51 protein-coding genes, 2 tRNA genes and 1 pseudogene (2 of these 54 running past the window's edge) are annotated in these 56,326 nt (G+C 71.3%); 23 read left to right on the top strand and 31 right to left on the bottom strand.

The genetic code is table 11. The annotated features are described in order from the left end of the window. Together ABZ937_RS09980 and ABZ937_RS09975 are read right to left on the bottom strand one after the other, a co-directional pair. Positions 1-83: the start of a decarboxylase gene (locus tag ABZ937_RS09980; RefSeq protein ID WP_361688319.1), read on the bottom strand. 649 nt of this gene lie to the left of the window's left edge; 83 of the gene's 732 nt are visible here — the first part of the coding sequence; its start codon is at positions 81-83; its stop codon lies off the left edge, out of view. Continuing rightward, positions 80-865 (bottom strand): decarboxylase, encoded by a 786-nt coding sequence (locus ABZ937_RS09975; RefSeq protein WP_361688316.1) that lies wholly within the window; start codon positions 863-865, stop codon positions 80-82. The genes ABZ937_RS09980 and ABZ937_RS09975 overlap by 4 nt, the downstream gene beginning before the upstream one ends. A gap of 152 nt (positions 866-1,017) precedes the next feature. Here ABZ937_RS09975 and ABZ937_RS09970 point away from each other — a divergent pair, with 152 nt between their 5' ends. Together ABZ937_RS09970 and ABZ937_RS09965 are read left to right on the top strand one after the other, a co-directional pair. Continuing rightward, a complete protein-coding gene (locus ABZ937_RS09970) occupies positions 1,018-1,971 on the top strand; it encodes a D-2-hydroxyacid dehydrogenase (RefSeq protein WP_361688313.1) in 954 nt (317 codons plus the stop codon). A 16-nt stretch (positions 1,972-1,987) separates the two neighbouring features. Beyond that, complete coding sequence (locus ABZ937_RS09965; protein ID WP_361688310.1) at positions 1,988-3,394, top strand: amidase; 1,407 nt, start codon at positions 1,988-1,990, stop codon at positions 3,392-3,394. On the opposite strand, the gene ABZ937_RS09960 is transcribed toward ABZ937_RS09965, so the two are convergent. Next, positions 3,375-3,869: a DUF3830 family protein gene (locus tag ABZ937_RS09960; RefSeq protein WP_361688307.1), complete on the bottom strand. Its 495-nt coding sequence runs from the start codon at positions 3,867-3,869 to the stop codon at positions 3,375-3,377. The two genes, ABZ937_RS09965 and ABZ937_RS09960, sit on opposite strands and share 20 nt — an antisense overlap. Positions 3,870-3,916: 47 nt before the next feature. Between ABZ937_RS09960 and ehuB the strand changes: the two genes are divergently transcribed. The 6 genes from ehuB (at position 3,917) to ABZ937_RS09930 (ending at position 8,017) form a co-directional block, all read left to right on the top strand. Beyond that, the gene (gene ehuB / locus ABZ937_RS09955) at positions 3,917-4,834 is read left to right on the top strand and encodes an ectoine/hydroxyectoine ABC transporter substrate-binding protein EhuB (protein WP_361688304.1); all 918 of its coding nucleotides are present in this window, start codon (positions 3,917-3,919) and stop codon (positions 4,832-4,834) included. Next, entirely contained in the window at positions 4,831-5,478 is a 648-nt protein-coding gene (gene ehuC / locus ABZ937_RS09950) for an ectoine/hydroxyectoine ABC transporter permease subunit EhuC (RefSeq protein WP_361688301.1), read from the top strand. The genes ehuB and ehuC overlap by 4 nt, the downstream gene beginning before the upstream one ends. Beyond that, positions 5,475-6,125 carry an ectoine/hydroxyectoine ABC transporter permease subunit EhuD gene (gene ehuD, locus ABZ937_RS09945; protein WP_361688298.1) on the top strand — a complete coding sequence of 217 codons (651 nt, stop codon included), beginning with the start codon at positions 5,475-5,477 and terminating at the stop codon, positions 6,123-6,125. The genes ehuC and ehuD overlap by 4 nt, the downstream gene beginning before the upstream one ends. Further along, positions 6,115-6,897: an ectoine/hydroxyectoine ABC transporter ATP-binding protein EhuA gene (gene ehuA / locus ABZ937_RS09940; RefSeq protein ID WP_361688295.1), complete on the top strand. Its 783-nt coding sequence runs from the start codon at positions 6,115-6,117 to the stop codon at positions 6,895-6,897. Before ehuD ends, ehuA begins: the two co-directional genes overlap by 11 nt. Positions 6,898-7,093: 196 nt before the next feature. After that, positions 7,094-7,846 carry an IclR family transcriptional regulator C-terminal domain-containing protein gene (locus ABZ937_RS09935; RefSeq protein WP_361688292.1) on the top strand — a complete coding sequence of 251 codons (753 nt, stop codon included), beginning with the start codon at positions 7,094-7,096 and terminating at the stop codon, positions 7,844-7,846. Between the two features lie 97 nt (positions 7,847-7,943). Beyond that, positions 7,944-8,017 (top strand) — tRNA-Lys (locus ABZ937_RS09930). Here ABZ937_RS09930 and ABZ937_RS09925 read toward each other — a convergent pair. The 5 genes and pseudogenes from ABZ937_RS09925 to ABZ937_RS09905 all read right to left on the bottom strand — a co-directional run bounded on the left by ABZ937_RS09925 (position 7,983) and on the right by ABZ937_RS09905 (position 13,485). Next, positions 7,983-9,640, bottom strand: a pseudogene (locus ABZ937_RS09925) (AMP-binding protein). The gene ABZ937_RS09930 and the pseudogene ABZ937_RS09925 overlap by 35 nt on opposite strands. A 40-nt stretch (positions 9,641-9,680) precedes the next feature. Further along, positions 9,681-10,148 carry a DUF3592 domain-containing protein gene (locus ABZ937_RS09920; RefSeq protein ID WP_361688289.1) on the bottom strand — a complete coding sequence of 156 codons (468 nt, stop codon included), beginning with the start codon at positions 10,146-10,148 and terminating at the stop codon, positions 9,681-9,683. A 118-nt stretch (positions 10,149-10,266) separates the two neighbouring features. Next, entirely contained in the window at positions 10,267-10,872 is a 606-nt protein-coding gene (locus tag ABZ937_RS09915; protein WP_361688286.1) for a lytic polysaccharide monooxygenase, read from the bottom strand. A gap of 112 nt (positions 10,873-10,984) precedes the next feature. Continuing rightward, positions 10,985-12,121 carry an SPFH domain-containing protein gene (locus ABZ937_RS09910; RefSeq protein WP_361688283.1) on the bottom strand — a complete coding sequence of 379 codons (1,137 nt, stop codon included), beginning with the start codon at positions 12,119-12,121 and terminating at the stop codon, positions 10,985-10,987. Between the two features lie 71 nt (positions 12,122-12,192). After that, positions 12,193-13,485: a peptidoglycan-binding protein gene (locus ABZ937_RS09905; RefSeq protein ID WP_361688280.1), complete on the bottom strand. Its 1,293-nt coding sequence runs from the start codon at positions 13,483-13,485 to the stop codon at positions 12,193-12,195. Positions 13,486-13,671: 186 nt separating this feature from the next. On the opposite strand from ABZ937_RS09905, the gene ABZ937_RS09900 reads away from it, so the two are divergent. Continuing rightward, positions 13,672-13,745, top strand: a tRNA-Lys gene (locus ABZ937_RS09900). Positions 13,746-13,819: 74 nt separating this feature from the next. After that, positions 13,820-14,542 carry a FadR/GntR family transcriptional regulator gene (locus tag ABZ937_RS09895; RefSeq protein ID WP_361688277.1) on the top strand — a complete coding sequence of 241 codons (723 nt, stop codon included), beginning with the start codon at positions 13,820-13,822 and terminating at the stop codon, positions 14,540-14,542. Here the strand turns inward: ABZ937_RS09895 and ABZ937_RS09890 are convergent. The 12 genes from ABZ937_RS09890 to ABZ937_RS09835 form a co-directional block, all read right to left on the bottom strand. After that, positions 14,523-15,188, bottom strand: a complete 666-nt coding sequence (locus ABZ937_RS09890; protein WP_361688274.1) for a class F sortase — start codon at positions 15,186-15,188, stop codon at positions 14,523-14,525. The genes ABZ937_RS09895 and ABZ937_RS09890 overlap by 20 nt on opposite strands. Positions 15,189-15,195: 7 nt before the next feature. After that, a complete protein-coding gene (locus ABZ937_RS09885) occupies positions 15,196-15,777 on the bottom strand; it encodes a hypothetical protein (protein ID WP_361688271.1) in 582 nt (193 codons plus the stop codon). A gap of 115 nt (positions 15,778-15,892) precedes the next feature. Further along, positions 15,893-16,672, bottom strand: a complete 780-nt coding sequence (locus ABZ937_RS09880; RefSeq protein ID WP_361688268.1) for an HAD-IIA family hydrolase — start codon at positions 16,670-16,672, stop codon at positions 15,893-15,895. A gap of 129 nt (positions 16,673-16,801) precedes the next feature. Beyond that, positions 16,802-17,857 (bottom strand): 2-aminoethylphosphonate ABC transporter substrate-binding protein, encoded by a 1,056-nt coding sequence (locus ABZ937_RS09875; protein WP_361688265.1) that lies wholly within the window; start codon positions 17,855-17,857, stop codon positions 16,802-16,804. A gap of 37 nt (positions 17,858-17,894) precedes the next feature. Continuing rightward, positions 17,895-18,692 (bottom strand): ABC transporter permease subunit, encoded by a 798-nt coding sequence (locus ABZ937_RS09870; protein WP_361688262.1) that lies wholly within the window; start codon positions 18,690-18,692, stop codon positions 17,895-17,897. Next, entirely contained in the window at positions 18,679-19,461 is a 783-nt protein-coding gene (locus ABZ937_RS09865) for a 2-aminoethylphosphonate ABC transporter permease subunit (RefSeq protein ID WP_361688259.1), read from the bottom strand. Before ABZ937_RS09865 ends, ABZ937_RS09870 begins: the two co-directional genes overlap by 14 nt. Next, the gene (locus ABZ937_RS09860) at positions 19,454-20,509 is read right to left on the bottom strand and encodes an ABC transporter ATP-binding protein (protein ID WP_361688256.1); all 1,056 of its coding nucleotides are present in this window, start codon (positions 20,507-20,509) and stop codon (positions 19,454-19,456) included. The genes ABZ937_RS09865 and ABZ937_RS09860 overlap by 8 nt, the downstream gene beginning before the upstream one ends. A gap of 1 nt (position 20,510) precedes the next feature. Further along, complete coding sequence (locus ABZ937_RS09855; RefSeq protein ID WP_361688253.1) at positions 20,511-21,203, bottom strand: HAD family hydrolase; 693 nt, start codon at positions 21,201-21,203, stop codon at positions 20,511-20,513. An 8-nt stretch (positions 21,204-21,211) separates the two neighbouring features. Then, a complete protein-coding gene (locus ABZ937_RS09850; RefSeq protein ID WP_361688251.1) occupies positions 21,212-22,336 on the bottom strand; it encodes a TIGR03364 family FAD-dependent oxidoreductase in 1,125 nt (374 codons plus the stop codon). Positions 22,337-22,467: 131 nt separating this feature from the next. After that, positions 22,468-23,223, bottom strand: a complete 756-nt coding sequence (locus tag ABZ937_RS09845) for a GntR family transcriptional regulator (RefSeq protein WP_361688248.1) — start codon at positions 23,221-23,223, stop codon at positions 22,468-22,470. A gap of 44 nt (positions 23,224-23,267) precedes the next feature. Continuing rightward, complete coding sequence (locus ABZ937_RS09840; protein ID WP_361688245.1) at positions 23,268-24,143, bottom strand: hypothetical protein; 876 nt, start codon at positions 24,141-24,143, stop codon at positions 23,268-23,270. Positions 24,144-24,249: 106 nt separating this feature from the next. Continuing rightward, positions 24,250-25,380, bottom strand: coding sequence for an ROK family transcriptional regulator (locus ABZ937_RS09835; protein WP_361688242.1), 1,131 nt, complete (start codon positions 25,378-25,380; stop codon positions 24,250-24,252). 56 nt (positions 25,381-25,436) lie between these two features. Here ABZ937_RS09835 and ABZ937_RS09830 point away from each other — a divergent pair, with 56 nt between their 5' ends. The 3 genes from ABZ937_RS09830 (at position 25,437) to ABZ937_RS09820 (ending at position 27,976) form a co-directional block, all read left to right on the top strand. Next, positions 25,437-26,510: a Gfo/Idh/MocA family oxidoreductase gene (locus ABZ937_RS09830; protein WP_361688239.1), complete on the top strand. Its 1,074-nt coding sequence runs from the start codon at positions 25,437-25,439 to the stop codon at positions 26,508-26,510. Further along, complete coding sequence (locus ABZ937_RS09825) at positions 26,510-27,013, top strand: heme-degrading domain-containing protein (protein ID WP_361688236.1); 504 nt, start codon at positions 26,510-26,512, stop codon at positions 27,011-27,013. Before ABZ937_RS09830 ends, ABZ937_RS09825 begins: the two co-directional genes overlap by 1 nt. 96 nt (positions 27,014-27,109) lie before the next feature. After that, entirely contained in the window at positions 27,110-27,976 is an 867-nt protein-coding gene (locus ABZ937_RS09820; protein WP_361688233.1) for an LLM class F420-dependent oxidoreductase, read from the top strand. Positions 27,977-28,026: 50 nt separating this feature from the next. Here ABZ937_RS09820 and ABZ937_RS09815 read toward each other — a convergent pair whose 3' ends face one another. The 4 genes from ABZ937_RS09815 to ABZ937_RS09800 form a co-directional block, all read right to left on the bottom strand. Then, positions 28,027-28,884, bottom strand: coding sequence for a fumarylacetoacetate hydrolase family protein (locus ABZ937_RS09815; RefSeq protein WP_361688230.1), 858 nt, complete (start codon positions 28,882-28,884; stop codon positions 28,027-28,029). Between the two features lie 151 nt (positions 28,885-29,035). Beyond that, positions 29,036-29,746: a YidC/Oxa1 family membrane protein insertase gene (locus ABZ937_RS09810; protein ID WP_361688227.1), complete on the bottom strand. Its 711-nt coding sequence runs from the start codon at positions 29,744-29,746 to the stop codon at positions 29,036-29,038. Between the two features lie 181 nt (positions 29,747-29,927). Then, positions 29,928-30,248, bottom strand: a complete 321-nt coding sequence (locus ABZ937_RS09805) for a DUF6412 domain-containing protein (RefSeq protein WP_361688224.1) — start codon at positions 30,246-30,248, stop codon at positions 29,928-29,930. 36 nt (positions 30,249-30,284) lie between these two features. Continuing rightward, complete coding sequence (locus tag ABZ937_RS09800) at positions 30,285-30,833, bottom strand: helix-turn-helix domain-containing protein (protein ID WP_361688602.1); 549 nt, start codon at positions 30,831-30,833, stop codon at positions 30,285-30,287. A gap of 137 nt (positions 30,834-30,970) precedes the next feature. On the opposite strand from ABZ937_RS09800, the gene ABZ937_RS09795 reads away from it, so the two are divergent. Next, positions 30,971-32,374, top strand: coding sequence for an MFS transporter (locus ABZ937_RS09795; RefSeq protein ID WP_361688221.1), 1,404 nt, complete (start codon positions 30,971-30,973; stop codon positions 32,372-32,374). A 15-nt stretch (positions 32,375-32,389) separates the two neighbouring features. On the opposite strand, the gene ABZ937_RS09790 is transcribed toward ABZ937_RS09795, so the two are convergent. Beyond that, a complete protein-coding gene (locus tag ABZ937_RS09790) occupies positions 32,390-33,190 on the bottom strand; it encodes a class E sortase (RefSeq protein WP_361688218.1) in 801 nt (266 codons plus the stop codon). A 199-nt stretch (positions 33,191-33,389) separates the two neighbouring features. Between ABZ937_RS09790 and ABZ937_RS09785 the strand changes: the two genes are divergently transcribed. Then, entirely contained in the window at positions 33,390-34,865 is a 1,476-nt protein-coding gene (locus ABZ937_RS09785; RefSeq protein WP_361688215.1) for a beta-1,6-galactanase, read from the top strand. Positions 34,866-34,874: 9 nt separating this feature from the next. On the opposite strand, the gene ABZ937_RS09780 is transcribed toward ABZ937_RS09785, so the two are convergent. Continuing rightward, positions 34,875-35,582, bottom strand: a complete 708-nt coding sequence (locus tag ABZ937_RS09780; RefSeq protein ID WP_361688212.1) for a TIGR03943 family protein — start codon at positions 35,580-35,582, stop codon at positions 34,875-34,877. Next, positions 35,579-36,619: a permease gene (locus tag ABZ937_RS09775; RefSeq protein WP_361688209.1), complete on the bottom strand. Its 1,041-nt coding sequence runs from the start codon at positions 36,617-36,619 to the stop codon at positions 35,579-35,581. The genes ABZ937_RS09780 and ABZ937_RS09775 overlap by 4 nt, the downstream gene beginning before the upstream one ends. Positions 36,620-36,728: 109 nt before the next feature. On the opposite strand from ABZ937_RS09775, the gene ABZ937_RS09770 reads away from it, so the two are divergent. From ABZ937_RS09770 to ABZ937_RS09745, 6 genes are all read left to right on the top strand, one after another. Further along, positions 36,729-37,748: a hypothetical protein gene (locus tag ABZ937_RS09770; RefSeq protein WP_361688206.1), complete on the top strand. Its 1,020-nt coding sequence runs from the start codon at positions 36,729-36,731 to the stop codon at positions 37,746-37,748. 137 nt (positions 37,749-37,885) lie between these two features. Beyond that, positions 37,886-39,466: an ATP-binding protein gene (locus ABZ937_RS09765; protein WP_361688203.1), complete on the top strand. Its 1,581-nt coding sequence runs from the start codon at positions 37,886-37,888 to the stop codon at positions 39,464-39,466. Positions 39,467-39,583: 117 nt separating this feature from the next. Then, positions 39,584-42,472, top strand: coding sequence for a Z1 domain-containing protein (locus ABZ937_RS09760; protein ID WP_361688599.1), 2,889 nt, complete (start codon positions 39,584-39,586; stop codon positions 42,470-42,472). A gap of 24 nt (positions 42,473-42,496) precedes the next feature. Beyond that, the gene (locus tag ABZ937_RS09755; RefSeq protein ID WP_361688597.1) at positions 42,497-42,940 is read left to right on the top strand and encodes a very short patch repair endonuclease; all 444 of its coding nucleotides are present in this window, start codon (positions 42,497-42,499) and stop codon (positions 42,938-42,940) included. Further along, positions 42,937-43,944, top strand: coding sequence for a DNA (cytosine-5-)-methyltransferase (gene dcm / locus ABZ937_RS09750; protein ID WP_361688200.1), 1,008 nt, complete (start codon positions 42,937-42,939; stop codon positions 43,942-43,944). The genes ABZ937_RS09755 and dcm overlap by 4 nt, the downstream gene beginning before the upstream one ends. Further along, positions 43,941-45,500, top strand: coding sequence for a DNA cytosine methyltransferase (locus ABZ937_RS09745; protein ID WP_361688197.1), 1,560 nt, complete (start codon positions 43,941-43,943; stop codon positions 45,498-45,500). Before dcm ends, ABZ937_RS09745 begins: the two co-directional genes overlap by 4 nt. On the opposite strand, the gene ABZ937_RS09740 is transcribed toward ABZ937_RS09745, so the two are convergent. The 4 genes from ABZ937_RS09740 to ABZ937_RS09725 form a co-directional block, all read right to left on the bottom strand. Further along, a complete protein-coding gene (locus ABZ937_RS09740; protein WP_361688194.1) occupies positions 45,475-46,338 on the bottom strand; it encodes a DUF6339 family protein in 864 nt (287 codons plus the stop codon). The genes ABZ937_RS09745 and ABZ937_RS09740 overlap by 26 nt on opposite strands. Then, positions 46,335-47,330 (bottom strand): hypothetical protein, encoded by a 996-nt coding sequence (locus tag ABZ937_RS09735; RefSeq protein ID WP_361688192.1) that lies wholly within the window; start codon positions 47,328-47,330, stop codon positions 46,335-46,337. Before ABZ937_RS09735 ends, ABZ937_RS09740 begins: the two co-directional genes overlap by 4 nt. 3 nt (positions 47,331-47,333) lie before the next feature. Further along, entirely contained in the window at positions 47,334-49,475 is a 2,142-nt protein-coding gene (locus ABZ937_RS09730) for a helix-turn-helix transcriptional regulator (RefSeq protein ID WP_361688594.1), read from the bottom strand. A gap of 474 nt (positions 49,476-49,949) precedes the next feature. Next, positions 49,950-50,195 carry a hypothetical protein gene (locus ABZ937_RS09725; RefSeq protein ID WP_361688189.1) on the bottom strand — a complete coding sequence of 82 codons (246 nt, stop codon included), beginning with the start codon at positions 50,193-50,195 and terminating at the stop codon, positions 49,950-49,952. A gap of 87 nt (positions 50,196-50,282) precedes the next feature. Here ABZ937_RS09725 and ABZ937_RS09720 point away from each other — a divergent pair, with 87 nt between their 5' ends. Both ABZ937_RS09720 and ABZ937_RS09715 read left to right on the top strand, forming a co-directional pair. Next, the gene (locus ABZ937_RS09720) at positions 50,283-54,746 is read left to right on the top strand and encodes a DEAD/DEAH box helicase (RefSeq protein ID WP_361688591.1); all 4,464 of its coding nucleotides are present in this window, start codon (positions 50,283-50,285) and stop codon (positions 54,744-54,746) included. Further along, positions 54,743-56,326, top strand: partial view of a UvrD-helicase domain-containing protein gene (locus ABZ937_RS09715; RefSeq protein ID WP_361688186.1) — the 5' portion only. Its footprint extends 321 nt past the window's final position; the window shows 1,584 of its 1,905 coding nt (coding positions 1-1,584); it begins with the start codon at positions 54,743-54,745; the stop codon falls past the right edge of the window. The genes ABZ937_RS09720 and ABZ937_RS09715 overlap by 4 nt, the downstream gene beginning before the upstream one ends.

Here is a 56,326-nt window from a genome sequence, read left to right as displayed (position 1 = left end):
ATGTCGCTGCCCAGGAGCTGCTCGATGCGTGGGTAGTCGTCCTCGGCGGCGTGGCCCGGGTAGAGGAGTCCGAGTGCGGTCATGTCCAGCCTTCCTGCTGTTCTTCCGGCAGTACGGGCCATACGCGGGCGGCGGTGTCCAGCAGCGCCTGGTAGGGCCCCACGGCTCGGGTACCCAGTCGGCGCAGTGCCGCCCACATCGTGACCTGGTTGGCCGACAGGACGGGCATCCGCAGCTCCGCCTCCAGCTGGGGGATGACGTCGTAGGTGGGCAGGTTGGTGCAGGAGAGGAAGAGGGCGTCGGCGGAGCCCGGGCGGGCGGCGCGGCGCGCGATGGCGACGACGTCCCGGTACGGCACCCGCCAGATGTGCCGGGTCAGCCCCATGTAGGAGCACCCGGTGATCCGGACGCCGGCCTCGGCGACGTACTCCTCCAGCGCCCGGGTCACGGACCCGGTGTACGGCGTGACCAGCGCGACCCGTCGGGCGCCCAGATCCGTCAGCGCCTCCAGCAGGGCCCCGGAGGTGGTCAGCGCGGGCAGCGCGCCGGCCCCGGTCATCGCCGCGCACATGGCCCGCTCTCCGGCGATCCCGCCGACGAAGCTGCCGGAGGTGCAGGCGTAGGCGACGACCTCGGGGGACACGGCGGTCAGGGCGCGGACCGCTTCGCCGAGGGTCTCGTGCTCGCTGACCAGCCGGGCCAGGTCGAGGCTCACCTCGACCGGCACGAACGGGGTCCGGGTCAGATGCAGCGAGACCTCGTCGGGCACCCAGCGCCACAGCTCCCGGTCGAGGGCGAAGTCAAAAGGGGCGACCACCCCGACACCGCGCTGTGGGCGGGGTCCGCCGAGAAAGGAGACGTCCATGGCCGGCACCGCCTCACGCGGGAACGAACGCGGGAACGAAGAAGAGGGGCAAGGGATGGCGAGTACGCCCGTGTTGACGAAGGTAGGTTCGGGTGCGAGCGTGGTCAATCCGCGCATTGTCCGCGCATGTCAGACGCCGGGAGCCGCCCCGCATGACGCCGTCCGTCCCCACCGTTCTGGTCCTCGAGGCCGATCCGCCGCCGCGCCTCGGCCGCCTCACCGGCCGCGCCCGGATCGTGCACACGGACGAGGCGGGGCTGGCCGAGCGGCTGCCCGGCGCGGACGTGCTGCTGGTGTGGGACTTCACCTCGTACGCGGTGCGGGAGGCGTGGCCCGGGGAGGGGCCCCGGCCGCGCTGGGTGCACACGGCGAGCGCGGGCGTGGACCATCTGCTCTGCCCCGAGCTGGCCGCCTCGGACACGGTGGTGACCAATGCGCGCGGGATCTTCGACCAGCCGATCGCGGAGTACGTGGCCGCGCTGGTGCTGGCGGTCGCCAAGGATCTGCCGCGCACCCTGGAGTACCAGCGGGAGCGGACCTGGCGGCACCGGGAGGCCCGGCGGGTGGCGGGCACGCGCGCGTGCGTGGTCGGCACGGGCCCGATCGGCCGGGCGATCGTCCGCGTGCTGAAGGCGCTCGGCGTGACGACGGCGCTGGTCGGGCGGGTGCCGCGGACGGGCGTGTACGGCCCGGACGACCTGGACCGGCTGATGTCCCGCGCGGACTGGGTGATCGCGGCGGCGCCGCTGACCGAGCGGACGTACCGCATGTTCGACACGCACCGGTTCGGCGTGATGCAGCCCTCGGCGTTCTTCGTGAACGTCGGCCGGGGCGGTCTGGTCGACGAGGAGGCCCTGGCCGGGGCGCTGAGCCGGCGCTGGATCGCGGGCGCGGCCCTGGACGTGTTCGCGACGGAACCGCTGCCCGGGAGCAGCCCGTTGTGGGAGGTGCCAGGGCTGATCGTGTCCCCGCACATGAGCGGCGACACGGTCGGCTGGCGGGACGAACTGGGCGCGCAGTTCGTGGAGTTGTACGAGCGGTGGGCGGCGGGCAGGTCTCTGCTGAACGTGGTCGACAAGACGCGTGGTTACGTGCCCGGTCACTGAAGCCCTTGGAGGGTGCATGCAGCTCACCGACCTGACCGCCGGCCGGCTCCTCGACGGTTACCGCAAGGGCGAGTTCAGCCCGGTGGAGGTGACCGAGCAGGCGCTGGAGCGGGCCCGGCGGAGCCAGCCGGAGGTGAACGCGTTCGTGCGGCTCACCGAGGAGGACGCGCTCGCCCGGGCCCGGGAGTCGGCGGCGCGCTGGCGGCGCGGTGAGCCGGCCGGGCTGGTCGACGGGGTGCCGGTGACGGTCAAGGACATCCTGCTGCTGCGCGGCCATCCCACCCTGCGCGGCTCCACGACCCTTTCGGAGCAGGGCGACTGGGCGGAGGACGCGCCGCCGGTGGCCCGGCTGCGGGAGCACGGGGCGGTGTTCCTCGGCAAGACGACCACGCCCGAGTACGGCTGGAAGGGGGTCACCGACTCCCCGCTGACCGGGATCACCCGCAACCCGTACGACCTCACGCGCACCGCGGGCGGCTCCAGCGGCGGCAGCGCGGCGGCCGTCGCGCTCGGCGCGGGCCCGCTGTCGCTGGGCACGGACGGCGGGGGCAGCATCCGCATCCCGGCCGCGTTCTGCGGGATCTTCGGGCTGAAGCCGACGTACGGCAGGGTGCCGCTGTATCCGGCGAGCGCGTTCGGGACGCTGTCGCACACCGGGCCGATGACCCGGGACGCGGCCGACGCGGCCCTGCTGCTGGACGTGATCGGCAGGCCCGACGCGCGCGACTGGTCGGCGCTGCCGGCCGCGCCGGGCTCCTTCACCGAGGCGCTGCGGGACGGCGTGCGGGGGCTGCGGGTGGCGTACTCGGCGTCGCTGGGCGGGCAGGTCGCGGTCCAGCCGGCGGTGGCCGCGGCGGTGCGGCGGGCGGTGGCCCGGCTCGCGGATCTCGGGGCGTACGTGGAGGAGACCGATCCCGACTTCAGCGACCCGGTGGAGGCGTTCCACGCGCTGTGGTTCAGCGGCGCGGCCCGGCTGACCCAGAGCTTCTCCCCGCACCGCCGGCGGCTGCTGGACCCGGGGCTGCGGGAGATCTGCGCGCGGGGCGCCAGGATGAGCGCGCTGGAGTATCTGGCCGCGGTGGACGTCCGGATGCAGCTCGGGCGGCGGATGGGACGCTTCCACGAGCGGTACGACCTGCTGGTGACGCCGACGTTGCCGGTGACGGCGTTCGAGGCGGGCCTGGAGGTGCCGCGCGGGTCCGCGCACCGGCGCTGGACGGGATGGACGCCGTTCACGTACCCCTTCAACCTGACCCAGCAGCCGGCGGCGAGCGTGCCGGTGGGGCTGGACGGCGAGGGGCTGCCGGTGGGGATGCAGCTCGTCGCCGCCCGGCACCGGGACGATCTGGTGCTGCGGGCCGCGCATGCGTTGTACGAGGCCGGCGTGCCCCTGTCCGGGTGCGTCACGCCCGCCGGAAGCTGAGCGTCTCCCCCGCCGCCCCGCCGCGCCACAGGTCGTTGCAGGCCTCGGCCATCGCCTCCAGGCCCTCCACCACCTGCCCCCAGACGATTCCCGGCACCCAGCCGACGTCGCCGTTGAGGAGGAGGTTGTTGCGCTCGTAGAAGAGGGCCAGGTCGACCAGCGTGGCGCCGGGGCGGACCTCGCGGTCGTACCCGTAGGCCCGGGTGCCCAGTTCGGTGCCGGTGAAGGAGAAGTAACAGAGGTCGCCGGGAATCGGAGTGACCGTCGGGTTCTCCAGTGGGGGTTCCGTGGAGGCGAAGGGCGGGAAGAGGGCGTAGATCTCGTTGCGCGCGTACTTGGCGTGGTAGACGTCCCCCGCGAGCGGCAGCGCCTCCCACACTGCCGCGCAGGTCAGGGGGGCGCGGTCGGTCAGCAGCCGTGCCGTGCAGTGCACGTCACGCCGCGTCAGGGACACGGTGACGAATCGATCGGCCATGAGAACCAGGGTGCATAGCCCGGTTGCGCTTGGGTAGCCGCGCCGCCATGGCTCCACCACTTGGCAACGACGTACACACCATCCGGTCGGAACACAGACACACCCGGCGCTCGGTGCTCGCGGGCCTCGCGGCGGTCGGCGCGCTGGGCGCGGCGGGCTGCACGCGCGTGGCGTCGGCGTCCGGCAAGGACGGCGGCGATCTGCTGGAACGGCTGCGCGCGCAGGGCGTCGTACGGCTCGGGATCGCCGGTGAGATCCCGTTCGGGTACATCGACAAGGACGGGAACCTCACCGGGGAGGCGCCCGAGCTGGCGAAGGCGGTCTTCAAGCGGCTCGGGGTGGACCGGGTGCAGCCGGTGCCGACCGAGTTCGGCTCGCTCATCCCCGGGCTGAACGCGCAGCAGTTCGACGTGGTGGCCGCGGGCATGTACGTCACCCCGGACCGCTGCGAGCAGGTGATCTTCGCGGATCCCGACTACCGGATGCCCGACGCCTTCATCGTGCGCAAGGGCAATCCGCTCGGGCTGCGGACGTACGCGGACGCGCTGCGCAAGCACGCCAAGGTGGCCACCGGCACCGGGTACGCGCAGATCCAGCACGCCGTGGAGGCGGGCTACAAGGAGGGCGACCTCGTCATCGTCCCGGACCAGGTGGCCGGGCTGAACGCGGTGGAGTCGGGGCGGGTCGACCTGTTCACGGCCACGGCCGTCACCGCCCGGCTGGTCGCGCGGGGCTCCGCCAGGGCCGAGTCGACCGAGCCGTTCGTGGCGCTGGTCGACGGCAAGCCGAAGGCGGACGGCGGCGCGTTCGCGTTCCGGCCGACGGAGACCCGGCTCAGGGACGCCTTCAACGCCGAGCTGCACAAGCTGCGCCGGAGCGGGGAGCTGTACCGGATCGTGCGGCCCTTCGGCTTCACCAAGGCGGAGATGACGACCCTGACCGCGAAGGAGCTGTGCGGATCGTGACTGCGGGGCTCTGGGACCTCGTCCTCCACGGCATAGGCATCACGCTGCAGTTGCTGGTGTACGGCGCGCTGCTCGCCACGGCGGTCTCGTTCGTCGTGGGTGCCGCGCGCACGCACCGGTCGCGGCTCGTCCGCTTCGTCGCGGCCTTCTACACCGAGGTGTTCCGCGGTACCTCGGCACTCGTGATGATCTTCTGGGTGTTCTTCGTGCTGCCGGTCGCCTTCGGCTGGCAGCTGGTGCCGATGTGGGCCGGCACGCTCGCGCTGGGCCTCACCTACGGCGCGTACGGCTCGGAGATCGTGCGCGGCGCTCTCGTGGCGGTGGACCCGGCCCAGCGGGAGGGCGGCATCGCGCTCGGCTTCTCGCCCTGGCAGCGGCTGCGGCTGATCCTGCTGCCGCAGGCGGTGCCGGAGATGATCCCGTCCTTCTCCAACCTGCTGGTCGAGCTGCTCAAGGGCACCGCGCTGGTGTCCATCACGGGCATGGGCGACCTGGCCTTCAGCGGCAACCTGGTCCGCCTCGCCCTCCAGCGGAGCGGCGAGATCTACACGTATCTGCTGCTGATCTACTTCGTGATCGCGTTTCTGCTCACCCGCGGGATGCGCGGCCTTGAGCGCCGGCTGAAGGCGGAGGTGGCCCGATGACCTGGGACTGGGGAGCCGTCTCCGACTTCATGCCGTTCTTCTGGAAGGGCCTGGTCGTCACCCTGGAGGCGCTGGCGCTGGGGTCGCTGATCGCGTTCGCGCTGGGGCTGGTGTGGAGCCTGCTGATGCGGACGCCGACCCGGTGGGTGCGCTGGCCAATCGGGGTCTTCACGGAGTTCGTGCGGGACACCCCGCTGCTGGTGCAGCTGTTCTTCCTGTTCTACGTGCTGCCCGAGGCGGACGTGACCCTGTCCCCGCTGACCACCGGTGTCCTGGGGCTCGGGCTGCACTACTCGACGTACACGATGCAGGTCTACCGGGCCGGTATCGAGGCGGTGCCGGCGGGCCAGTGGGAGGCCGCGACGGCGCTGAGCCTGCCGGTGCGGCGGACCTGGACGGCGGTGATCCTGCCGCAGGCGGTCCGCCGGGTGGTCCCGCCGCTCGGCAACTACGTCATCGCGATGCTGAAGGACACGCCGTTGCTGATGACGATCGGCGTGCTGGAGATGCTGGGCCGGGCGCGGCTCGTCTCCCAGCAGCACTTCCAGTTCACCGAGCCCCTGACGGTGATCGGGGTGGCCTTCGTCGTCGTCTCGTATCTGGCCTCCCTTCTTCTGCGCACCCTGGAGCGACGCCTTGTCCGTTGAGACCACCAAGCAGCCGGCCGCGGCCGGCACCCTGCCGACCGAGCTGATCCGCCTTGAGGGCGTGACCAAGCGGTTCGGGGACAACACCGTCCTCGACGGCCTGGACCTGTCCGTGGACGCGGGCCGGCACGTCACCCTGATCGGCCCCTCCGGCTCCGGCAAGACCACGATCCTCAGACTGCTGATGACCCTGACGAAGCCGGACGAGGGCACGATCACCGTCGACGGGCAGCGGCTGTTCCCGGCGCCGGAGAAGCAGGTCCGGGAGGTCCGCAAGAAGATCGGGATGGTGTTCCAGCAGTTCAACCTGTTCCCGAACATGTCGGTGCTGCGGAACATCACCGAGGCCCCGGTCCGGGTGCTCGGCCTGTCGAAGGACGAGGCCGAGGCGCGGGCCCGGGAGCTGCTGGACCTGGTGGGCCTGGCCGACAAGTGCGACGCGAAGCCCACCCGGCTCTCCGGCGGGCAGCAGCAGCGGGTGGCGATCGCCCGGGCGCTGGCGATGCGCCCGCAGGTGCTGCTGCTGGACGAGGTGACCTCCGCGCTCGACCCGGAGCTGGTCGCGGGCGTGCTCGACCTGCTCCGGGACATCGCGCGCAGCACCGACATCACGATGCTGTGCGTGACCCACGAGATGGGTTTCGCCCGGGACATCTCCGACCAGGTGCTGATGTTCGACGCGGGCCGGGTGATCGAGACGGGCCCGCCGGAGAAGATCTTCGGCGACCCGGAGCAGGAACGGACCCGGGAATTCATCAGCGCGGTCCTGTGAGCGCGGGGGCGCGGAGGGGGAAGAGCCGAGGTCCCGACGCTGATGCATGACTTTGGCATATGCCAGAGGGTCTCCGCCCCAGCTGGGGGCCCGGGCGCGCGGGCACAATCTCGCCAACACCCTCTCCTCGGCGGCCCTTTGACAGCTATCGTGGAGACGATCCGCCGACCCGGGACCGCGGCCGAGGGGGAACGACATGAGAATCGAGCCGACCGCCCCGTACCACTCCGCCCAGGACGCGCTGCGCGTGCTGGAGACCGTGGCCCGGCACTCCGCCGGCGTCACCGACACCGAGCTGGCCCGCCGCACCGGCCTCGGCCCCGACCGGCTCACCGCCCTGCTGCGGATGCTGCGCCGCGAGGGCTATGTCGAGCAGATCACCGGCGGGGCGTACGTCACCGGCGACACCCTGCGCCGGCTCACCTCGGCGCACGACCGGGAGCGGGCCCTGCACGACAAGCTCCAGCACACCCTGGACCTGCTGCGCGACTCGGTCGGCGCGGCCGTCTACATGAGCCGGTACGTCGACGGCGAGGTCCGGGTCACCCAGTACGCCGCCGGCCCGACCACCCCGGCGGTCAACGAGTGGGTGGACTTCCGCTACTCCGCCCACGCCACCGCCGTCGGCAAGAGCCTGCTGACCCAGCTGGACCACAACGCCCGCCGCGATCACCTCTCCCGGCACAAGATGGCCCGCCTCACCTCGCGCACCATCACCAGCGACAAGCTGCTGCTGTCCCGCCTGGAGTCCCAGCCGCCGACGGTGCCGGTCCTGGACCTCCAGGAGTACGCGGTGGGCACGGTCTGCGCGGCTGTCCCGATCACCGCGGGCTCCTCGGTCGGCTGCCTGGCCCTCTCGCTCCCGGTGGAGCACGCGCACCGGCTGAAGCGGGCCGCGGACACGCTGAACCGCAGCGCGGCACCGGTGCTGCTGTCCCTGTCGATCTAGGGCCCGGTCAGGGTGGTCACGAGCACCCGCCGGGACCAGGTAGTATTTTCTTCGTCGCCGGCCGCGGAGGGAAAGATCCGAGGCAGGCGGGAGTCATGCGCCGCTAGCTCAGTTGGTTAGAGCAGCTGACTCTTAATCAGCGGGTCCGGGGTTCGAGTCCCTGGCGGCGCACGTGATCGAAGGGCCCCTCGCGAAAGCGAGGGGCCCTTCGGCGTCCTCGGCGGTCAGTCGCCGGTACGACGCATCCCCCGGTGGCCGCCACCACACCGGATCGGTGCACGCGTACCCCTCCCGCCGCAGCCGCGCCCGCTCGATCTTGTTCGTCGCCGTCACCGGCATCCGCTCCACCACCCGCACGAACCGGGGTGCCATCTTCGTGCCCAGGTCGGGCTGGGCGGCCAGGAACCCGGCGAAACCCGCCGGATCGAAGGTCCCGGCGATGGTCGCCATCACCTGGTCCCCGGTGACCGGGTCCGGTACGCCGTACACGGCGACGGCCTCCGCGCCCGGGTACCGGGCCACGATGTTCTCGATCATCGCGGCGGCCAGGTTCTCCCCGTCGACGCGGATCCTGTCGTCCGCCCGGCCCGCGAAGTACAGATAGCCGTCGGTGTCCCGGTAGAAGAGGTCGCCGGTCCAGTACGCGCCGCCCCGGCGCCGCTCGGCCTCGGCGGCCGGGTTGCGCCAGTAGCCCTCGAAGGGATTCGGGCCCCGGTTGACCAGCTCACCGATCGCCTCCTCCCCGTTGATCAGCCGTCCGGCGCCGTCGAAGACCGCCGGCGGGCACTCCCGCCCGGTGGCCGGGTCCAGCACCGCCAGGCCGGGCCCGGCCGGACCCACCGCGCCCGCCGGGGTCCCGGGCGCCCACTGGATCGCCGCGCCGCCCTCGGAGGAGCCGTACCCCTCCACCAGCCGGACCCCGAAGCGCCGCTCGAAGGCCGCCGCGTCCACCGTGCCCGCCTCGGTGCCGAAGCCGAGCCGCAGCCGGTGGTCCCGGTCGTCGGGCCGGGGGTCGGTGGCGAGGATGTACTGGACGGCCCGGCCGACGTAGGTGAAGTAGGTCGCGCGGTAGCGGCGTACGTCCGGCAGGAAGCCGGAGGCCGAGAAGCGGCGGCGCAGCGCCACTCCGGCGCCGGCGGCCAGCGCGGGCGCCCAGTCCGCGATCACCGCGTTGCCGTGGAACAGGGGCATGCAGACGTAGTGCACGTCGTCCGCGCCCACCCCGAACTGCCGGACCAGGGCCTGCCCGGCCGCCGCCAGCCGCCCCTGGGAGCAGAGCGCGGCCTTGGGGGCGCCGGTGGAGCCGGAGGTGAAGTACAGCAGCAGCCGGTCGGCCGGGGTCGCCCGGGACGGGTCGGGTACGGCGCCGGCGTAGGGGGCGAGGAGGCCGGCGTACTCCTCGCCGTCCGTCACGAGGATCCGCACCCCCGGCAGCTCCAGCCCGGCCAGCAGGGGCAGGTGGGCCCGCTCGGTGACCAGGAGCGGGCACTCGGTGTGCCGGATGTCCCGGGCCAGCTCGGGGCCGCGCCGGGTGGGGTTGACGCCGGCGACGGCCGCCCCGGCGAGGGCCGCGGCGCCGAGCCAGAGCGGGAACTCCTCGGTGTTGTCGAGCAGCACCCCGACGTGCGGTTCGGCACCGGGCGGGAGCAGGTCGGCCAGCAGCGCGGCCCGGGCGGCGGCGCCGGCGGTCACCTCGTGGTGGGTCAGCACCCGGTCCTCGCACCACAGCCCGGGCCGGTGGTCATCCCAGCGCGCCGCGACCAGCTCCGCGACCGTACGCGTCGTGGACTCCATGGCGCGGCAGATTAACTGACGCAGCGTCAGAAAGGGAGAGTCATGGCATCAGGCCGCCGGCCTCGTCGAACATCGTGTGCGCCACGACCATGAAGCCCACGGAGAAGACGATGATCACGCCGAGGAAGGTGAGCAGGCAGCCGGCCTCGAACGCGAGCTTGCCGCGGGACGGCGGGAGCGCGGTGGCCAGCCGGGGCTGCTCCGGGAGGTACCGCACGGTGACGAAGTCGCCCTCCAGGACGGTGGCGGGACCGCCCTTCTCCTCGAACCGGACCTGGCTCCCGTCCCGGGCGGTGTACTCGTAGACGTGGTGCACGGTCGTGTGCACGGACGTGTCCCCGCCGCCCCCGCTGGTCGTGGTGTACATCCGCAGGCAGCGGCCCTCGGCCGTCAGCCCGTGCTCCCACGTCCTGCTGATCCGCCGGGCACGGTGGACCAGCCGGTACGCGCCGTAGCCGGCGCCCGCGATCATGAGGGTGGGTACGAGGTAGAAGAGCAGTTCGAACATGAGGTTCCCCCGAGGTCGGCGCGCCGCTCCGGAAGACCGGCGTGGCGGGAACCTATCCGGCGGGGCGCACGCGAGGCCTCAAGGGAACCTCAGTTTCACTTCTGTGACGGTCCGTCGGTCAGAAGGTGACGTCCGAACAGGCGTAGAACGCGTTGCCCGTGTCGGCGATCGTCCACACCGCGACGATGACGTGGTGTCCGCTCAGGCCGGACGGCAGCGTGCCGCTGTGGCTGAGCGTGGCCGGCGGGCGCTGGCCGTTGTAGGGCACCGTCAGGAACGGGGTGAGGTTGAGGTCCGAGCGGGCGAGGTTGTGGTTCTGGTTCCAGCCCGGCTTGGTGACGTAGTACTTGAAGTCGGTCGTGGCGTGCATGGCGGTGAACTGCCAGCGGAAGGTGTACGACTGGCCGCCCGTCACCCTGGTGGTGGGCCACGCCGCGCCGGACGGCGTCCTCGGCGCGCTGAGCTGGGCGAACTGGCCCAGCCCCGCGTTGCAGATCTGGCCGTCGGCGGGTCCGGCGGCCGGGAAGCCCTTGGGACCCTCGACGCTCTGCGGCTCCCACTGAATCTGGCCGCAGTCGGTCACGGTGCCGTTCTGGCAGAGCTTCTGCCTGCTGATGGGGAGGTCGGTGTAGCCGTGGCCGCTGGCACCGCCGGTGGAGAGCGCGAAGGCTCCGGCGGTGACCGCGCCCAGGACGACCGCGGACAACTTGGTCTTGGTGCGCATGCTGCCGCTCCTGGAGAACGTGGGGAGTTCGGTGAGCCGTGCAGGTAGGTCTAGACCAAGCCTCAGATTATTGCCGGTAGTTGAACATGTCCATACCAATCGCGGACTTGGACTAGACCGGTTCCCCGCGCCCCGAGCAGAACGCCACCGTCAGGTCGCGGACCAGCACCTTGCGCTCGTAGTCGTCCAGTTCGACCAGGCCGCGCATGGTCAGCCGGGTCACCGTGTCCTCCACCGAGTCCACCACCGAGCTGAGCATGCTGGCCCGCTGCCGGGCGTCCAGCGCGGCGATCCGGCGCCGGTGCATCGAGGCGGCCACCTCGGGGGCGTAGTCCACCCGGACCGGCTGCACCGAGAACACCTCCACGCCGACCGGCGCGGCCTCCGTCGCCACCAGCCGGGTCAGCGCGTCCCCGGCCGCCGTGGCCCCGCCCCGCGTCCCGCCCGCCGGCTCCACCGGCACCCGGGCCAGCGCCGCCTCCACACACGCGCGCAGATACGTCTCGTGGTCCTCGATGCCGAGCAGGGCCCGCGCGGTGTCCCGCACCCGCCACACCACCAGCACCACCACCCGCAGCGCCATCCCGTCGGGATCCGCCGCCGGCATCGCCTCGCTGCGCCAGTGCCGCAGCCGCACGTCCACCCGGCGGCGCAGCACCAGCGGGTTCACCCACAGCAGCCCGGTGCGCCGCACCGTCCCCCGGTACCGCCCGAACAGGCCGAGCACAAAGGCCCGCCCGGCCCGCCCGCGGGCCAGCCCGCCGAAGCCGAACGCACCGCACACCCCCGCCCCGGCGTACGCGGCCCACTGCGCGGGACCGAGCCCCGCCCCCGCGTACGACGGCAGCCGCAGCGCCTGCGCGGCGAGCGGCGGGAGCAGCCCCGCCCACCAGGTGGTGGCCAGGCAGCCGGTGAGCCCGCAGGCCCCGGCGAGCAGCCCGGCCACCCCCGGCAGCACCCGCGCCGGACGCTCCGCCAGCTCCGGGTCGACCTCGGGCAGGGGCCGTCTGCGCACCGGTGCCGGGCGGCGCAGCCGGGGCTGCTCGCCGGTGCCCTGCCGGCGGCCCACCACGGCCGGCCGGAGCGGCACCTTCACCGGGTCGGGATCGTCCCGGAAGAGCAGGTGGACGGGGATCTCGGTGGTCGCCTCGTTCTGGATCAGGCGGGCCGGCCGGGTGCTGTGGCCGGCCCCGCCGCCGTCCGACTGCCCCTCGGACTCGGGCGGGGTGTGGGATGTCGTCGTACTCATGCGTGCTCCAGCCTCCGCGCCAGATGCGTCATGAACAGGGGGTGGGATGGACGAGGTGGTTCCGCGGCGGGCTAGGCGAACAGACGGCGCCAGGTCTCCGGTCCCGGGTAGCCGTCCGCCGCGCCGCCCCGCCAGCCCTGGGTGCGCTGGAAGGCCTCCACGGCCCGCCGGTCCGACTCACCCCAGTGCGGGCCCGGGCCGTGGGCGTAGAACCGGCCGAACCCCTTGCGCACCAGCTGGGCGCCGAGCTGGGTGACGTAGTCGTTGGTCTCGCCCGGCCGGAAGAACCGCCGGCCCGGGTAGCCGGGCACCCCGTGCGAGGCGGGCCGGGCCGGTCCGGCGGGCCCGGGCCCGATGCCCTTGCCCCGGCCCGTGGTCAGCAGCTCCCAGGTGCGCGGGCCGGGCAGCCCGTCGGCCGCGGCGCCCGTCCAGCCCTGGGCCCGCTGGAACGCCTGGGTGGCGCGCAGGTCCGCCTCGCCCCAGACCGGCCCGGGGCCCTTGGCGTAGAACGAGACCCCGCCCCGGGCGATCAGCATCTCGCCGAGCAGGGTCACGTACGGGTTGTCGGCGCCGGGCCCGAAGTAGGCCGCGCCCGGGTAGGCGACCGCCTTCTTCGCGGCGGCCGCCCCTTTGGCGCCGGTCCCGCTCTTGGTCACGCCCTTGTAGCGGTAGGGGACGTACTTGGTGGTGTTGCTCCAGTAGGGGTAGGGGGTGCTCTGCCGGCGGGCGTGCGGGGGTGTCTGCTCGTAGACCGTGTAGTAGGTGTGCGTGTAGTCCGTCCAGCCGCCGAAGATCACCACGTGGGAACCCTTCTCCGGGTTGTCCGGATTGTGGTAGAGCAGGATGTCACCGGGCTGCAGCTCCTCCTTGGTGATCTTCACCCCGAACTGGTCGAGGCTGCCCGTCCACTCGTTGCTCGGCAGACCCCAGGCCATGGAGACATAGCCCGAGCAGTCCTGCCGGTAACCGTCGGACCAGAAGGCGTACATGCTGTACGGCACCTTGGCGGTCACCCAGACCTTGGCCCGGTTGATGATGTCGGTCCGATTGGTGGCGGGGATGGGGACGGCGGGGGTGCCGGGCTTGCCCTTCGGGCCGTGCAGCGGGGCCTTGGCTCCCTGCGGGGTGTCGGGTTCGCCGTCGCCGGGCAGGGCCTCGCGGTGCGGGGAGTGGCCGGGGGTGAGGGCGGCGGCCGGCGGGACCGCGCCGAGGGCGGCGGACGCGGCGGCGACGACCACGACCGATCGGGCCGCCGGGTGGCCACGGCCGGGCAGCGGGCCTGGGGACGGCCGCCGGCCGTCGACGCAACCGGGGCAGTCGCAGTCGCTCTCGGGGTCGACGTCCTCGAAAACCGGAGCGGTCATGCGATCTGCCTCACATTCGGGGGTGGTTTGTCCGCGACTGTGCACGTTGATCAGTTTCCCAACTGTCCTCAGAACGCGCATTTTGACGGTCCGAATGATGTACGCGGCCCGCCGGGCGGGTGTCCCGCCCGCTCCGGGTGGTCGGGAGCACCCCGCAAGGTCGGGTAGAGTTTTCCCTGTCAGCAGGCGCCGCTAGCTCAGTTGGTTAGAGCAGCTGACTCTTAATCAGCGGGTCCGGGGTTCGAGTCCCTGGCGGCGCACCGACCGGAAAGCCCCTCGCGAAAGCGGGGGGCTTTCCGTATGCCTCCTCCGAATGGCCGGTTACCCTCTGGCCATGGCAGCCCGGGACCTTCAGGAGCGGATCAAGAAGCTGATCGTGGACCAGCGGCTGCCCACGGGTGCCCCGCTGCCCACCGAACCCGAGCTGATGCGGCTCCTCGGGGCGAGCCGGAACTCGGTGCGCGAGGCCCTGAAGGCGCTCCAGGCGATGGGCATCGTGGAGATACGGCACGGGTTCGGGACGTACGTCGGCCCGATGTCGTTCGCGCCGATGATCGAGGGCCTGGCCTTCCGGACCGTGGCCGGCCACTACCGCGGCGAGGACTCGCTGCTCCAGCTGCTGGAGCTGCGCGAGGCCGTCGAGACCGGGCTGGTGTCACGGCTGGCCGGGCGGCTGCCGGAGGCGGACCTCGGGGCGCTGGAGGCGCTGGTGGAGCGCATGGAACGGGAGGCCGCCGAGGGGTCCGGGCTCGCCGAGACCGACCGCGCCTTTCACGCCACCCTCTACCGGGGGCTGGACAACGTGCTGCTCGGCGAGGTGCTGGAGGCGTTCTGGGAGGCCTTCCACCGGGTGCGGCAGGATCTGGTGGACGTGCCGCAGGATCCTCGGGTCACCTGCCGCCAGCACCGGGAGATCCTGGACGCGGTCCGCTCCGGCGACTCCCTGCGGGCCGAGCGGGCCATAAGGGACCACTTCGGGAACATCCGCAGCCGCCTGTCCCCCGCGGCCGTGCCCGACCGGGGAACGGTACGGCCGCTCAGCCGGCCGTCCCCGTGAGGTACGCCGAGACGACGACGTTCGCGGTGTAGCTGCGGCTCGCGCGGTCGAAGGTGCCGCCGCAGGTGATCAGGCGGAGCTCGGCGCGGCCCGGCCGGCGCTGGCCGTAGGCCTGCTGGGCATCGAAGCCGTCGCGGGGCAGGACGCGGACGTCGTCGACGGTGAACTCGGCGACCTTCCCGTCCGCGCGGAACACCCGGACCTTCTGGCCCGGCTTGACGGTGCTGAGCCGGTAGAAGACGGCCGGCCGGGTCGCGGTGTCGACATGGCCCACCAGCAGGGCCGCCCCCGCCGCGCCGGGCCCCGGGCCGGCGCCGTACCAGCCGACCACGCCCGCCTGGCTGTAGGGCGGCGGGTCGATCGCACCCCGGGCGTCCAGACCACGGGCCACCACCGGCGCCTGGACGCCCAGGCCGGGGATGTCCACGCGCTGCGGCACCGCGTCGCCCAGGGGTTTCGCCGGGCGCGGCAGCAGGGCGGGGTCGACGGAGCCGTCGATGGCGAGGACGTCACCCGTGGCGGTGCCGCCCGTGCCCGGCTCGACATCGGTCACCCCGCGTCCCCACAGCCACAGCCCGAACAGCAGCAGCGCCCAGGCCAGGGCGGTGACGAGCCGCCCGGTGCCGTGCCCGTGCTCGTCGGACACGGGGCGCTCAGCGGGTGCCGCGGCTCCGGCGGGCGCGCAGCCCGACGGCCGCCGCGGCGACCCCGGCGAGCGCGATCCCGGTCACCGCCTGGCCGGTGTCGGGCCCGGAGCTGCTGGTGGCGACCGTGGCGAAGTGCGCGGTGCCGCCGCCGCCCGCGGGGACCGGGGCGACGGGTGAGGCGGAGCCGGTGTCCGGCCGGGTCGGGTCGCCCGCCTGGGCCGTGCCGGCGCCCGCGACCGTGATCCGGCCGGTGATCACGGTGTCGGCGCAGGTGACCTTCACGGCGTAGTCGCCGGGCTCCAGGGCGGAACGGATGCGGGTCTCACCGCTCAGGGCACCGCCCTGGGTGAGGCCCAGGATGCCCTGCGAGCCGGTCAGCTGGGCGTCGGCGACGAAGGCGGCCGAGGCGGCGGTGCCCTGTCCGCCGCCGCAGCCGCTGACCCGCAGGGTGACGTCGTCGCCGGGCGCGGGCGAGGCGGGGGTCACGGTGACCGAGCCGCCGTCCGCCGCGTGGGCCGTCGGTGCGAGCGCGGCGCCCCCCGCGGCGACGAGGATTCCTGCACAAAGAGTGAGGCGTAGTGAGCCCATCGTGAACCTCCAGTTATCAGGAGGCTCCCCCGGCTCGGGCGCCTCCGCATCCTCGGGAGGCGCCCCGCTGCTCCGAACGGGTGATGCCGGGTTTCGGCCCGGCCGGGGCCCGCGCTCAGACCAGGTCGACCAGGTCCGCGATGGAGTCGACGACCTTCGACGGCCGGAACGGGTAGCGGTCGACGTTGTCGGGCTGGGTCACGCCGCTGAGCACCAGGAACGTGCGCATCCCGGCCTCCAGGCCCGCGAGCACGTCGGTGTCCATGCGGTCGCCGATCATCGCGGAGGTCTCGGAGTGGGCGCCGATCGCGTTCAGCCCGGCCCGCATCATCAGCGGGTTGGGCTTGCCGACGAAGTACGGCTTCTTGCCGGTCGCGGCGGTGATCAGGGCGGCGACCGAGCCGGTGGCGGGCAGGTCGCCCTCGATGGAGGGGCCGACGTTGTCGGGGTTGGTGGCGATGAACCGGGCGCCGTCGTTGATCAGCCGCACGGCCTTGGTCAGGGCCTCGAAGGAGTAGGTGCGGGTCTCGCCGAGGATCACGAAGTCGGGCTCGTGGTCGGTGAGGATGTAGCCAATGTCGTGCAGCGCGGTGGTCAGTCCGGCCTCGCCGATGACGTAGGCGCTGCCGCCGGGCCGCTGGTCGTTCAGGAACTGGGCGGTGGCCAGGGCCGAGGTCCAGATGTTCTCCACCGGCACGTCCAGGCCCATGCGGCGCAGCCGGGCGTGCAGGTCACGGGCGGTGTAGATGGAGTTGTTGGTGAGGACCAGGAAGGGCCGGCCGGACTCCCGCAGCTTCTTCAGGAAGGCGTCGGCGCCGGGGATCGGCACCCCCTCGTGGATCAGGACGCCGTCCATGTCGGTGAGCCATGACTCGATGGGCTTGCGGTCTGCCATGTTGTGCGTCTCCTGGCGTACGTACGGTCGGAAAGCGGGGGCGCCGGAACCACGGCGTACCGACGCCCCCAGCCTAGTCAGGACCGGCCGATCCTGACCCCGTCGATCACCCGGTACGCGTTGCGGGGCTCAGCTGCCGGTGGCCGACTTCCAGTCCTCGACGTACGAGCCGAGGTTCTTGTCGATGTCGGCCCAGTCCGGCTCGAAGACGTCCACACCGTCCATGATCTTGGTGAGGGCGATGGCGTCGGCGTCGGTGGCCGTCACGTCCCGGCGTGCGGAGAAGCCGCCGCCGATCTCGCTGACCTCCTGCTGCTGCTTCCGCGCGAGCATGAAGTCGAGCAGCTTCCTGCCGTTCTCGCTGTGCGGGGCCTTGGTGACCAGGCCGGCCGCGTAGGGCAGGGCGAAGGTGGTGGGCCTGCCGTCCTGGCCGGCCGGGAACCAGATGCCGAGGTTCGGCATGCTCTTGGCCTGGGCGTGGTTCATCTGCACATCGCCGTTGGCGACGAGGAGTTCGCCCTTGTCGACCTTGGGGGCGAGCTTGCCGGTGGAGGCGGACGGGCCGACGTTGTTGGCCTGGAGCTTCTTCAGGTAGGCGAGGGCCTCGTCCTTGCCGCCGAAGTCGTGGACGGCCTTGATGAGCACGGCGGTGCCGTCGCCGGCCACGCCCGGGGTGGAGTACTGGAGCTTGTTCCGGTACCTGGCGTCGAGCAGCTCGTCCCAGGTCTTCGGGGCCCGCTTCAGCTCCTTCTTGTTGTAGACGAAGCCGAAGTAGTTGTTGACGACGGAGGTCCAGGTACCGTCGGCCGCCTTGTCGGCCCCGCTGACCTGCTCGGAGCCCTGCGGCGCGTACGTCTGCAGCAGGCCCCTGCTGCCGGCCTGCTGGATGAACGGCGGGAGGGTGACCAGCACGTCGGCCTGCGGGTTGCTCTTCTCGCGGACGGCTCGCTGCACCATCTCGCCGGAGCCGCCCTCGACGTACTCGACCTTGATGCCGGTCTGCTTCTCGAAGTCCGCGAAGACCTTGTCGTACCAGCCGTCGCCGTTCTCGCCCTTGAGGCCGTCGGTGCTGTAGACGGTGACGACCTCGGCGTCGGAGGCGGCGGAGGAGCCGTCGCAGGCGGCCAGCGCGGGGCCGGCGAGCAGGGCGAGGGCCACGGCGGGCGTGAGGCGGTTTCTGGGCATGGCGAGGCGAACTCCTTGCCTGGGTGAGGGGGTCGGATCAGCGGTACGACGCCCGGGAGCGGACCCGGGAGACGGCGACCAGGACGAGCAGGGTCGTGGCCATGAGGACCACGGCGACGGCGGAGCCGGTGAACAGGGCGCCCCGGTCGGTGGCCGCGTGGATGAGGACGGGCAGCGGGGTCCAGTCGGGCGGGTACAGCATCATCGTGGCGCTCAGCTCGCCCATGGAGAGGGCGAAGCAGAGGCCGGCGGCGCCGGTGAGCGAGGGCAGGAGGAGGGGGAGGCGGACCCGCCACAGGACGTGGGCGGGCCGGGCGCCGAGGGAGGCGGCGGCCTGCTCGTAGGCCGGGTCGAGGCGGGCGAGGGCCGCCGACACCGACTGGTGGGCGAAGGCGGTGACCAGCACGGTGTGCGCGGTGACCACGATCCACCGGGTGCCGTTGAGCAGCAGCGGCGGCTGGGAGAAGGCCACGAGGACCGAGAGCCCCACGACGACCGGAGGCACGGCGACCGGCAGCACGAACAGCGCGTCCATGAGCCGGCGGTGGCGCTTCTTCAGGGCCGCGCCGGCCAGCGCGGCCCAGGTGCCGACGGCCAGTGCGAGGAGGCTGGCGGCGACGGCCGTGAGCAGGCTGGTGGTGAGCGCCTGGAGGGCCTCGCCCCGGGTGGCGGCGCGGTAGTTGGCGGTGGTCAGGTCCGAGGGCAGGACGCCGGACCAGTGGGTGGCGAAGGAGGCGCCGAGGACGACGAGGAGGGGCAGCGCGAACAGCGGCAGGAAGAGGACGAGGAACACCGCCCACAGGACCCATCTGGCCTTGCGGCTATGCACCAGCACGACGGCTCACCACCCGGTACAGGCCGTACAGGCCCACGGAGATCAGGACGTTGACGACGGCGACCGCGCAGGCGCCCGGGTAGTCGGACTCCAGGATCGCCTTGCCGTAGACGAGCATCGGCAGGGTGGTGACCCCCTTCGCGCCGGTGAACAGCACGATCCCGAACTCGTTGAGGCACAGCACCAGGACGAGGCTGCCGCCGGCCGCGAGCGCGGGCAGCGCCTCCGGCAGGATCACCTGCCGCACGATCCGCGGCGCCCGCGCCCCCAGCGAACCGGCCGCCTCCAGCTGGGCGGTGTCCAGCTGCGCGAAGGCGGCGAGCAGCGGGCGCATCACGAACGGCGTGAAGTAGGTGACCTCCGCCAGCAGCACGCCCCAGGGCGTGGTGAGGAACCGGAACGAACCGACGATGCCCGTGGTGCCGTAGAGGAACAGCAGCGCCAGGGTGATGAGGAAGGACGGGAACGACAGGTACACGTCGATGAACCGCGCCACCGTCTTCGCCCCGGGAAACGGCACGAACGCGATGACCAGCGCCAGCAGGAAGCCGAGGACCAGACAGCCGGCGGTGGCGGCGAGCGCCAGCCACACGGTGGTCCACAGCGCGTGCCGGAACGCCTCGGAGGCGAAGACGTCGGCGTACGGCTGGACGGAGGTGCCGCCGGTGTCGGGCTGGAGGGACTGCCGGACGACCAGGGCGAGGGGGTAGAGGAAGAAGAGGGCGAGGAGAGCCACGGGCGGAAGGGCCCACAGCAGCCGCCTACTCATGGCCGACCCCCGCGGGCAGCAGCACCGCGTCCTCGGCGGCGAAGTGCAGACTCACCGAGTCCCCGTGCCGCGGCGGATCCTTCAGCTCACGCACGTCCGCCATGACGGAATGCCCGTCGACCTCGACGTACAGCCGATGCGTGGCCCCTCGCCACTGGATCTCCCGCACGACACCCACGAGTTGGTTGGACCCCGATCCCAGCCCGACCAGATGCGGCCGTACGCACAAGGTGGCCCGCGTCCCCGCGGCCGCACCCGCCGTGTCGACCTTCACCTCCGTCCCCGTGAACTCGACTCCCCCGGACCGCACCGTCACCGGCAGCAGATTCGCACCGCCCACGAAGGACGCGGTGAACTCGTCGGTGGGCGCCCGGTACAGCTCCCTTGGCGTGCCGCAGGCCCGCAGGCGTGCCTTGTCCATGACGGCGATCCGGTCGGCCAGCGTCAGCGCCTCGACCTGGTCGTGGGTGACGTACAGCATCGACACGTCCGGCAGCTCCCGGTGCAGCCGGGCCAGCTCGGTGAGCATCCCGGACCGCAGCTGGGCGTCCAGCGCGGACAGCGGCTCGTCCAGCAGCAGGACGCGGGGCCGGATGGCGAGCGCGCGGGCGATGGCGACGCGCTGCTGCTGGCCGCCGGACAGCTCGCGCGGGTGCCGGCGGGCGTATCCGGCCATGCCGGTCAGCTCCAGCGCCTCGGCGACCCGTTGCCGTGTCTCGCTCCTGGGTGTCTTGCGGGCCCTGAGTCCGAAGGCCACGTTCTCGTCGACGCGCAGGTGCGGGAAGAGGGCGTAGCTCTGGACGACCATGCCGATGCCCCGCCGGTACGGCGGCAGGTCCGTCACGTCCTCGCCGCCGAGGAACACCCGCCCTGACGTGGGCCGGACGAACCCGGCGACCGCCCGCAGCGCGGTGGTCTTGCCGGATCCGGACGGCCCGAGGAGCGCCATGACCTCGCCGGGCTCGACGGTCAGGTCGAGGGATTCGAGAGCGAGGCTGTCGACGTTGCCGTCGTAGGCGACCGTGACGGAATCGAAGCGGATGCCCATGTCAGCGGACTCCGGCGAGCAGGGCCGGCAGGCCGGCGACGGAGTCCAGGACGTGGGTGGCACCGGCGGCGGCGAACTCCGCGTCCCCGTGGGCGCCGGTACGGACACCGGCGACCAGCCCCGCTCCGGCGCGTACGCCGCTGAGCACGTCGTACGACGTGTCGCCGGCCACGGCGACCTGCCGTACGTCCTGAGCCGCCTTCGTCCGGACGAACGCCTCCAGCACCATGTCCGGGTACGGCCGCCCGCGCCCGCCGGCGTCCGCCGGGCACAGGGTGAGCGGGACGAGGTCCCGCCAGCCGAGGGCGTCCAGGATCGCGTCCTGGGTGATTCGGGCGAAGCCGGTGGTCAGGACGACGGTACGGCCGCTGCCGGCCAGTTCCTCGACGGCCTCGCGGGCGCCGGGGACCGGGGCGATCAGTCCGGCGCCGACCAGTTCGCCGTACGCCTTCTCGAAGGCGGTGTTGGCGCGCCGGGCGCGGTCCTCGTCGCCGAACAGGTGCCGGAAGACGGTGATCTTGGACTCGCCCATGGTGGCGCGGACGTAGGCGAGGTGCCGGGCGTGCTCGGCGGAGCCGGGCTCGACGCCCAGCTCGGCGGCGGCCTCGGCGAAGGCACGCTCGACCAGGCCGCCGTCTGCGACGGTCGTGCCGGCCATGTCGAGGACGACGAGTCGGATGTCGGTGTCGGTCATGAGGGTGCTCACCAGCCCAGTTCGTTCGCGGTGGTCTCGGCTATCGCGGGGGAGCAGGTCATGCCGCGCCCGCCGGGCCCGGTGACCAGCCACACCCCCTCGTGCACCTGCTCGCGGTGCACCACCCGGCCGGGCTCGGTGCACTGCGCGTACACCCCCGCCCAGCGGCGCCGGACGCGCGGCAGCGGCCGGCCGAGGAAGGACTCGACGACACCGGTGAGGTGCTCGTACGGCTCCTCGACGGTGTCGAAGGCGAAGGGGTGCTCGTACTCGTGGGTGTCGCCGATGGTCAGGCCGCCGTCGGCGCGCTGCACCATGAGCAGTTGCATCCGGTGCGCGGCGGCGGTCTCCGGCTGCGGCTGCCGGGCGTTCAGCTCGTCCAGCGCGGGGGAGGCGTAGGCGGGGTAGTAGCGGAAGCTGTCGGCGTCGGCGACCGAGGTGGTCAGCGGCTCGCCGAGCGGGTCGGTCTGCATCATCTGCAGGCGGACGCGGCGCACGGGGAGGTCGGGTCCCGCCAGTTCACGGACGAGCCCGCCGAGCCAGGCGCCGGTGCACAGCACGACGGCGTCGGCGTGGTGCACGTCTCCGTGGTCGTCGCGGACGGTGCCGGCGCCGGTCACCTCGCGCACCTCCCGGCCCGGCAGGAAGGTGTAGTGCGGCGACTTCAGCAGCTCGGCCCGCAGGGCGAGCTGCGCGGTGCGCGGCTCGACGGCCGCGTCCCGTTCGCAGTACAGGGCGGCGGTGAAGTCGCCGCGCAGGGCGGGGTTGACGGCGCGGGCCTCGCCCGGGGTGAGCAGCTTGTAGCCGCGGGCGGCGGCGTCCGGGCGGGCCAGGGCGGCCTCGGCGACGGCGAGTTCGAGCGGGCCGCGGACGGGCGTGAGGGAGCCGATGGCCCGGAACCCGAGCGTCGGGACCCGGCCGCCGATCTCCTCCCACAGCTCCCGCGCCCGCAGGGCGGCTGCCAGCTCTTCCCCACCGGCGCGTCCACTGACCCAGATCTGCCCGAAGTTGCGGAGCGAGGCGCCGCGCGCCTCGGCCTCTCGCTCGATCTGGACGACCTGGTGGCCGCGCCGCACTGCTTGCCAGGCGTGCATGGTGCCCACCACGCCTGCTCCGACGACTGTCACTCTCACGGCGGCAACGCTCCTCGCGATGCGGGAACCGGAAACATCCGGCTGACAACGAGAGCGTGAACGACCCATCACGTTTGGGCTAGACCCGTTATCTTTTCGTGATGCTCGTGAGAGTCGTCATGGTGGGTTCCTCAGCCGTCGAGGTGCGTGGTGAAGGAGAACCGGTCGCCCCGGTACAGCGACCGCACCCGCTCCAGCGGGCGGCCCTCCGCGTCCCGGGACACCCGGTGGATCAGCAGCATCGGCAGGGCCGGCGGGGTGCCGATGAGCAGGGCCTCCCGGGGCGTGGCCAGCACGGTCTCGATCCGCTCGTCGGCGTCGCCGAAGGCGATGCCCTGGGCCTTGAGGTAGGCGTAGAAGGAGGAGTCCGGGTCGAAGTCGCCGCCCAGCCGCGGCACCCGCTCGACGGCGACGTACGTGCTCTCCAGACCCACCCGCTCGTCGTCGGCGAGCAGCACGCGCTCCAGGTGCCAGACGGGTTCGCCCCGGGTGAGCCCGGTCTCGGCGGCGAGCGCCTCCGGGCACGGGAACCGGTCGAGGGTGACGAGGGTACGGCCGGGCGTCCGCCCCTGCCGGCGCACGCCCTCGGTGTAGCTGGCGAGGGACAGCGGCTGGGCCAGCTTGGGCCCGGCGACGACCGTCCCCCGGCCCCGGCGCCGGAGCCGCCCCTCCAGCACCAGCTCCCGTACGGCCTGCCGCACGGTCTCGCGAGCGACGTCGTACCGCTCGGCGAGGTCCCGCTCGGTGGGGATGACGCTGTCCTCCCCCAGCTCCTCCAGCAGCGCGGCGATCCGTGCCTTCACCGCGTAGTACTTGGGGATGCGCCCGTGCTCGGGAATGCCGGAGCGGACGGGGGCGCCGGGTGCCTGGTCGTTCGGGTAGTCCACGGAGGGATCGTCGCAGACGGGGGACGGGAGGAGCGGTCCGGGTCTCAGCGGCGGCTGCGGGACAGCAGGAACGCGCCGGTGGTCACGGTGAGGACGGCGGCGACTGCGGCGAGCAGTCCGTGGGCCAGGCCGGGGCCGGTGCGGGCCAGCTCCCGGGCCCTCTCCCCGGCGTCCTGCGCCTGGGCGAGGGGGAGGGAGGGGTCGGGGACGTCGTCAGCGGCGGCTGTGGGGGCGGGGGTGGTGGCGGTCGCCGTCGGCGGCGCGCTCGTGGAGACGGCCGTGGGCACACCCGCGGCTTCCTGCATGTCCTCCTGCGCGTCCTGCGTATCCCCCTCCTCCTCTCCCTCGTCCTCCTCTTTTTCCTCGTCGATCCCGAAGCGGTAGGCGTTGGACTCCCCCACCCACTCCCCGTCGTCGCCCCGCCGCTGCACGACGGCGGCGTTGGCGGTGACCTGGTCGGGTGTGGCGTCGGAGGTGAGCGAGAGCCTGACCTTGACCGTCACGGTCTTCCCGGGCGCCACAGTGAATCCGTCGAACCCCTCCGCGTCGAGCACGCCGACCAGCTCCTGCGCGTCGGTGCCGGTGAAGGTGACCGGCCGGGCGCGGGAGCCCTCGTAGAAGTCCAGCTGGGGCTGGGACGGCTTCAGGGTGCGCTTTTCGTCGACGAGGACGACGACCGGGTGGACGCCGGTGCAGGTCCGGCCGGTGGTGTTGGTGAGGTCGATGTACCAGGTGCCGTAGCCGCCGCCCGCCTCGTACGAGCCGGGCCCGCCGTGGATCCGGGTGGTCAGCGGAAAGGCACGGCCACCGGGCGCCGTACAGGAAGCCGTGTCCCCGTGGGCGGCGCCCGACGACACGGGAACGAGAGCGGCGGCCGCGGCGAGACAGAGGGGCAGGGACGTGCACAGACGCATGAACACAGGATCACGCCGGAGGGGCGTGGCGGCTTGGGGGGCTACTCCGGGGCGGGGGCGAATCCGCTCGATCAGCGGACGCTCGCGCACCCGGCGTCGGACACCTCCCCGCTCACCCGTCCGCCCGCCCGAACAGCGGAGCCAGCAGCAGCTGCGCGGCCCCCTCCGCCACCACACGCTCCCCGCCGGGCGCCACCCGCACCGGCACCGTCCCCCCGAGCACCCCCTCCCTCCGCGCCCGGGCCGCGAGCACCTCCGCGACCCCCCGCACGAACGCCTCCGGCGCCGCGGCGACCGTCCGGCCCCCGAGCAGCACCAGGTCGATGTCCAGCAGCCCCACCAGGTTCCCGGCCCCCACCCCCAGCACCCGCGCGGCCTCCTCCACATCCCCCCGGCCGACCGCCCCGAGGCACAGCACCTCCACGCACCCCCGGTTCCCGCACCCGCACGCCGGCCCGTCCAGCTGGACCACCTGATGCCCGAACTCCCCCGCCCCGGTCCGCGCCCCCCGATGCACGCTCCCGCCGATCACCAACCCGGCCCCCAGCCCCGTACCGAGGTGCAGGTACGCGAAGGATCCGCGCTCGCCCGCCACCGACAGCCCGAGCGCCGCCGCGTTGGTGTCCTTGTCCACCACCACCGGCACGGCCAGCCGCTCGGCCAGCGCGTCCCGCAGCGGGAACCCCGCCCACTCGGGAAACCCGGTGACCCGGTGCAGTACCCCGCGCGTGTGGTCGAGAGGACCCGGCAGGGCGACTCCCACCCCGAGCAGCGAACCGGCACCGGAGAGCCCCTGGCCTCCCAGGACCTCCGCCACCAGCGCCTCGACCGTCTCGGCCACGACGCCCAGGACGGCCTCCGCCCCGGCCCCCAGGTCCACCGCCCGGCGCCGCTCCCCGACCACGGTCCCGTCGAGATCCACCAGTACGGCCCGCAGCTCGTCCCGGTCCAGATGCACCCCGACCGCGTGCCCGGCCTCCGGCACCAGCCGCAGCACGGTGCGCGGCTTGCCCCCGGTCGACGCCCGCCGCCCGGCCTCCGCCGCGAGGCCCGCCTCCCGCAGCCGCGCGGTGATCTTGCTGACGGCCTGCGGGGTCAGCCCGGTCCGCTCGGCCAGTTCGAGCCGGCTGATGCCCTCCGCGCCGGCCGCCCGCAGCAGGTCCAGCACCAGCGCGGTGTTGTGACTGCGCACCGCGAGGAGATTCGCCCCCACCGGCCCGCCGCCGCTCTTCGTCCTGTTCACGCCCCCATTCTCTCCACCGCTTGCACTTTCGCAACAGCGTTGCCAAAGTGGAGGGCATGACTGCTACTCCCCTCCGCGTCGGCCTGATCGGCTACGGCCTCGCCGGCTCCGTCTTCCACGCCCCGCTGATCGCCGCCACCGAGGGCCTCGCCCTGGACACCGTGGTCACCTCCCGCCCGGAGCGGCAGCAGCAGGCCCGCGCCGAGTTCCCGGACGTGACGCTCGCCGCCACCCCCGAGGAGCTGTTCGACCGCGCGGCCGAACTGGACCTGCTCGTCATCGCCTCCCCCAACAAGACGCATGTCCCGCTGGCCACGGCCGCCCTCAAGGCGGGCCTGCCGGTGGTCGTGGACAAGCCGGTCGCCGGCACCGCCGCCGAGGCCCGCGACCTCGCCGCCCTCGCCGACGAGCGCGGCCTGCTCCTCTCGGTCTTCCAGAACCGCCGCTGGGACAACGACTTCCTGACCCTCCGCCGGCTGATCTCCCAGGGCGACCTGGGTGACGTATGGCGCTTCGAGTCCCGCTTCGAGCGCTGGCGCCCCGAGCCCAAGGGCGGCTGGCGCGAGTCCGGCGACCCCGCAGAGATCGGAGGTCTGCTCTACGACCTCGGCAGTCACGTCGTCGACCAGGCCCTGGTCCTCTTCGGCCCGGCGACCGAGGTCTACGCCGAGACGGACGTCCGCCGCCCCGGCGCCGCGACCGACGACGACACCTTCATCGCGCTCACCCACGCCGGCGGCGTCCGCTCCCATCTCTATGTCTCCGCGACGGCCGCCCAGCTCGGCCCCCGCTTCCGGGTCCTCGGCTCCCGCGCGGGCTACGTCAAGTACGGCCTCGACCCGCAGGAAGCGGCCCTGCGCGAGGGCGTCCGCCCCGGCACCACCGCCGGCTGGGGAGCGGAGGACGAGTCCCTGTGGGGCCGTATCGGCTCGGGAGAGTCCCCGCTGACCGGTGCCGGCACCCCCGTACCGACCCTCGCCGGCGACTACCCCTCCTACTACGCGGCCGTCGCCGCCGCCCTGCGCGGCACGGGCCCCAACCCGGTGACCGCCCTGGAGGCGGCTGCCGCGCTCGACGTACTGGAAGCGGCCCGCAGGTCCGCCCGCGACAAGGTGACGGTGACCCTCTGATGCCCCAGATCACCCCCGGGACCACCCCCGAGCTGACCCCGACCGTCGAGGAACTGGAGGCGCAGCAACGCCGTCTCTTCTTCCGGCAGTTCACCCACGAGGACGCCTGGGCGCTCGGCTCCCTGCTGGTCGAGCTGGCCCGGGAGCGGCAGGCGCCGGTCGCCATCGACATCCACCGGGCCGGCCAGCAGCTGTTCCACGCCGCCCTGCCGGGCTCCACCCCGGACAACGACGCCTGGATCGGCCGCAAGCGCCGGGTGGTGGAGCGCTACGGCGCCGCCTCCTACCTGGTCGGCGCCCGCTTCCGCGCCAAGGGCACCACGTTCGAGGACTCCTCCCGCCTCGACCCGGACACCTACGCGGCGCACGGCGGCTCCTTCCCGATCACCGTCGAGGGCGTCGGCGTGATCGGCGCGGTGACCGTCTCCGGCCTGCCCCAGCTCCAGGACCACCGGTTCGTGGTGGAGGCGCTGGAGGAGTTCCTCGGCCGTTCGGCCGGCTGAGGGAACGGGGGGAATCAAACCGGGCGGCCCTCCGGTTGGCAGGGACGGAAGACGTGATGATCACGGCACAGCCCACCAACCGGAGGGATCCCCCCGATGACCACCTCACTGAAGGAGACCGTCGGCCGGTACGGCGTCTGGAGCTTCGAGCTGCGCTCGGAGGACCCGGCCCGGCGCGGCGAACTGGACGAGGCCGCGGCCGAACTGGAGGAACTCGGGTTCGGTGCCGTCTGGTTGGGCGGCAACAGCACGGCGGCCCACGCGGCCCCGCTCATCGGGGCGACGCGACGCCTCACCGTCGGCACCAGCATCCAGAGCGTCTGGCAGCAGGACGCGGCCACGACGGCGGCCGGCTTCGCCGAGGTGGAGGCGGCGCATCCCGGCCGCTTCGTGCTGGGCCTCGGCGTGAGCCACGGCCCCCTGGTCAAGGACTACAGCCGCCCGTACGCGGCCATGACCGGCTACCTCGACGAGCTGGACACGGCGGGCGTCCCCGCCGACCGTCGTGTGCTCGCCGCACTGGGCCCCCGGATGCTGGGCCTCGCCCGCGACCGCGCGGCGGGCGCGATCCCCTATCTGGTCACGCCCGAGCACACCGCCCGGGCCCGCGAGATCCTCGGCGAAGGGCCCCTGCTCGCCCCCGAGTTCAAGGTGGTCCTGGAGGACGACCCGGCCCGCGCCCGGGACACGGCCCGCGCCTTCCTGTCCCGCTACCTGGAATTCCCCAACTACACGGACAACTTCCTCCGCCTGGGCTTCACGGAGGCCGACATCGCCGACGGCGGCAGCAACCACCTCGTCGACGCGGTCTTCGCCTGGGGCGACGAGAACCGGATCCGCGACCGGATCACCGCCTTCCACGAGGCGGGCGCCGACCATGTGGCCCTCCAGGTGGTGAACGGCGGCACAGGCGACACCCTCCCGAGGAAGGAATGGCGCAGGCTGGCCTCTCTGCTCGGGTGAGCGGTCCTACGCGAGGGGCGCGGGGCCGTGTTCGCTGTGCGGCTCCGCCCTTACGCGTCCTTGAGCTCCTGCCGCTGCCGGCCGAGCCCCCCGATCTCCAGCTCGACGACGTCCCCGGCCCGCAGGTACGGCTTCGGCTCCGGCCGGCCCATGGCCACCCCCGCCGGCGTGCCTGTGTTGATGACATCCCCGGGGTACAGCGTCATGAACCGGCTGAGGTACCGCACGACCTCCCCCACGGAGAAGATCTGCTCGGCCGTCGTGCCGTCCTGCTTCAACTCCCCGTTCACCCACAGCCGCAGAGACAGCCGCTGCGGGTCCGGCACCTCGTCGGCCGTCACCAGCCACGGTCCCAGCGGGTTGAACGTCTCGCAGTTCTTGCCCTTGTCCCAGGTTCCGCCCCGCTCGATCTGGAACTCCCGCTCGGAGACGTCGTGCGCCACCGCGTACCCGGCGACGTGCGCGAGGCCCTCCTCCGCCGAGTCCAGGTAGCGGGCCGTACGGCCGATGACGACCGCGAGTTCGACCTCCCAGTCGGTCTTCACCGAGCCGCGCGGCACCAGCACCGTGTCGTTCGGTCCGATGACGGTGTCCGGCGCCTTGAGGAAGACCACCGGCTCGGGGGGCGCCTCGACGCCGGTCTCGCGGGCGTGGTCGTGGTAGTTGAGCCCGATGCACACGACCTTGCCGATGCGGCCGAGCGGGGGCCCGATCCGCAGGCCGGCCGGGTCCAGCGCGGGCAGTTCACCGGCCTCGGCCGCCGCCCGTACCCGGTCGAGCGCGCTGTCGTCGGCGAGGAGCGTGCCGTCGATGTCGTCCACGAGGCCCGACAGGTCCCGCAGCGTCCCCTCGGCGTCGAGCAGCGCGGGGCGCTCCGCCCCTGCCGTACCGACTCGCAGCAGCTTCATGGTCACCATCTCCCTCGATCGCGGGGCGCCCGGCCGATGGGTGCAGCCATCGGAGGACTGGCCGATCCTCCAATTCCCCCGTCCACTCCGCAAGACCCTGTTCACGGACTGGACCGTAACCATGACCGCTCAGCGGTACGGCAGGCACGGCTCAGCGGTACAGCAGGGTCTGCTCCGCCGCGCTCCAGGCCGTGCTGGTGACGACGTACAGCGCGGCGGCCAGCGGGACGACCGCCACCGTGACGATCGTGAAGTAGGACAGGAACGGGGTGACCCGGGTGATCGCGCCGAGGCCGGGCACCTGGTCCCCGGCGGGGAGCGGGGCGGGCTGCCGGGCCATGGTCCGCCGGGCGCGGAGCTGGTTGACGGTGGCGACGGCCGCGGCGAGGGCGAAGAGGCCGAGGTAGACCAGCCCGGCCGGGCCGAACATCCCGCCGTCGCTGAGCGCGTCGCTCCAGCGTCCGCCGAGCGGTGCCGCGAACAGCCGGTGGTCGAGCAGGCCGTTGCTCTCGCCGCCGATCGAGGTGCTGGAGAAGAGGTGGTAGAGCAGGAAGAAGGCGGGCAGCTGGAGCAGGCTGGGCAGGCAGCCGGCGAGCGGGGAGACCTTCTCCTCGGCGTGCAGTTCCAGCACCGCCCGCTGGAGCCGCTGCGGATCCTTGGCGTGCTTCTTGCGCAGGTCGGCGATTCTCGGCTGGAGCGCGGCCTGGGCCTTCCTGCCGCGGGCGGCGGCCCGGGACAGCGGGTGGACGAGGAGTCGTACGAGCGCGGTGAACAGGACGATCGCGGCGGCTGCCGCGGAGGCGTGGAAGAGCGGGGCCAGCAGGTCGGCGAGCTGCTCGACCAGGGAGGCGAAGACGGACATGGGTGAGCCCTCCGGGGGTCTCGTCGTGCCGGAAGCAGCCAGAAGCGACCGGACGTCACCGGATGTCAGCGGACGTCGTCGGACGTCACCGGACATCAGATGAACGGGAGCGACTGGCAATGACGGGGAATCGGCATGACGACCCGCGCGGGGTCACGCACGGACGTGTGCGGAGCGTGCCCTACGCGGCGGTCGCCGGAGCGGCGGGTCCGGGTGCTCTGGGCCGCCGCCGGCCGGGCGCGTCGGGATCGCGTTGGGGCAGGAAGGCCGTACGGCGGGCCCGGTCGCGTATCGCCGTGCGGACGCGGGTGGGGGGTACGGCGGGCACGCTGCGCGCGGTCAGCAGGGCGCAGGCGGCGAGCGTGGCGGCGGCGGTGGCGGTCGCGGCGAGGGCCACGGCGGTGCTGAGGCCGCCGGCGCCGAGGAGGGCGGCCTGGAGCAGCAGCAGCTGCGCCAGGAGCAGCAGGAGGGCGAGCGGACGCGGGGCGACACGGCTGCGCATGCCCATCGACGCTCCCCCCTTCCCCGTGACGTGCTGTCAGTATGCCGGTTGCACCGGATCGATCTCCAGGGGCTCCAGCAGCCGCTTGGGCCGCAGCAGCGCCCTGCTGACCGGATCCGTCGGCGCGGAGTCGAGTTCCGGCCCCGGCACCATCACAACGTCCGCGACCGGCACGAGAGTTCCGCAGGCCGCGCACTTTCCGTACGGCTCGACGTTCCCGCCGCAGTCCACGTGCCGGAAGGAGCGCAGCCGGCTCCCGTCGACGTGCTCGCGCCCCCACTGGCCGAGGGCGCGCAGCGCGGGCCAGAGGGCGGCGCCGCGCTCGGTGATGACGTACTCGTCCCGGGGTGGTGACTCCTGGTAGCGGCGCTTCTCCAGGATCCCTTCCTCGGTGAGCGTGCGGAGCCGGGCGGAGAGGACGGCGCGCGGGATGCCGAGGTGGCCGAGGAAGTCGTTGTAGCGCCGGACGCCGTAGATCGCGTCGCGGACGACGAGCAGCGTCCATCGCTCGCCGACGACCTCCAGTGCGCGGGCGATCGAGCACTCCTGCGTCACGTAGTCCTTGCCCAGTGCCATGCCGTCCACTGTAACCACGCACCACGGGTGGGTTCAGCGAACGAACCGACAGTGTTACGGTGGCGGAGACAGGTCGGTTCAATGACCGAACCGAATGCCGCAGGCCCCGGCGGACCGGACCGGGGCCCGGAAGGACAGGACAGGCCATGACCCGGCTGACCCGGCTCGACTCCGTCACCACCCCCGCGGCCGTACGCGACGCCACCCCGCGGGACGCCCCCGCGCGCCCCCGCGCCACCCTCGCCCTGACCAGCGCGGCCACCGCCGTCGCCCTCATGACGTACACGGCCCCGATGGTCACGCTGCCGGACACCGCGGCAGCCCTGCACACCCCGCTCTCCGCCCAGGCCTGGCTGCTCAACGGCACGCCCCTCGGCCTCGCCGCCCTCCTCCTGGTGGCCGGCAGCCTCGCCGACGACTACGGCCGCCGCCGGCTCTTCCTGGCCGGCACCCTGGCCCTCGGCCTCACCACCGCCCTCGGCGCGTTCACGACGTCGACCTGGCAGTTCACCCTGGCCCGCATCGCCCAGGGCGCGGCCAGCGCGGCCCTGCTGGCCAGCAGCCTGGGCCTGATCGTGCACGCCTTCCCCAGCCCGCGCGGCCGGCTGCACGCCACCGGCGTGTGGGGCGCCTTCGTCAGCGGCGGCATCGCCGTGGGCCCGCTGCTCGCCGGCGCCCTGCCGAACTGGCGCATCGCCTACGGCGTCCTGGGCGCCGCCGCCCTCGTCGTGGCCGCGCTCGGCACCCGGGCGCTCGCCGAGTCCCGCGCCCCGCGCGGCGGCCGGCCGGACGTGCTCGGCGCGCTCACCTTCGGGCTGGCCCTGGTGGCCCTGGTCGCCGCCCTGACCCTGGGCCGGGACGGCTGGCTGCGCACCCCGGTCGGCCTGCTGCTCGCGGCGGCCGTCGTCCTCGTCGCCGTGTTCGTCGCCGTGGAGCGCCGGACCGGCACCCCGATGATCGACCTCGGGCTGCTGCGCCACGCCCCCTTCCTGGCCTCCTCCGCGGGCGGCCTGTTCACCGGCCTGGCCGTGATCGGCATGTTCAGCTTCCTGCCGGCCCTGCTCCAGCAGGCGCTGCGGCTCTCCCCGCTCGCCACGGCCTGGCTGTTCCTGCTCTGGTCCGGCCTGAGCTTCGCCGTCGCCCTCCAGGTCAAGCACCTGGCCGGCCGCGTCGCCCCGCGCACCCAGCTCGCCCTCGGCTTCGCCCTGCACACGGTCGCCGTCGTGACCATGCTCGGCGCCATCGGCTCCGGCTCCTGGACCCGCCTGCTGCCCGGCATGATCGTCGGCGGCATCGGCAGCGGCCTGCTGAACGGCGCGCTGCCGCTGCTCGCCGTCGAGTCGGTCCCGCCCGAGCGGGCCGCGATGGGCTCCGGCGCCCAGCAGACCTTCCGCTACATCGGCTCCTGTGCCGGTGTGGCCCTGACCATCGCCCTCGCCACGTCGGCCGGCGACATCGCCCGGGGCGCGAACGTCGCGCTGCTGGTGTCGGCGGGTCTGGCGGCGGTCGGGGCGGCGAGCGTGCTGGGGCTGCGGGAGCGGGCGAGGTGAGCCGGTGCTCCGGGCTCACCTCGGCCGCACGGACGCCAGCCTGGCCCACACCACCAGCCGGTACCGGGAGGTGAACTCGGGGGTGCAGGTGGTCAGGGTGAGGTAGTAGCCGGGCTCGTCGTAGCCGTACCCGGGCCGTGCGAGCGAGCGCGGGACCGGCCGGACGACCCCCGAGTCCGCCGCCGACGTCCGCGGCAGCACCTGGTCGACGTCGTACGTGTACGTCGCCGAGCGCGTCTCCACCTCGACGGCGTCCCCGCGCCGCAGCCGGGGCAGGTACCGGAACGGCTCGCCGTGCGTGTTCCGGTGCCCGGCGAGCGCGAAGTTCCCGGCCTGCCCCGGCTGCCCGGTCCCGGGGTAGTGCCCGACGTACCCCTTGTTCAGCACGTCCGCCTTGCTCACACCCTCGGCGACGGGGACGCGCAGGTTCAGCCGGGGGACGGTGAGCACGGCGTACGCCTGGGACCGCCGGGGCGGAGGCGTGGTCGCGGGGGTGTACGGGCGCTGTGGCGCACGGGAGTTGCCGGGGGTGGCCGGTTCCGCGGCGGAGGCCGCCGTACCGGACCCGCGGGAAGGGCCGCCGCCGGTGGTCGTCGTACCGCTGCCGCCCCACTCCCGCTCCAGCGCCGCCACCTTCCGCTCGGCCCCGCGCCGGGCCTCCCGGTTGGTCCACCACAACTGGTGCACGACCAGCAGCAGAAGGACGAGGCCGGCCGTGACGAGCACCTCGCCCCCGCCCCACAGCACCCGCCGGCGCCGGGCGCGCCGGCGCCGGTCCCTGTGCCGTACGACCCGCACGCCCGCCGCAGCCCGCATCCGCGCCACCTCCACCGGAGCCGCCCGCACGATAGGCGCAGCGCCCTCAACTGGCCAGAGACAGAAGGGCACAGACCCCGGAACCGAGCTTTCTCAACTGGTTTGAGAAAGGGCCGTCACAACCCTCGACAACGCCGTCCGGCACCCCGATGCTTCCTGTTGGCATACCGGCGGGCACGGAGAGGCAGCGAACGCACCCATGATCCGACGCAGAACACTGCTGGCCGCCGCGGGCGGCGGGCTCCTCGGCAGCGCGCTGGCCACGGGCACGGCGAGGGCGGACGCGACGACCACCGTCAACCCGTCCACGACGTACGGCACCTGGGAGGGCTGGGGCACCTCCCTGGCCTGGTGGGCCAATGTCTTCGGCGCCCGGGACGACTTCGCCGACATCTTCTTCACGACCAGGAACACGACGTACAACGGCACGTCACTGCCCGGCCTCGGCCTGAACATCGCCCGCTACAACCTGGGCGCGTGCAGCTGGAACAGCGTGAACGGCGAGTCGATGGCCGTCTCCCCCAACATCCCCTCCTACAAGCAGATCGAGGGCTACTGGCAGGACTGGACGAACGAGGACCCGGCCTCCGCCGCCTGGAAGTGGACGGCGGACGCGACCCAGCGGGCCATGCTCGTCAAGGCCACCCAGCGCGGCGCGGTCTCCGAGCTCTTCGCCAACTCCCCCATGTGGTGGATGTGCGCCAACCACAACCCGTCCGGCGCGGCCGGCGGCGGAAACAACCTCCAGTCCTGGAACCACCGCCAGCACGCCTCCCACCTGGCCGCCGTCGCCCTCTACGCCAAGCAGCACTGGGGCGTGACCTTCTCGACGGTGGAGGCCTTCAACGAACCCTCCTCGTCCTGGTGGACGGCGACCGGCACCCAGGAGGGCTGCCACATCGACGCGAGCACACAGGCGGCCGTACTGCCGTACCTGCGCAGCGAGCTGGACAAGCGCGGACTGACCGGCACGCGGATCTCCGCGTCGGACGAGACGAGCTACGACCTGGCCCGCACCACCTGGAGCTCCTTCTCCGCCACGACGAAGGGCTACGTCGACCGGGTCAACGTGCACGGCTACCAGGGTTCCGGGGGCCGCCGGGACCTGCTCTACACGGACGTGGTGACCACGGCCGGCAAGGCCCTGTGGAACTCGGAGACCGGCGACAGCGACGCCACGGGCCTGACGACGGCGAGCAACCTCCTCTACGACTTCCGCTGGCTGCACCCCACGGCCTGGGTGTACTGGCAGGTGATGGACCCGAGCGCCGGCTGGGCGGCGATCGCCTACGACCCGGGCACGCTCCAGCCGGGCGCGATCCAGACCAAGTACTACGTCCTGGCCCAGTTCACCCGGCACATCCGCCCGGGCATGACGATCCTGGACACGGGCGTGAGCCATGCGGCGGCGGCCCTGGACCGTACGGCGAAACGCCTGGTGATCGTCGCGGCGAACACCTCCGCCTCCGCGCAGACCCTGACCTTCGACCTCTCCCGCTTCTCCGCCGTGACCGGCGGCCCGGGCGGCCTGGTCCCCCGCTGGAACACGGTCACGACGGGCGGCGGCGACCTGTACACGGCGAGGTCGGACACCTACCTGAGCGGAAAGTCGGTGTCCGTGCCCTTCGCGGCGAAGTCGGTGCAGACCCTGCAGATCGACGGCGTCACCGTGTGAGGCGCCGGTTCAGCCCAGCGGCAGGGCGTCCTGGTAGCCGTTCACGGGCCGGGCGACCTTCGTGACGGTACGGGCGTCCAGCGCGACCGCCGCGGAGCCGGTGCCCAGGGTCCCGCCCGGGTGCCAGGTCCCGGTGACCGTCACCCACGTGTCGGCGGGCAGCGCGGGGCCGCCGTAGATCCGTACCTTCACGGACTGGGCGTCGGCGGCGCAGCAGTTGAGGATCAGCCGGGTCAGCTCCCAGCTTCCGCCGTCCCCGGGGGTGACGAACCCGGTCATCCGGACGGTGCGCCCCTGGATGGCCTGCCCCCGGTCCTCCCGCACCCGGCTGGTGAAGTCGGAGAGGGTCATGGGGAGGGGCGAGGTGCGCGGCAGCGGCTCGAAGTCGTCCGTGTGCGTGACGGGTCTGGGCGGCTGCCGGGCGGCGGTGTAGGCGCCGAGGGCGGGCGGGGCGTAGAAGAGCAGGCTGAGGGCGGGGAGGAGCAGCAGCCAGGAGACGCGGGGCAGACCGGAGTGGCCGTGGTGCTCCTCGGTCGCCTTTCCCCTGTCGAGGAGGGCTCCGGCGACCCCCAGCAGGATCAGTACGACCCCGGAGGCGATGAGCAGGGGCCGCATGCCCTCCTTGACGTACCGCAGGCAGAGGTCGGTGAAGAGGGAGACGTGCAGCAGGCCGAGCCCGAAGAGGACGAGCAGCCCCGCCTGAAGCGACCGTTTCACAGCAACCCTCCACCGATCAGCGCGCTGCACGCGACGGCCACGACGACGGTGGCGGCGGAGAACCGCACCGCGAAGGCCCGCCCGAAGGTCCCCGCCTGCAGGGCGATGAGCTTCAGGTCGACCATGGGCCCCACCACCATGAACGCCAGCCGGGCGACGGGCGGGAACCCGGTCAGCGAGGCCGCCAGGAAGGCGTCGGCCTCGGAGCACACCGCGAGCAGCACGGCGAGCCCGGCGAGGAAGAGCACGGACAGCCAGGGCGTGGCGGCGAAGGTGTCGAGCACGGAGCGCGGAACGGCGACATTGAAGGTGGCCGCGGCCATGGCCCCGACGACGAGGAACCCGCCGGCGTGCAGGAAGTCGTGCTGGAAGCCGGTCCGGAACGCGTCCCACCGGCTGTGCCCGTCCCGGTGCCCGGTGTGCCGTACGACGGGCCGCAGCCACTCGGCCCGCCCGAACCGGAGCCACAGCCAGCCCATGACGACGGCGGTGGCGAGGGAGGCGAGCAGCCGGGCGAGCACCATGGCCGGGTTCCCGGGGAACGCGATGGCGGTGGCGGTGAGCACGACGGGATTGATCGCGGGCGCGGAGAGCAGGAACGCGAACGCGGCGGCCGGGGGCACCCCGCGCCCGATGAGACTGCCCGCGACCGGCACGGAGGCGCACTCGCACCCCGGCAGCACGACCCCCGCGACCCCGGCCACGGGAACGGCGAGGACGGGCCGCCGCGGCAGGATCCTGCGGAACACCCGCTCCGGCACGAAGGCGTTGATCGCGCCGGACAGCGCGGTGCCGAGCAGCAGGAAGGGCAGGGCCTGCACGGTGACGGCCAGACACACGGTCCGCCACGCCTGCACGGCCGGGGCGTCACCCCACCGCCCGAGGAGGACGAGAAGGGCACCGGGCACGACGGCGGCGGCGACCAGCAGCAGGGCCCAGTACCGAGGCGGCTCACCTCCCTCTCCGGGAACGACCGCCCGACCGTCCGCGCTCTCCCCCTCCACCCGGGCCTCGACGAGCCCACCAGCCTTCTGCATACCGCCCCCGCGCATAGACGTCGGCACAGAACATACCGGTCCCCGTTGTGGCCGTTGCGGCCTCCACCGCGCCTCACATTCGCCACCGCCCGGCAGTACCGTGTCCCCCATGCGCCCCGACACGCCTGCCGAGAATGTCGACCACACCGCCGAAGCGGCACGCCTGGAGCGGACCGCCGGCCTGTACCCCGAGGACACGGAGACCCTCCTCCTCCGGGCGGCGGCCCACCTGGAACTGTCCGGCGACCGCCCCGCCGCGACGACCCTCTACGACCGCCTGCTGTCGTCCGCCGAACGACTGGACAACGCTGCCCTGGTCCGCGCCCTGAAGGCCTCGAACCTCTGGGAGTACGGCCACGAGGCGGAGGCGAGGGCGATCATCGAGGGCATCCGCACCACGGCCCCGCGGGACCCGGCCCCCTGGGTGATCGTGGCGGAGGCCCTGGAGTCCCACGACGAGCTGGAGGCGGCGGAGGAGACCTTCACGGAGGGCGCGAGCCTCCTGTTGCCGGACTCCGCGGAGCCCGCCCCCTCCACCCACCCCCTCCTCTACGGCCGCCACCGCGTCCGCCGCATGCGGGGCCTGCCGCACGACGACTGGGACACCCTGGCGGACACCCTCCACACGTCCCCGGTCACCCTGGACGAGCTGCACGACCCGAAGCGGGTGTGGTCCCTGGGCTCGGACAACCCGGCGGAACTGGAAGCGGAGATCTCCCGCCTCCGAGCGGAACTGGGCGCCTACCGGGAGGCCCTCTCCCGCCCGTTCCCGGTGGCGGTCCTCCACTGGCCGGCCCCGGAACTGTCGGAACTCCTGTCGACGTACCCGACCCTGTCCACGGAGTACCCGTCCCACGCCGACCACCTGACGACCATAGAGTCCTCGCTCCGCGAACTGTCCGCGTCCGGCACTCCCAACCTGGGCATCGTCACGGGCACGGTCCCGTCGTACGAGGCCTTCGCCGCATCCGAGGGCACCCCTCCGACGGACCCCACACTGCTACCGCAGTACGCGACGACGCTGGCTGCGCGGGGGCGGGCTGTGGGGTGGCCGCCGGAAAAGGGGGCGGGGTGTTGGTGTGGGGCTGGGCGCGTCTACGGGGACTGTCACGGCGCCCCGAAAGCCTGAGAACGGCGGCGTCGAGCGTATTTGTTCAGCACCCGCTGCTCCCTCACATCCTGCTCACGCTAACGTCACATGCGACCAGCTCCACTGGCATGCCCGAACGCATCCCAGGCATGTCCCGGCCCGCGAGGAAGACCTGAATGCCGCCCCACCAGCGCTCTTCGCACTGGCAGTTCGACGTGCCCACCAGTGGAAGCAAACGGCTACCCCCAGCGGCCAGGTCGTTCGAATCGCTCGCTCACCAGGGCTACGGCTTCGAGGCGGCCATCGCCGATCTGATCGACAACTCGATCGACGCAGGAGCCCACAACGTCGTCGTCAGCTTCCTGCGGGACACCGGCGAGCGCGGCGGACGAGACCGCCTCGTGGGCCTGCTCGTCATCGACGACGGGCATGGCATGGACGAGGCGGGCCTGGACACGGCGATGACCGTCGGCGGGCGCCAGAACTACGCCACCGGTGCCCTCGGGCACTTCGGCACCGGGTTGAAGGCCGCCTCCCTCTCGCACGCCGATGCGCTCACCGTGATCAGCCGGACCAAGCGCAGCCCGTCGGCCGGCCGCCGCTGGCTCACCGCCCGCGCACAAGCCGACTTCACCTGTGACATCGTCGATGCGGCGTACTGTCAGAGCCTCGTCGACCGCTACGACGGGATCATCGGCTGGCACGGCACGATCGTGCGCTGGGACCAGGTCCGCGCATTCGAGACCATCACCGTCGGTCAGACCGACCGCTACCTCAACGACGCGATCGAACGGCTCGAAACCCACCTCGGTCTCTACCTCCACCGCTTCCTCGCCCGCGATGACTTCCATGTGGACATCGTCGTCGAGAACATCCACACCCGGGAGGAACTGGACCATCGGGGCGTGGAGCACATCGACCCGTTCGGCTACCGACTCCCGGGCCGCCCTGGTTATCCCCGTACGTATGTCGCGCCTGTCGAAGGCGTCGGCGACGTCACCCTCACCGCACACATATGGCCTCCCAAGTCTCCGCTGGTCGCCTATCGAGGCATCGGCCCGCTCGCCGAACGTCAGGGCTTCTACCTGTACCGCAACGACCGCCTCGTCCAGGCCGGCGGTTGGAACGACACCCGCAGCCCGGAAGGCCACCTCGCCCTCGCGAGGATCTCCGTGGATCTGCCGCCGGAGCCGAACGATGTGTTCGCTCTGACCGTCAAGAAGGACGGTGTTCAGGTCACCCCTGCATTCGCCCGAGGGCTGGAGGAGGCAGCAGACCCCACCACTGGTCACATCTTCGCTGAATACGTTCGTGAGGCCGAGGCGACCTACCGCGAAGCCTCCAAGCGACGCACCGAGGTCAAGCGCCTGGCCGTCATCCCACCCGGCAAGGGCATCGACCCGAAACTGAAGCGGACTCTACGGGACGAACTGCCGCAGCTGGAGGGCGATGACCCCATCACATTCACCTGGGCCAAGCTCGATGTGCCGCAAGGCGTCGACGCCGCCGACCTGCTCTTCACGATCGACCACAAGGAACGCCGGGTCATCCTCAACAAGGACTACCGGCACGCGTTCAACAGTGGCCGCCGCGGGGGCTCCAACGACGCCCCGGTTCTCAAGAGTCTTCTGTACCTGATGCTCAACGAGATCTTCCAGAAGGAGCGGGTCTGGGCCAATCAGACCGACAAGGTCGCCCTGTGGAACAGCGTGCTCGTCACCGCAGTACGGGCCGAACTCGACCGCGCCGAGGACTAGTCGACCCTCTCCTCACACATTCCCGCACACCAGAGAGGCCACCCAGCCGCCGTGACCGTCGAGAACACGCCTACTCCTGACCGCCTCACCGACCTCCACGGCGAGGTCCTGGACGCGATGAGCCGGCGCGGCCCCAAACACTTCACCAAGCTCGCCTTCGCGCTCTCCGACGCCGACGAACCGTCGGACACGGACATGCCCCGGTTCCACGACCGCGTCCTGGGCGCGGACCCTGGCGACGAACTGCTCGCCCTCTGGCGCCGCAAACTCACGGCATGGGACTTCGAGCAGTCCCCCACATGGTCGACCACCGCGCCTCGCACGCCGGAGCGCCGTACCGAGATATACGACAAGCTCGCCTTCGGCGCGGATCTGCGCAAAGCGCTCGACGCGGCCGTCCCGGTCCACAGGGAACCAGGTCCCGTCACCATCAGCCGCGAGTTCCAGCCCTGGTACACCCGTGAGCATGCGGCGAACCGCTCCTTCTACTGGACTTCGTACGAGCGGCTGCTGCGACACAAGGGCTGGAGCGACACGGCGGTCGCCGGTCTGGACGAGTCCACCCATGCGGTCGTGGAACGACTTGCCGACCCCACTCGTGACGAACCCTACGGTGCGCGTGGGCTCGTCGTCGGCTACGTTCAGTCCGGCAAGACCGCCAACTTCACCGGCGTCATCGCCAAGGCCATCGACGCGGGCTACCGCCTGGTCATCGTTCTGGGCGGCACCCTGAACCTGCTGCGTGGCCAGACCCAGCGCCGTATCGACATGGAGTTGATCGGCCAGGAGAACATCCTGGGCTCCGCCGACCCGAACGACCCGGACGCCCTGATCGGCATCGACTACCAGGACGACGAGGACTGGCCCGCGAAGTTCGTCTCGTTCGGCGCCCGCCCCTCCGCGCTCGGCGCCTTCGACATCGAGCGTCTGACCTCCCGCGACCGTGACTACATGGCCCTGGAGCGCGGAATCAGCGCCCTGGAGTTCGAGAAGCCGGACCGCACCCGCCCTCTGTGCGACCCGGCGAACCTGCATGCGGCCCGTGCCCGCGTCATGGTCGTGAAGAAGAACAAGTCGGTGCTGGAGAAGCTGGTCAAGGACCTCAAGAAGATCGGCCCGATCCTCGGTGAGATACCGGCTCTGATCATCGACGACGAGTCGGACCAGGCGTCGGTGAACACGACGGACCCGAAGAAGTGGGAGGCCGGCAAGGTCACGCGCACCGCGATCAACGGCCAGATCAGTAAGCTCCTCAAGCTGCTGCCTCGTGCCCAGTACGTGGGCTACACCGCGACTCCTTTCGCCAATGTGTTCATCGACCCGGGCGACGAGGAGGACCTGTTCCCGCGCGACTTCCTGATCTCACTCCCCCGTCCCACCGGCTACATGGGGGTTCAGGACTTCCATGACCTGGACACGGTCGACGGCGGCGAAGGCGAGGCCGAGAAGAAGCATGTCCGAGGTATCTACGACTCCACAGGCGACCGACTCCGGGAGGCCCTGGACGCCTTCGTGCTCACGGGCGCTCTGAAGCTCTACCGCGCTGATCACGGCGTCCCCGCCGGCCCGTTCCGGCACCACACGATGCTTGTGCACGAATCGGTCCGCATGGCCGAGCACGCCGCACTCGCCGAGCGCATCGAGACCATGTGGCGCAACGCCGCGTACACGGGCCCGGAGGGCCACACACGCCTGGCAGCCCTCTTCGACAAGGACTTCCACACTCACGCGGACGGCCTGCTGCCCGCTCCGACCACGTACACGGACCTGAAGCCGTACGTCCATGAGGCCCGCCGCCTCATCAACAAGGGCGGCAGCCCCGTCATCGTGGTCAACGGAGAGAGCGAGCGCGACTACGCCCAACCGGACCTCGACTTCGACCGCACCCCGAATGTCTGGAAGATCCTCGTCGGCGGCACCAAGCTGTCCCGGGGCTTCACCGTCGAGGGCCTGACGATCACGTATTACCGTCGCACGACGCAGCAGGCCGACACCCTGATGCAGATGGGCCGCTGGTTCGGCTTCCGACCTGGTTACCGGGACTTGGTGCGGCTGTACATCGGCCGCGAGGAGCAGCTCGGCAAAGGTCGCGCGGCGAAGACGGTCGATCTGTACGAGGCATTCGAGGCGATCTGCCGTGACGAGGAACTCTTCCGCACCGAACTGGCCCGCTACGCCCCTTTGGTGGACGGCCGCCCCCAGGTGACCCCGGCCCAGATTCCGCCTCTGGTGGCGCAACACCTGCCGTGGGTGAAACCGTCGGCTCGGAACAAGATGTTCAATGCGGAGTTGGTCGAGGTGCGGTCCCCGGGCGTCTGGCAGGAGCTCACGGCCTACCCCGAGGATCCCGACGCCCTGCGCCACAACACGGAGTGCTGGGCACCGGTCCTGCGGGCGCTCTCGCACGCCCCCGTGTCACTCTCCGTGAACGGCTCCTCGCAGTACCGAGCGCGGGTGGGTACGGTGTCGCATGAGGATCTGCTCACAGTGCTGTGCGACCTGCGCTGGTCCGTTCCGGAGCAGTTCTCGCCCCACCTGGAGTTCCTTGTGGACGCGGGACGGGAGCCAGGCACGATCGACGACTGGATCGTGATCGCCCCGATGCAGACATCCGCCCACCGGAGCGAGGCGCGTATCCTGGGGCACGGCCCCTTCTCCCTCGCCCGCCGCAAGCGCCGGCGCGGGCCTCTGTTCAGCGCGATCCGTGACCCCAAACACGTTGCGGCGACGAAGCGCCTGGCGGGGGCCACGAACCTGATCGGAAACGCGACGGTCGAACAGCATGTCCGACCGCGTCGAGGTGCGCTGGTGCTCTACCCCGTGGTGGAATCCGAACCCCGGATCGTCTCCGACGGTTCGGTCGATCCGCATGACCTCGTCATGTCCTTCGCCTTCGTCGCTCCTCCGTCGACGACCGAGGCCGACCGGCCCTTGGTGAGGTTCCGGGCGATCGACTCGACCCGGTCGGAAGCCGCGATCATCGACCGTGACGGCATGCATTCGTGAGGCTCGACGACAGTGAACAGCGTGATGCCCTCCTCCGCCGGCGTCTCGGCGCGCATGAGCAAGCAGGCGAGCAAGGACACGGGGGCCGAACTTGCCGTGCGACGCCTGCTGCACGCGGCCGGGATGCGCTATCGCGTGGAGTACCCGGTGCCGGGCATGGCCCGACGGCGGATCGACGTGGCGTTCACATCGATCAAAGTGGCCGTCCTGATCGACGGATGCTTCTGGCACGGATGCCCCGAACACGCCACGCAACCGAAGTCGAACGCACAGTGGTGGCGACAGAAGCTGGACCGCAACATGGCTCGTGACGCGGAGACCACCGAGCACCTTGTGGCCGCCGGGTGGGAGGTTCTGCGGTTCTGGGAGCACGAGGCGCCGGACGCGGTGGCCCTGCGCATCTCGGAGACGGTTCGACGACGCCGGGCAGCCGTCGAACGCGGAGGGCACAAGGGGAGGGCTCGTTGACGGGGCTGACGTTCATCGATGTGTGCGCCGGAGCGGGCGGCTTGGCCCTGGGCCTGGAACAGGCAGGTTTCACTCCTCGACTCCTGCTGGACATCGAACGGTATGCCTGCGAGACGCTCAAGGCCAACCGGCCGCACTGGAAGGTGCTGCAGGCGGATCTCCTGGACTTCGACCCTGTCGACCACCCGGAGGTCTACGATGTCGATCTGCTGGCGGCCGGCCTCCCCAGAGTGAAGTCGATCGCGGCCGGGACGCACCGATCGTCGGACAGCGAGCTGCGTCTCATCCAGGCGACCGCCTATTTGGTCCACGCCGTCCAGCCACGTGCGCTGCTCATCGAGAACCTGCCCACCTTGGTCGACGAGGACTCATTCGCGCCGACACGGGACTTCCTCCACAAAGAGTTGGAGCACCTCGGCTACGAGCTGACCTGGTTCGTCCTGAACGCCTCGGACTTCGGAGTCCCCCAGGACCGCAGACAAGGCATCCTCGCGGCGGTCAAGCAGCAGTGGGCGAGTGCCTTCCGGCCGCCTCGCCCCACCGTCCACAAGCACGTGTCGGTCGGAGAGGCGCTGGCACCGTCGATGCGTTCCCGCGGCTGGTCCGACGCCGACCGCTGGGCGGCCCAGGCGACGAGTGTGGCGCCGACCTTGGTGGGCGGGTCGAAGGAGCACGGAGGCCCGGACTTCGGCCCGAGCGGTACAAAGGCCAAGTGGCGGCGGATGGGTGTCTACACGAAATCGTTCGGGAACGAGCCACCCGCTCCTGACTTCAGATGGGATCCGCTCCTCGGTGACGACGGACTGGTACGGATCACTGTGGACCAGACAGCCCTCCTCCAGGGCTTCCCCGAGGACTGGCGTTTTGCCGGTGGCAAGACCGCCCGCTACCGCCAGGTGGGTAACGCCGCGCCACCGGCTGTGGGCGAGGCGCTGGGCCGGGCGGTGGCCGAGGCATTGTGGCAGCCATCCCACTCGAACGCCGGCTACACTTCAAGCCCATGAGCCACATCGAGAAGAAGCACTCCCCACCAGCGGGTTTCCGCATTTTGGACCTGTTTGCAGGCCCAGGTGGGCTGGATGTGGCAGCGGATGTGCTGGGGTACGAGGTCACCGGCATCGAATGGGACGAGGGAGCATGCACCACCCGTAGCGCGGCAGGGATGGACACCTTCCAGGGTGATGTCCGGCAGTACCGTGCGGCCTTCTTCCCTCTCGCTCAGGTGCTGACCGGTGGGCCCCCTTGCCAGACCTTCACCGTCGCCGGGCACGGAGCGGGCCGCAGGGCGCTGGACCAGGTGGTGGAGTACATCGAGCGGTTGCACGAGGTCGTGCGTCCCGAGAACGCCGACTGGATGAAGATCTTCCGAACCTGGCGGGAGATCGCCGAGGAACTTCGGCAGAAGGAGCTCAAGGCCAAGGAGGTCAGGGCCGAGAAACGCAAGGTCGAGGAGCTCAGGACCACGGCCCGCAAGGCCATGAGGAACAGGCTGGAAGAGCTCGGGTGTTCCCCGGACAGGGCCAAGCGCTTCCTGAAAGGGCTCAAGGCCCCGAAGAACGTCGAGGTTCCGGATGACGACGATGAGCTCAAGGGTCTGCTCAAGGAGTTCAGCGACCTGGACGACGGGCTCAACGTGCTGAAGAACCGACTGGAGGAGTTGGGCGACGAGCGGACGGGATTGGTCCTGCAGCCCCTGTGGTGGGTGATCGAACGGAGCAAGCGACCCGGCTCGAAACCTTACGAGGCCGTCATCCTGGAGCAGGTGCCCGCGGTGATGCCGGTGTGGAAGGAGTACGCCAAGGTACTCGCCTCCCTCGGCTATCGGACCAAGAGACAGTTCATGCACACCGAGGAATTCGGCGTTCCGCAGACCCGACGACGTGCAGTGCTGATGGCCCGTCTCGGTGGGACCGGCCCCCTCCACGACGTGCCCGGAACCCACGAGCGCTACCGGCCGGGGGGCCTGTCCGCCGGGTCGTCGCAGGCGCCTCACGCGGACACTCTCCCTCTGGGGGAGCGGAAGGATCCCTGCGTCTCCATGAAGAAGGCCCTCGAGCTGGCGCGTAGCATCAAGACGGATCTGCCGGAGCGACCTGCTTTCACGGTGATCTCGAACTACGGGACCGGTGGGGACCCCGAGGCGCGCGGCCGACGGGACCACGACGCTCCTTCCGCCACGATCACAGGGAAGGTGTCACGCAACCGCCTGGTCCACAAGGGCACCGACGAGGACCTCGCCGAGTTCGACCGTTTCACCCATGCCGAAGCAGGGGTTCTCCAGACGTTCCCCGTCGAGTACCCCTGGCGAGGCAACGACATCCCGCAGCAGATCGGCAACGCCGTGCCGCCCAGGCTCGCCCTGCACGTACTGCGACACGTACTGGAGCCCGAACTGAGCGACGACCAGGTCAAGGTGAGAATGGAGCGGGCAGTCGAGGACCTCTCGACCTGGGAGCCGCCCGAAAAACCGGTTGCCGTCCGTGGGCACTGCGACTTGAAGGAGCACCCACTCACGGGCCGATGTTCCCTCCCGCTCACTCCTGAAGTGTCCGACCTCTGACCGGGGCCGTCTCGAAGAGCTCGGCGAAGTAGTCGGTCAGTGCATCCACCGACTCCTCCGGGACGGGCTCCTCGTCGGGCCCGTCCGGCAGGGAGTGCCGAGGCACCGGGGGCGCGGACTCGGCCTCCGCGACCCACTGGCGCAGCACCTCGGGATCGCGTGGCTCGTCCGGGGCCAGCGCGTCGTAGATCAGGGTCGCGCCGGCGGCGTTGATCGCCGTCATGAGGCCCTCGATCTCCCGGCCGGTACTGGCGGTACCGCGTTCCATGATGCGGACCATGGCCTGGGCAGTGGGGCGGTGGTCGATCAGGTCCCGCCGCAGCGCTGAGTGGATCAAGTCCTGGTTGGCACAGGCCGCCGCCGCCGGGGAGTAGTCCTTGCCGTTACGGAACATTTCCGCCGCCCACCAGAGGCGCGAGAAGCATTGACGGTCGGGGGCGCCCTTGAAGCGTTCCGGATTGATCCTCAGCTTGCTCCGGGAGAGGTGCCGCCAGGCCACGTAGTCCGGGGCGACGGCCAGCGCGAGATGGTTCCACATCCTTCGGTTCGCGGCCTCGCGCCGAGTGATGCGGAGCGCCGCATGCAGTCGGGGAGCCAGCCAGGCATCGGCCTGGGTCGGATTCTCCCGGAACTCGTACATCGCGTCCTCCACGAGTTCCCTGAGCGGCTCGACCTCCCATCGCACATCGTTCTCCGGCAACGGTTCGACGACCTTGGCGAGGTCGACACCTCCGTGTCCCTGGATCCCCTTGAGCAGGTCCTCGGTGAGGAAGGGTTCAGCCGCCGGCGCGGACAACAGGCCGAGCCGCCGGGGAAGATGGTGCGGCTTCTCGATCATGCTCCGTCCCCTCGGTTCATCTGGTGGAGTCCACGCAGGGCGTTGGCGAGCGCCTTGCTCGCCCCGGCGCGCCGCACAGCGGCGTAGTGGATGCGGGTCTGGAGTTCCACCCATCCCGCGTCGCCGGTGCGGCGGCGGTGGACCTGACGGAGCGCCTCCTCGACATGGACGCCCGGCACCACGTCGGGGAGCATCTCCCGCAGCACTTCGCCCTGCCAGTCGGTGGGGAAGACCGGGGCTCCGTCGGGTTCGACCTCCAGGTCACCCACGGAGCTGTGGAACACCGCGGTCCACACATCGGTGGCCATCTGGGAGACCAACATCTCGTGGATCTTGTTCTCGATGCCCCCGCTGTCGCCTCCCAGGAGATCGGAGAAGCCTTCGATGTCGGTGTTGACCAGCACCGTCGGCACACGTCCCGAGGCATCCACGATCCAGGGCGCGTCGGAGTAGGGGTGCAGCCACTCACGCGCGCTCTTCGAGAAACTCATCTGCTTCACGTCGAGGTGCAGACCACCGAGTGGCTCCTCGGCAGCCACGTCGACGGCCCAGTCGTCATCGGTCTCGGCGATCGCCCGGCCAGGCACGTCGTCGACCGTGGCGACAGCATGGGCCGCCAGGACGGCACGGCCCACGTGATCGTCACGGAACACCTCGATGGTGCCCGACCATTCCTTGCTCCCCGGGGCGTCCGGTCTCAGGTCCACCGCGGTGCGCACATTGGTCTCGCCGTCGGTGAGCACCGCCAGGACGCTCAGGTCGCTCCAGGGGGCGTCGGGGGCATTGGCCCCGGGCGGCAGAGTGGCGGACAGGCCGATCCTGGCCGACACCCAGTCCTCGTGCTGCGCCACACCCAGAGCAACGGTCCGCTGCGGGGTGGAGTACGCCGACGTGTCCAGGTGGTCCCTGGAACCGTCGAGCAGTTTGAGGGAAGCGGAGGTCACCCGGAGGGTGATCGGGCGGTTGAGTCGCTTGTACGGGTAGAACTTCATGCCTCACTCCCCTTGGCCGGCACGGAGTTCGAGAACGAGCCGCGTGAGCGCGGTGCGGACCGGGTGGCCGGCCGCATCGGTGCTGCCCCGGAAAGTGGCCCGCCGGGCACCGGGCGTGAAACGGAGCACACCGTCCTGGACCTCACAGCCGTCCACGGCAACGAGCTCCGCCCATTCGAGCTTGGGACGACTGCCCGACCGTACGTCCAGCAGGACCACCGGTGTCATGGCGGGCAGTTCGTCACCACGAGGCAGCTTCACCTCGGCGGTGATCTGCCACTCCCCGCCCGCGCCGATCGATGCGTCGAGTCCGTCCAGTTCCGGAAGGGTCGGCGCGGAACTGCGCCTGGACGCAGTCTTGCGAGGGACGGTGAGCGCCTTCCGCAGCTTCGCGCCCCCCTGGCCGCCGGAGCGCTTCGGCCGGGCTACCAGTTCCTTCACGGCGGCGTTCACCTCGGTGGTCAACCGGGCGATGCGATGGTGGGCCGTGTGCGACCAGCGGAGGGTCAACTCCTCGGTCTGGCCCCAGCGATCGTGCTCGGGGGGTTCGGCCGCGCGCAGGAACTCCTCCGCCTCCTCGGCGAAGGGAACCGACTCCCCGGCCGCCTGCCCGACCAGGAGAACGGCCTGGAAGGCGTTGACGCCCAGGGGGAGCCCCGCGACACCGGACTTCTTGATGGTCATCCGATTGCCGCGTAGCGAGTGAACCTGGTTCGGGGCGCCGTCTGCGTCCTCGGCATCCGTGACCAGGAGAACCGCGGGGTGGGTGCCGAGCATGCCACGACGGCCGCCGGAGAGCGGCAACCGGAACGGGACCGTACGGAGAGCGACCTGTCCGGCCTCGGTGAGCCGGTCCACGGTCGTCCCGTCGTAGAAGGCACGCAGCGCCCGGGTCCGCGAGGGTTGGTGCTCGGTGGGGTCGACCTTCTGCTCCTCGACGACGACCTTTCCGTTGCGCAGTGTGCGGACCGAAGCCTCCAGGAGGGGCAGTCGGTTTCCGCCACTGGTCATCGCTGCCCAGAAGTCCCGCCCGAGCGCCTCTACCAGCCGTTTGTGCATGGCTTCGATGTCGCGGATCCCCTCGTTGTCGCTGCCGTCCTCGTCATCGCCATCGAGGTCCGGGGTGCTCTGGTCGAGGCTCGCCACGTCATGGGCCCCGACGATGAGGAAAGAGGTGCCCGGCTCGTCGCTGTCGCGGTCGAGGTACAGACGCTTGACCGTCTCCTCGTCGGCCCACCAGGAACGAGCCACCGCCGCACCCGGGCTGTCAGGGTCGGGGCGCCCCAGCCAGGCGGGGCCTGCGTACGGGCGGCCGTCGACGAAACGCCACGGAAGCTCGAGCCGTCCGATGACACGGCGCTCGGTACGACCCTCGTGGGGTACGGAGAGCGTGGAGTTGATCAGGACCAGGCCGAGCGCACTGGTCGCCCACAGCGTCGCCTTGCCCAGGCCGTAGGAACCGCCGGCGCCAGCACCCGACTTGAGGCTCTCCAGCTGGCGACGGACGACGGCTGAGAACTTGCCGTCGTCGTAGTCGTCGCCGGTGAGACCGGAGGCGTTGTAGTCATCGATCCGGAGGAGGACCAATCGCCCCTTCTCGAACATGTCCCGGACACCGGCGTCCACGACACGTCCCACCTTCTGCTGGGAAGCGGACTCCGAAACCGCCGTGTAATGCGGGTGGAGGTCGTCCCAGAGGATGGCCTTCCGGAAGTCGTCCAGAGCCCCACCGGTGAGCTCGTGGAGGGTGTAACGCACGCGGACCGGGCGGTCGTTCAGGGGCAGCCGCTCATCGAGGCTGTTCTGGCACGTCTCACGGGCAAGCACCTGGACGTCCGCGTCGAAGGCGAACGCGGCAGCATTGCCCAACTCCCGTCCGCCATCGTCGTGTCCGGGACGGTGGTACCAGCCGATGGGCAGGCCGGCCAGGGTGTCGGTGGTGCGCGTGTGCACGGTGGCCAGGTCGGTGTTCAGTGCCTGGGCGATCCGTTCGATGGTCTCTCGCCTTGGGGTGGCCCGCCCTGTGATCCAGGCGGAGACGGCCGCCCGCGTCACATCCACCGCCTCCGCGAGCTGCGTCTGGGTCATACGTGCCAGCTTCAACTGCCGCGCCAACCAAGGGCCGAAGTCCTCGCCTGCTTCCACGGTCACCTGCGCTCCGGTCTCGGCTCGTTCCTACGACACCCTCACCCTACCCCCGCGATTGACACAAAGAGCAACTGTCAAAGGAAGTTTGACTTCCGCAAAGCCCCTCGATCCGATCAGCTGCCAGATTGACCACCTTTTGTCCGACACGCACCATTCGCCGACTCGCAGGAATGCGGACCGAAAACTTCCGCTTCCACCCTCAACAATCCCTGGGAGCAACGCACTTGCGCACGTCGATTCGAACCCACTAGCGTCTTGCATCGGCAGCCCCACATGCCTCGGAAGAAACATTTCTCCGATCCACGCCACAGGTGTGCCTCATTATGGACAGGTCACCTTCGCTGCCCTCGAGACGCACGCTTGCTCTCCTTTGTTCTGCCGCATACACAATTCCGCTCTCGCTCTTGCCCACGTCTTTCGCACACGTCGGCTCCCCATGCAACCGCTCGGGCCGCAACCACGTCCGTGACATCACCCGCCCCACCCGTGCTCGAGGATCGGAGACCCGTGTCCGCTGAACCGACCGCCGTACTGAGAACCGTGATCGAGCAGTCCTCCCGGGTTCTGCAGACGTACCGAGTCGACCCCGGGCTGGTCGCGGAACACTCCAACGGCGAACGGCGCATCACTCAAGGTGGATACGGTGACCGCCAGCTCTTCGAACTCGTCCAGAACGCGGCCGACGAAATCGCGGCGGAACCCGGTGGTTCTGTTCAAGTCGTCCTCACCGAGTCCCATCTCTACTGCGCCAACGAAGGAACTCCGGTCACTTCCGAGGGCGCGGAGACAATTCTCCGGATGAGCATGTCCCGCAAGCGCGGCGGGCAGATCGGTCGATTCGGCGTCGGGCTGAAATCGGTCCTCGTGGTCACCGACACCCCGGAATTCTTCAGCCTCACCGGCAGCTTCGGCTTCGACCGCGCTTGGTCGTACGAACAGATCCGGTCCGTGCCGGGTGTCGTAGAACGGTACGGCCCCGAGTTCGACGCTCCCGTGCTGCGGATGGCCCGCCCCCTGGACGAGCACCTGGAGCGCGCATCCGATCCGATCCTCGACGAGCTGCTCACCTGGGCGATCACCGTCGTACGGCTGCCGCTCCTCCCGGGCGCGGACGACCGACTCGGCCTGGACATGAACGGAGGTCGTGCCCGCCATCCCGGCGAGGGACGCGAAGAGTTCCCGGTCGGCTTCCAACTCTTCTCTCCACACGTGGCGAAGGTCGTCCTGGAGGACCGTCGACCTCGCCCGCTCGCCCGCCGGGTGCTGACCACCCAGCAGAGCGGTGATCTGCGCACCGTGGTCGAGGAGCGGACAGGAAAGCCCACGACCACCGACCGCTGGCGCGTCTTCACCGTCACCCACGAGCCCGGCCCGGCCGCACGGGCCGACGCCGGTGAGCTCCACGGCCGGCTCTCGCTCGATCTCGCCTGGGCCGTGCCCGAGCTGGAAAAGGATGCCGAAGGCAGACTGTACGGCAGCGCCAGGTCACGAGGCCGAGGGCGCTTCTGGTCCTTCTTCCCGACCAAGTACGAGATGTCGCTGAGCGGCATCCTCAACGGTGCCTGGAAGACCAACGAGGACCGGCAGAACCTGCTCGACTCCTCGCCCTTCAACCAGGAAATGATCAAGGTGTCGGCTGCACTGGTGGTCGACTCTCTTCCCGCTCTCGTCCCGACGTCGGACCCGGCCGCCTACCTCCCCCTACTGCCCGGGCGTGTGAAGGAGGCGATCAGTTGGGCGGACGAGTTCCTGACCCGGGAGATCTGGGCGCGGGCCGCGATCCGTCCGTCGCTGCCCGATCAGGAGGGGGTGTTGCGCGTGCCCACCGAGCTGCGTGTCCATCCTCGTTTCGACAAGGACCAGAAGCGCCTCGCCGGCTGGCTGTGGATGTGGCACGAGTGCCCAGGCCGTCCCACGGACTGGCTGCACCCCAGCGTCGAGGCCGACGCCCTGCGGTCCGGAAAGGTCGAGCACATCCTTGGCGCGGCGGGACACGGGAAGGCCGACGTCCGTGAGTGGCTGGAGGCGCTCGTCGAGTGCGGCACCGTCGAGGCTTCGGCTGTGGCCATCCGCATCCTCGCGGAGATGATCGAGGTCCAGAACCCGTACGTCGAGGAGGCGCGCAAGGCACGGATCGTCCTCACGGAGGAGCATGGTCTCGTCGCCCCTGTGCCCGGTCGGGTATTCCGACGCGCGGACCAGGGTGGGCTGCGTGAGTCCCTGGTGTACGTGGTCCACGGCATCGCCCAGGACCCGTCGCTCGCTCACTCCCTCAACGTCCTCGGCATCCGGGAGGCGGACGCCGAGGGACGCTTCGTGAGCGTCCTCGACCAGGGCTTCGACGGCTACGGTGACACGGAATGGGGGCGCTTCTGGGAGCTGTTCCGGCAGGCCGGGGGTCGTCGGCTGGCCCACAGGGTTCTCGAGCGGGTACCGACACCTCGCGAGACGCTGCATGTCCGGACTGCCGACGGGAAGTTCCGGCCGGTGCGGGACTGCATGCTGCCCGGTGCGGTGGTCGATGTCCGGCGTGACCCGAGCATCGCCGTCGACAAGGAGTTCCACTCCGACGACCTCTCCTTCTTCCCGGAGATCGGGCTGCGGGAGCGGCCCTCGACAGGGGTACAGCCGGAAGGCGAAGCCTGGTTCGAGGAGTACCGGGAGGAGGTCCACTCCGCCCTTCTGCGGAGCCTGGACAAGCGTGCCCCGCGTCCGTCCCTCAGCCGGACGAAGGTGGAGGGCTCCGCGATCGGCGGCCCGCTGCACCTCTTCCGCTCCCTCTCGGAGGAGTCCCGCGCCGCGTTCCTGAAGGCCCTGGCCGACGACGACGTGGTGGACAACTGGACCTGCCGGATCGGTGATCGGTCGAGCTCGCGGCAGGCCGTCATCTCGCCGATCCGCTGGATGCTCAAGAAGTACGGCACCGTCGCCACCTCCCAGGGGATCAAGCCGCTGAAGGAAGCCGTCGGACCGCAGCTCGCCGCATATCGCGACGTGCTGCCGGTCGCCGACATCTCCCCGGAGAAGGCTCGCAAGCTGCGTCTGCCGACCACGGTCGACGAGGTTCCGCCCGACCGATGGGACACCCTTCTCTCCGAAGTGTCCCGGAGCGAGGACGATACGTTCGTCGGCGCCACCTATGTGATGCTCACCCGGTTCGGCGCGGACTTCCCCGAGGACGCGCTGACCCGGTGCCGCATCGGCGACGTCTGGGGCGCACGTCCGGACGGAGAGATCACCCTCGCAGTCGGCGCCGCCGAGTATCGGGCACTGCGGGCCGAGCAGCTTCCCGCGCTGCTCGTGGCGACTCCCGAGGACGCCGAGCTGATGGTCGAGAAGTGGGGGATGCTTCGCTACGCCGACGTGATCAGCCGGGAGACACGCGAGGTCGCGGACGGCGACCCGGTCCTCCTGGTGGAGCTGTATCCCGCCCTGCGGCAGCGGCTGAACAGCACCAACCGGAACAGCCTGGTGCAGCGGTGCACCGAGCTCGAGGAGGTGACCCGCACCCCGAACGGCACGCAGCACACCCCCCTGGATGCGGTGCGCCAGGGCAGCACCGTCAAGGTCCGCGTCCCGCTGGACCCTGAACCGCTGCTGCGGTTGATCGACCGCGAGCTGGAACTGGGTCTCGGCACGGCCGGCTGCCGGGCGGTGCTGGAACACCAGGAGCGCATGGCTCGGGACAGCGAGACGAGGGCGGCGCTCAAGGCCGTACGCGGCGCCGAGGACGTGGTCGCCAAGATCGAACTGCTGATCGGTGCGGAGGCTCTGCGCTCCGGGCTGCCCGAAGGGCTGATGGCGGCCGAGCTGAAGGACACCGGCGGTGTCGATCCGACCGGTCACCGGATCGCACAGCTGGCCTTCAACGCGCACGGCGACGGCGTGCTGCAACAGCACGCCCGAGACATCCAGGCCAGGTTCCCCAATGCGCCAGTGGCATACGGAGGTTCGTCGGCTGCCGTCGCATTCGTGTCGGACCTGAAACTGCCCGTGTCCTTCGCTGGCTCCAGGACACCGTCCCCGCCCGCCTGCGAGACCGTGGACGGCCCGCGGGACTTCCCTCGGCTGCACGACTACCAGGAGGATCTGGTCCGGAACATCTCCACCCTCCTCGACCGGTTGGCCCCGCAACGCGCCATGCTGTCCCTACCCACCGGCGCGGGCAAGACCCGGGTCACCGCCGAAGCCGTGATCCGCTGGGTGAAGCGAGTGGGCGATCTGGAGGGACCGCTGCTGTGGATCGCACAGACCGAGGAGCTGTGCGAGCAGGCCGTACAGAGCTGGAAGTTCGTGTGGAGCAAGGTGGGCGCCGAGCGGCCACTCACCATCAGTCGGCTCTGGAGCAGCAACGAGGTGGGGAACGTCGTGGAACACCCGCACCTGGTCGTTGCCACGGACGCCAAGCTGGAACGATGCCTGGACACCGAGCAGTACGCCTGGCTGCGGCAGGCCGCCCTGGTGGTCGTGGACGAGGCGCACACCGCCATCTCCAAGCGGTACACCGACGTCCTGGGGCAGTTGGGTCTCACCCAGTACGAGACCGGTCGGCACCTGCTCGGCCTGACCGCCACCCCGTTCCGCAACACCAACGAGGAGGAGACCCGCCGTCTGGTCAATCGCTTCGGCAACCGGCGACTCGACGAGGGTGTCTTCCCTTCCGGTGACCCGTACCGCGATCTCCAGCAATGGGGGATGCTCGCCCGTGTCGAGCACCGCACCCTGGAAGGTGGCCGTATCGAACTGACACGGGACGAGAAGGCGCAGGCCGAGCGGATGGCGGTGCTCTCCCGCGCCGCCGAGCAGCGTCTCGCCGACGACCACGCACGCAGCCGCCGCATCATCGACGAAGTGGCCGAGCTTCCGAAGGGCTGGCCGACCCTGCTCTTCGCCACGTCCGTGGACCACGCCAAGTACCTGGCAGCCATGTTGAACGACCGCGGGATCCCGGCCGCCGCCGTGGACTCGACCACCAGCGCTCAGGACCGGCGTCGGCGGATCGAGGACTTCCGCACGGGCCGTATCCGCGTGCTCACCAACTACGGTGTGCTCACCCAGGGATTCGACGCACCCGCCACCCGTGTCGTGGTCGTGGCTCGCCCGGTCTACAGCACCAACGTCTATCAGCAGATGATCGGCCGTGGCCTGCGTGGCCCCAAGAACGGCGGCAAGGACACCTGCCTGATCCTCAACGTCAGCGACAACATCGCCAACTTCGACACTCAGCTCGCCTTCACCCAGTTCGAGCACCTCTGGAGCAGTAAGTGACCAACGCCTACCTCGACAGCCCTCCGCTCACCGACGAGCAGCGGGCCGTGGTCGAGCAGCCCTGGGATGCACGTGTCCTGGTCACCGCCGGCGCCGGAGCGGGCAAGACCCACACGTTGGTGCGCCGGCTCGATGCGCTGTGCGGCCACGAGGATCCTGACGAGGCCCTGGAGGCCGCCGAGATACTGGTTCTCACCTTCTCCAATGCCGCCGCGCGGGAGTTGCGGGAGCGTATCGCCCGGCACGGGGAGCGGGCGCGCCGGGTGCGCGCCCAGACTTTCGACGCCTGGGCGTACGGGGTACTCGTCCAGGCGTACCCGGGCAGTGAGTGGCTTGCGGCCTCCTTCGATGAGCGGATCAGGGCCGCTGTCGAGGCGATCGAGAAGGGCGCCCTGGAGTCGGGTGACGCCGTCCCGCCCTCCCATGTGGTGATCGACGAGGTGCAGGACCTGTTGGGTGACCGCCGGGAACTGGTGGAGGCTCTGCTCGATCGCTACCAGGACAGCTGCGGCTTCACCGTGGTCGGCGACGCCGCCCAGTCCGTCTACGGATTCCAGATCGAGGACCTGACCGAACGCAGCGACGAGACCGGCCGGTTCTTCGAGTGGCTGCGCTGTTCGTATCCCGACGATCTGGTGGAGTTGTGCCTCACCGAAAACTTTCGGGCCGTCACTCCCGAGGCCCGGGTGGCGCTGGCGCACGGTCCCCGGCTCCAGCAGATCAGCGACCCGGACGAGGCAGGAACGCTCTACGACGAACTGCGTGATCTGCTCCTGGATCCGGTGAACGGGACGGGTGACCTCGCCGATGAGTACACCTTGGGCGGATTGCGGTCCCTCACCGACAGCTGCGCGATCCTCACCCGCGACAACCGACAGGCCCTGGTGGTCGCCGATCTGCTGCATGAGCACGGCATCGAGCACCGGCTGCGGCGCCCCCTCGAAGAGCGGCCGGTGCCGTACTGGGTCGCAGAATTGCTGCGCCGTACGGAGGCGACCGGCCTCACCGAGGACCGGTTCCGCTCCCTGCTCGCGGAGATCCCTCTGCCGTACGAGCCGAATACGAGTGCTCTGTGGACGGTGTTGCGCCGGGCCACCCGCTCGACGGGGCGCAGTGTGCTCGATCTGGAACGGCTGCGCCGCCTCGTTGCCGACGGCAGGTTTCCGGACGAGGCGGCCGACCCGGAGGCCGCACGGCTCGTGGTCTCCACCGTGCATCGGGCCAAGGGCCTCGAGTTCGACCGCGTGATCGTTCTGACTCCTCCGAGCATCGCCGAACTCCACAAGCAGCACAAGGACGAGTTGGACCTCCCCGCCGAGGCCCGCGCCCTGTACGTGGCGATGACGCGCGTCCGCCAGGACCTCTACCACGCACGATCCCCGGAGCTGCCGGTCCTCAAGCGAGCGGGTGGCCGAAGGAACGGTCGCCGGTATGTCGGCGGGTGGCGGTCGTACGACAGGTTCGGGATCGTCGCCGAGGCGGGCGACGTCTGCCGGGACAACCCGCCCGGGCACGAGACCGACGCCGTGGCGACCCAGACGTACCTCCTGGAGCAGGTCGGCCCCGGGCAGGAAGTGGTG

Source organism: Streptomyces sp. NPDC046727 (genome assembly GCF_040645635.1).
Lineage (GTDB): Bacteria > Actinomycetota > Actinomycetes > Streptomycetales > Streptomycetaceae > Streptomyces.
This window is presented reverse-complemented; position numbering and strand designations above follow the sequence as displayed.

Coding starts and splice junctions, on each gene's coding strand:
- ABZ937_RS09975 (WP_361688316.1), bottom strand. CDS start 865: ATGGACGTCTCCTTTCTCGGCGGACCCCGCCCACAGCGCGGTGTCGGG.
- ABZ937_RS09970 (WP_361688313.1), top strand. CDS start 1,018: ATGACGCCGTCCGTCCCCACCGTTCTGGTCCTCGAGGCCGATCCGCCG.
- ABZ937_RS09965 (WP_361688310.1), top strand. CDS start 1,988: ATGCAGCTCACCGACCTGACCGCCGGCCGGCTCCTCGACGGTTACCGC.
- ABZ937_RS09960 (WP_361688307.1), bottom strand. CDS start 3,869: ATGGCCGATCGATTCGTCACCGTGTCCCTGACGCGGCGTGACGTGCAC.
- ehuB (WP_361688304.1), top strand. CDS start 3,917: ATGGCTCCACCACTTGGCAACGACGTACACACCATCCGGTCGGAACAC.
- ehuD (WP_361688298.1), top strand. CDS start 5,475: ATGACCTGGGACTGGGGAGCCGTCTCCGACTTCATGCCGTTCTTCTGG.
- ABZ937_RS09935 (WP_361688292.1), top strand. CDS start 7,094: ATGAGAATCGAGCCGACCGCCCCGTACCACTCCGCCCAGGACGCGCTG.
- ABZ937_RS09920 (WP_361688289.1), bottom strand. CDS start 10,148: ATGTTCGAACTGCTCTTCTACCTCGTACCCACCCTCATGATCGCGGGC.
- ABZ937_RS09915 (WP_361688286.1), bottom strand. CDS start 10,872: ATGCGCACCAAGACCAAGTTGTCCGCGGTCGTCCTGGGCGCGGTCACC.
- ABZ937_RS09910 (WP_361688283.1), bottom strand. CDS start 12,121: ATGAGTACGACGACATCCCACACCCCGCCCGAGTCCGAGGGGCAGTCG.
- ABZ937_RS09905 (WP_361688280.1), bottom strand. CDS start 13,485: ATGACCGCTCCGGTTTTCGAGGACGTCGACCCCGAGAGCGACTGCGAC.
- ABZ937_RS09895 (WP_361688277.1), top strand. CDS start 13,820: ATGGCAGCCCGGGACCTTCAGGAGCGGATCAAGAAGCTGATCGTGGAC.
- ABZ937_RS09885 (WP_361688271.1), bottom strand. CDS start 15,777: ATGGGCTCACTACGCCTCACTCTTTGTGCAGGAATCCTCGTCGCCGCG.
- ABZ937_RS09880 (WP_361688268.1), bottom strand. CDS start 16,672: ATGGCAGACCGCAAGCCCATCGAGTCATGGCTCACCGACATGGACGGC.
- ABZ937_RS09875 (WP_361688265.1), bottom strand. CDS start 17,857: ATGCCCAGAAACCGCCTCACGCCCGCCGTGGCCCTCGCCCTGCTCGCC.
- ABZ937_RS09865 (WP_361688259.1), bottom strand. CDS start 19,461: ATGAGTAGGCGGCTGCTGTGGGCCCTTCCGCCCGTGGCTCTCCTCGCC.
- ABZ937_RS09860 (WP_361688256.1), bottom strand. CDS start 20,509: ATGGGCATCCGCTTCGATTCCGTCACGGTCGCCTACGACGGCAACGTC.
- ABZ937_RS09855 (WP_361688253.1), bottom strand. CDS start 21,203: ATGACCGACACCGACATCCGACTCGTCGTCCTCGACATGGCCGGCACG.
- ABZ937_RS09830 (WP_361688239.1), top strand. CDS start 25,437: ATGACTGCTACTCCCCTCCGCGTCGGCCTGATCGGCTACGGCCTCGCC.
- ABZ937_RS09825 (WP_361688236.1), top strand. CDS start 26,510: ATGCCCCAGATCACCCCCGGGACCACCCCCGAGCTGACCCCGACCGTC.
- ABZ937_RS09820 (WP_361688233.1), top strand. CDS start 27,110: ATGACCACCTCACTGAAGGAGACCGTCGGCCGGTACGGCGTCTGGAGC.
- ABZ937_RS09815 (WP_361688230.1), bottom strand. CDS start 28,884: ATGAAGCTGCTGCGAGTCGGTACGGCAGGGGCGGAGCGCCCCGCGCTG.
- ABZ937_RS09810 (WP_361688227.1), bottom strand. CDS start 29,746: ATGTCCGTCTTCGCCTCCCTGGTCGAGCAGCTCGCCGACCTGCTGGCC.
- ABZ937_RS09805 (WP_361688224.1), bottom strand. CDS start 30,248: ATGCGCAGCCGTGTCGCCCCGCGTCCGCTCGCCCTCCTGCTGCTCCTG.
- ABZ937_RS09795 (WP_361688221.1), top strand. CDS start 30,971: ATGACCCGGCTGACCCGGCTCGACTCCGTCACCACCCCCGCGGCCGTA.
- ABZ937_RS09790 (WP_361688218.1), bottom strand. CDS start 33,190: ATGCGGGCTGCGGCGGGCGTGCGGGTCGTACGGCACAGGGACCGGCGC.
- ABZ937_RS09785 (WP_361688215.1), top strand. CDS start 33,390: ATGATCCGACGCAGAACACTGCTGGCCGCCGCGGGCGGCGGGCTCCTC.
- ABZ937_RS09775 (WP_361688209.1), bottom strand. CDS start 36,619: ATGCAGAAGGCTGGTGGGCTCGTCGAGGCCCGGGTGGAGGGGGAGAGC.
- ABZ937_RS09770 (WP_361688206.1), top strand. CDS start 36,729: ATGCGCCCCGACACGCCTGCCGAGAATGTCGACCACACCGCCGAAGCG.
- ABZ937_RS09765 (WP_361688203.1), top strand. CDS start 37,886: ATGCCGCCCCACCAGCGCTCTTCGCACTGGCAGTTCGACGTGCCCACC.
- ABZ937_RS09760 (WP_361688599.1), top strand. CDS start 39,584: ATGAGCCGGCGCGGCCCCAAACACTTCACCAAGCTCGCCTTCGCGCTC.
- ABZ937_RS09755 (WP_361688597.1), top strand. CDS start 42,497: ATGCCCTCCTCCGCCGGCGTCTCGGCGCGCATGAGCAAGCAGGCGAGC.
- ABZ937_RS09745 (WP_361688197.1), top strand. CDS start 43,941: ATGAGCCACATCGAGAAGAAGCACTCCCCACCAGCGGGTTTCCGCATT.
- ABZ937_RS09740 (WP_361688194.1), bottom strand. CDS start 46,338: ATGATCGAGAAGCCGCACCATCTTCCCCGGCGGCTCGGCCTGTTGTCC.
- ABZ937_RS09735 (WP_361688192.1), bottom strand. CDS start 47,330: ATGAAGTTCTACCCGTACAAGCGACTCAACCGCCCGATCACCCTCCGG.
- ABZ937_RS09720 (WP_361688591.1), top strand. CDS start 50,283: ATGTCCCGCAAGCGCGGCGGGCAGATCGGTCGATTCGGCGTCGGGCTG.